Source organism: Blastococcus sp. SYSU D01042 (genome assembly GCF_054050515.1).
In genome coordinates, this window is sequence record NZ_JBJGZM010000007.1 from 1 (window position 1) to 54,133 (window position 54,133).

The following is a 54,133-nucleotide window of genomic DNA, read 5'->3' on the forward strand; positions in this document are numbered from 1 at the left end:
ACCCGGCGCGCGGGCCCGGCGGAGGGGGCCGCCCCCGCGGGATTGGGGCGCCGCTGCGCCGTGGCGCCCACCGGGGCGGGTGCGCGGACCCGCCCGGTGGGGGCGTCGCCTCACGGGCCGGCGAAGACGCCCTCACCGCGGGACTCCGACCGGCCGGGAGCCGGCGAGTCGTAGCGACCGGCCTCGGCGCGGCCGACGACGAAGTGGTGCACCTCGTCCGGCCCGTCGGCCAGGCGCAGCGTGCGCTGGCTGGCGTACATGCCGGCCAGGGGCGTCCACTGCGACACCCCCGTGGCGCCGTGGATCTGGATGGCCTGGTCGATGATCTGGCAGACCTTCTCCGGCACCATCGCCTTCACCGCGGAGACGTAGACGCGGGCCTGGGCGTTGCCCAGCACGTCCATCGCCTTGGCTGCCTTCAGCACCATGAGCCGGCAGGCGTCGAGCTCGATGCGCGCCCGCGACACCGTCTCCATGTTCTTGCCGAGGTTCAGGATCGGCTTGCCGAACGCCTCGCGGAACTTCCCCCGGCGGACCATCAGCTCCAGCGCCTTCTCGCCCTGGCCGATGGCACGCATGCAGTGGTGGATCCGGCCCGGACCCAGACGCACCTGGCTGATCTCGAAGCCGCGGCCCTCGCCCAGCAGGATGTTCGTGGCGGGCACGCGCACGTCGGTGAAGCGGATGCGCATGTGGCCGTGCGGGGCGTCGTCCCGGCCGAAGACCTCCATCGGCTCGAGCACCTGGACACCCGGGGTCTCCATGGGCACCAGGATCTGCGACTGCTGCTGGTGCGCCGGTGCCTCCGGGTTGGTCTGGCACATGACGATCATGATCTTGCAGCGCGGGTCGCCGGCCCCGGAGATGTAGTACTTCTCGCCGTTGAGCACGTAGTCGTCGCCGTCCCGCACCGCCTGCAGCCGGACGTTCTTGGCGTCCGAGCTGCCCACGTCGGGCTCGGTCATGGCGAAGGCGGACCGGATCTCGCCGTTGAGCAGCGGCTGGAGCCACCGCTCCTTCTGCTCGGGGGTGCCCACGCGCTCGAGCACCTCCATGTTCCCGGTGTCCGGGGCCGAGCAGTTGAGCGACTCCGAGCCCAGCGGGTACTTGCCGAGCTCGACGGCGATGTAGGCGTAGTCGAGGTTGGTCAGGCCGCCGACCTCGGAGTTCGGCAGGAAGAAGTTCCAGAGCCCGGCTTCCTTGGCCTTGGTCTTCGCCCCTTCCAGCGCCTCGAGCTGCCCCGGCGCGTACGACCACCGGTCGGCGCGCCCCTCGCCCAGCCGGTGGAACTCCTCCTGCATCGGAGCGACCACGTCCTCGAGGAAGCGGACGACGCGGTCGTAGAGCGGCCGGGCCTCCTCGCTCATGCGCAGGTCGAACAGCTCCGCGGGCTCGGCTCTCTGCATCAGGGGTCCCTCTCAGCTGGGTGGTGCGGCGGCGGTGACGAGCGTCGCACAACGGGGTGGGGCGCACGTCACCCGGCGTCCTCCGTGCTCGACCCCGGCCCCGCCGGTCCACTACGGTCCGCCTCGCCGGCCGGACGGAGTCGTCCGCGCCACGGACCGCTCGGGGAGCAGCAATGGCGCTGACACGCGAAGCAACCGTCGAGGAAGCCGTCGAGGCGGTGGACCGCGACGGCTACGTCCTCATCGAGGGGCTGATGGACCCGGAGTGGGTGGCCGGCGCGCGGGCGGACCTCCAGCGGGTGCTGGCCGAGACCTCCACCGGGCGGAACTCCTTCGAGGGCTTCTCGACGCAGCGGGTCTACGCGCTGTTCGCCAAGACCCGGTACTTCGACGGGCCCGGCACCCACCCGCTCGTCCTCGGCGTCCTGGACCACGTGCTGGGCCACTACCAGTTCAGCGCCCCGGTCGGCATCCAGATCGGCCCGGGGGAGGTGGCGCAGGTGCTGCACCGGGACGACGACGTCTACCCGCTGCCCCGCACCGGCCGCGACGTCGTCGTCAACACGATGTGGCCGCTGGACGACTTCACCGTCGAGAACGGGGCGACGCGCTTCGTGCCCGGCAGCCACCGCTGGGAGGCGGGCCGGGTCGCCACCGAGGAGGAGACCGTCGCCGCGGTGATGCCCGCCGGCTCGGTGCTGATCTACGTCGGCAACCTCATCCACGGCGGGGGAGCCAACCGGACCGACCGGCCGCGGCTCGGGGTCATCCTCGAGTACGCCGCCTCCTGGCTGAGACCGCAGGAGAACCACACCCTCGCGGTGCCGCGGGAGGTCGCCCGCGAGCTGCCCGAGCGGCTCCAGGAGCTGCTCGGCTACAACATCCACCCGCCGTTCCTCGGCTACGTCGACGGCCGGCACCCCCGCCGGGTGCTGCAGCCGTGACCGGCGCGCTCGCGGAGCGGCAGGTCGAGGCCGGTGGCCTCTCGGTCACCTACCTGACGGCGGGGCCGGAGGACGGCCCGCTGGCGCTGTGCCTGCACGGCTTCCCGGACACCGCGCACACCTACCGGCACCTGCTCCCCGAGCTGGCCGCCGCCGGTCTCCGCGCCGTCGCCCCGTTCTCCCGCGGCTACGCGCCGACGGACGTCCCCGCGGACGGGCGCTACCAGACCGGGGCGCTGGCCCGGGACGCGAACGCGCTGCACGAGGCGCTGGGGGGTGACGAGCGGGCGGTCCTGGTCGGTCACGACTGGGGTGCGCAGGCCGCCTACGGCGCGGCGAGCAGCGCGCCGGACCGCTGGCGGCGGGTCGTGGCGATGGCCGTGCCGGTGGGGCCCGCGCTGGCCGGCTCCTTCTTCTCCTACGACCAGATCAAGCGGTCGTTCTACATGTACTTCTTCCAGAACCCGCTGGCCGACGGCCTGGTGGCCGCCGACGACCAGGCCTTCATCGCCCGGCTGTGGGCGGACTGGTCACCCGGCTACGACGCCGCCGAGGACCTGGCGCACGTCCGCGGGGCCCTCGGGACGCCGGAGAACCTCGGCGCGGCGCTGGGCTACTACCGGGCGCTGTTCGACCCGTCGCGCCAGTCGCCCGAGCTCGCGGCCGAGCAGCAGGCGGTGAGCGCCGTCCCGCCGCAGCCGACCCTCTACCTGCACGGGGACCAGGACGGCTGCATGGCCGCCGACGTCAGCGGGACGGTGCGCAGCGTGCTGTCGCCCGGGTCCGACGTCGCGGTGATCGAGGGCGCCGGGCACTTCCTGCACCTCGAGCGGCCGGACGAGGTGAACCGGCGGATCGTCGGCTTCCTGGGCGCCTGAGCGTTCCGGTCAGACCGGGCTGAGCTCGTCGCTCCGGCGGCGATGGGGATTGCTGCGCTGCTCCGTGCGTCCCACCGGGGCGGGCCGGGCTGCAGGCATCCGGACGGCGGGGGGCGTCCGGGCGTGCTCGGGCTTCGGCGGCCGTGACCGGGCGCCGGCCAGCAGCGCGTGCGGGCGGGTGGTGTCCTCGTCCGGCGCGCCGGGGACCTCCGGGGACGCCGGGAAGGCCTCGAGGCGCGGCGGGTGCGCCGGGTCCGGCAGCCGCAGCTCGGCCAGGTCCTTCCAGGTGGAGTGCCGCAGCCCGTCGACGACGCAGCGCACGCGGACCAGCACCCGCCCGCCGGCGGTGTGCGTCCAGCCCAGCAGTTCGCCGGAGTACCAGATCCCGCGGTGGTGGATCTCCACGGGCTGGGGGTCGCCCGCGAAGAGGTGCACCACCGGATCCCCGCTCACGGGGCGGACTGTAGGTCGGCGGAACGGCCCCGCCCGGAAGGCGCGCGTGCGCCCGGTGCGTCGCGTGACGGGCCAGTCCCACCACTCACTCCGGTGCCTGCCGCCACCCCCGCCGACCGGCCCTCCGGAGCGCGTGTACAGTGGCATCTACCGACGCGGGGTGGAGCAGCTCGGTAGCTCGCTGGGCTCATAACCCAGAGGTCGCAGGTTCGAATCCTGTCCCCGCTACCACGACGGAACGGCCCTCACAGTCGCACTGTGGGGGCCGTTTCCGCATCGGCCGTCGACGGCACCGCTCCGGCGCAGGACTCCCTGCGCGCCCCACCGGGGCAGGCGTGTGCCCGGCAGTCTCGAGGAGGAGCAGTGGCTCGACGAGGCCAGCCCCAGTCGGGGGCTCGCCGTACCGCCCCGCGCGGTCAGCGACGCAACCGCGGACCGGAGGACGTCATCTCCGTGCTCGCACGCGCCGTGCGCGAGGTCGAGGCCGCCGTGCAGCGGGGCTCGGTGACCGCCTCGGTGCGCACCAAGTTCCAGGCCGTCGCGCTGGTCGCCCGCGAGGAGCGCGCCCGCGTCCGGGCCGACGAGAGCGGCACCCCGAGCCACAAGGCCGAGCAGCTCAAGCGGCTCGAAGGGATCGCGACCATCCTGGCCCGGACGGCGGTCCGCGACTCCGGGCTGCTGGCGTTGCTCGGCGAGGACGCCGTCGTCTCGGGCTCGGCCCGGGCGCTGGCCTCCGAGATGCTCCTCGCGGCCGGTATCGAGCCGGCGCCGGTGGAGCCCCCGCCGGCCCCGGTGGTGGAGACGCCGGCCCCGATCGAGCGCCGGGTCGTCCCGCAGTCCGTGATCTCCCGGCAGCTGGCCAACCCCTTCCTCGCGCCGGACTTCGAGGCCGCCCGGCAGGCGGCCCCCCGGCCGCACCGCCTGGCCGGCTGGGAGCTCCTGGCCCCGCTGCTCAACTCCTTCGAGCGCGCCGGCGGCGGCGCCCCGGCCTGCATGGACCTGCCCTTCCCGACCGACCGCTTCACCCCGGCGGGCTCGCAGCTCATGCCGCACCAGGGCCAGCTCGTGGCCGCGGCCGCGGCCGGCCACCGGACCTTCCTGCTCGCCGACGAGCCCGGCCTGGGCAAGACGGCGCAGTCGCTGCTCGCCGCCGAGGCGGCCGACGCGTACCCGCTGCTGGTCGTGGTGCCGAACGTGGTCAAGACCAACTGGGCGCGCGAGGCCGGTCGCTGGACCCCGCACCGCAAGGCCACCGTCGTGCAGGGCAACGGCGAGACGGTGGACGGCTTCGCCGACGTCGTGGTCGTCAACTACGAGGTGCTCGACCGGCACGTGGGCTGGCTCGGCGAGTTCGGCTTCCGCGGCATGGTGGTCGACGAGGCGCACTTCATCAAGAACAAGACCTCGCAGCGGTCGCAGCACGTGCTGGAGCTCTCCGAGCGCATCCGGTCGCGCACCGCCCGGCCGCTGCTCATGGCGCTGACCGGCACCCCGCTGATCAACGACATCGACGACTTCCGCGCCATCTGGCAGTTCCTCGGCTGGATCGACGACAGCAAGCCGCTGGGCGCGCTCATGGACGCGCTGGAGGCCACCGGGCTGACCCCGGCCGACCCCGGCTTCTACCCGGCGGCGCGCAAGGCCGTCATCGACCTCGGCATCGTCCGCCGGCGCAAGGTCGACGTGGCCGCCGACATCCCGGCCCGGCGGATCGCCGACCTGCCCGTCGAGCTGGACGACAAGGCCGGCCGCTCGATCCGCGCGGCCGAGCGCGAGCTGGCCCGCCGCCTGGTGAAGAGGTACGAGAGCGCGCTGGCCGCCCGGGAGTCCGCCACCGTGGTGGAGGGCATCGACCTCGACCTCGTGCGCAAGGTCGCCGGGTGGGAGCTCAAGGACGCGACCTCGTCCGAGGCCGGCGAGAACGTCTTCGGGATGATGCGGCGCATCGGGCAGGCGAAGGCCGGCCTGGCCGCCGACTACGCCGCCCAGCTGGCCCGCAGCGCCGGCAAGGTGGTGTTCTTCGCCAAGCACGTCGACGTCATGGACGTGGCCGAGGAGTCCTTCGCGGAGAAGGGCATCCGGTTCGCGGCGATCCGCGGCGACCAGACGCCGTCGGTCCGCCAGCGCAACATCGACGCCTTCGTGAACGACCCCGAGGTCGCCGTCGCCGTGTGCTCGCTGACCGCCGCCGGTGTCGGCATCAACCTCCAGGTGGCCTCCAACATCGTCCTCGCCGAGCTGTCCTGGACCGATGCGGAGCAGACCCAGGCCATCGACCGCAGCCACCGCATCGGGCAGACCGAGCCGGTCACCGCGTGGCGGATCATCGCCGCGCAGACCATCGACGCCCGCATCGCCGAGCTGATCGACAGCAAGGCCGGGCTCGCCGCCCGTGCGCTGGACGGCTCCGACGAGGTGGCGTCGTCGACGGACGTGCAGCTCGAGGCGCTCGTCGCCCTGCTCACCAGCGCGCTCTCGGAGTAGCGGCCTCCGGCCCGGTGCTCCGGGGGCCCACTGCTGGATCAATCCCTATCAAGCTGATAGACATGGTGCATGACGCGCTCCGGCACCGCTCTGGTGACCCGCGTGCACGTGGACCTGCGGCGCTCCGCCAGCGCGCTGTGTCCGCCCCGTCGCTGAGCTGACGCCGCACCTCGCCGCCGACCGCGACCCGGTCGGACCTCCTTCGCGCCCCGTCGTCGCGCCGCCGGGCCGCACCCATCCCACCCTGGAGCACCGAGATGTCCCTGCACCTGCACTGGTTCCTGCCCACCTCCGGCGACGGGCGGGAGGTCGTCGGCTTCGTCAACCAGGAGGGGACGGCGTCGGTCGACCGCGCGCCCACGCTCGACTACCTGGCCCAGGTGGCGCTGGCCGCCGAGTCGCTCGGGTTCGAGGCGGTGCTCACCCCGACCGGCACCTGGTGCTCGGACGCCTGGATCACGACGGCGGCGCTGCTCGGGCGGACCAGCACGCTGAAGTTCCTCGTCGCGTTCCGGCCCGGCCTGATCACCCCGACCCTCGCGGCGCAGCAGGCGGCCGCGTACGCGGAGCTCTCGGGCGGGCGGCTGCTGCTCAACGTGGTCACCGGTGGCGACCAGCAGGAGCAGCGCCGCTTCGGCGACTGGCTGGACCACGACCAGCGCTACGAGCGCACCGACGAGTTCCTGCAGGTGCTGCGCGGGGCCTGGTCCGGTGCCCCGTTCGACTTCGAGGGCGCCCACTACCGGGTCGCCGGCGCCACCGTCCGCAGCGTGCCCTCGCCGACCCCGGAGATCTTCTTCGGCGGCGCGAGCCCCGCCGGCCGGGAGGTCGCCGCCGCGCGGGCGGACACCTACCTGACCTGGACCGAGCCGCCGGCGCAGGTCGCCGAGCTGATCGACGACGTCCGGCAGCGCGCGGCCCGGCACGGCCGGACCCTGACCTTCGGCATCCGGGCGCACGTCATCGCCCGCGACACCTCCGAGGAGGCGTGGGCGGAGGCCGCCCGGCTGCAGTCCCGCATGGACCCGCAGGTGATCGCCAAGGCCCAGCAGCGGTTCTCGTCCGCGGACAGCGAGGGGCAGCGCCGCCAGGCGTCGCTGCGGGCGGGTGCGAACGAACGGCTCGAGATCCACCCGGGGCTTTGGGCGGGCTACGGCCTGGTGCGCACCGGGGCCGGGACGGCGTTCGTCGGCAGCCACGCGGAGGTCGCGTCGCTGATCGAGGAGTACGCGGAGATCGGCATCGAGCACTTCATCCTCTCCGGCCAGCCGCACCTCGAGGAGGCGTACTGGGTCGGCGAGGGCGTGCTGCCCGAGCTGCGCCGGCGGGGCCGGATCGGCGCCGAGGGTGCCGACCTGCGCGTGCCCGCCCTCGCCTGAGGGGGCGCCCGGGGGAGGGGTGGCGCACTCGGACGGCCCTGAGTGTTGTGCGTCACCCCTCGGCTCATTAGCGTCAGCGCTGACCGTTTTGCCAGCCCGACAGTGAGGCGCCCCGTGTCCGTGAACACCCCTGCCGGCCCGCTCGACGTCCCGGAGCTCGACCTCGAGGCGATCGACCTCTCCGACCGCGACTTCTGGGCCGAGCCGCCGGCGGTCCGGCACGCGGTCTTCGACAAGCTGCGGGCCGAGCGCCCCTTCGCGCACTTCGCCGAGCCGGTGATGGAGGGCATGGAGGCCGGCCCCGGCTACTGGGCGGTCACCCGGCTCGCCGACCTGGACGCCATCAGCTCCCAGCCCGCCGTGTTCTGCTCGGGCAAGGGCGCGGTGTCCATCCAGGACCTGCCGGCCGACCTCAGCGAGTTCTACGGCTCGATGATCAGCATGGACGACCCGCGGCACGCGCGGATCCGGCGGATCGTGGCCAAGACCTTCACGCCGCGGATGCTCGAGCAGGTCATCGACTCCGTCGTCGGCATCGTCGACGACGTGCTGACCGAGGCGCGGGCCAAGGCCGAGGCGGGCGACGGCAGCATCGACGTCGTCGCCGACATCGCCGCCCCCATCCCGCTGCGGATCATCTGCGACATGATGGGCGTTCCCGAGGAGGACCGTCTCCTCGTCCTGAACGCCTCGAACACCATCCTCTCCGGCGGCGACCCCGAGCTGACCGACGAGGAGGACCCGCTCACCGCGCTGCTCGAGGCCGGCATGAACATGGCGGCGCTCATGGAGCGGTTGGCGGCCGAGCGGGTCGCCCACCCCACCGACGACCTGACGACGGCGCTGGTGAACAGCGAGGTCGACGGCGAGAAGCTCACCCACCAGGAGATCGCCTCGTTCTTCATCCTGCTGCTGGTGGCCGGCAACGAGACGACCCGCACGGCGATCGCGCAGGGCCTGTTCGCCCTGTCGGAGAACCCCGACCAGCGGGAGCGCTGGATGGCCGACCCGTCGCTGGACAAGACCGCCGTCGAGGAGATCGTCCGCTGGGTCAGCCCGGTCACCTGGATGCGCCGGACCGCGACCCAGGACGGCGAGGTGAACGGCCACTCCTTCCAGGAGGGCGACAAGTTCCTGCTCTTCTACGCCGCGGCCAACCGCGACCCCGATGCCTTCGAGGACCCGCACCGGTTCGACATCGCCCGCAGCTCGAACAACCACGTGGGCTTCGGCGGGCACGGGCCGCACTTCTGCCTCGGTGCGCACCTGGCGCGCCGGGAGCTGGCGGTCACCTTCCGCCGGCTGTTCGAGATCTGCCCCGACCTGGAGATCACCGGCGAGCCGGACCGGCTGCGCTCCTCGTTCGTCAACGGCCTCAAGCGGCTGCCGGCGCGGCTCACGGGTCAGCGATGAGCCGGGTCCAGGTCGACCGGGAGCGCTGCGTCGCCTCGGGCGTGTGCGAGTCGCTCGCGCCGGACGTCTTCGAGATCGACGACGACGGCGTGCTGCAGGTGCACCGCGAGGAACCCGCCGACGGCGAGCTGGACGACGTCCGCGACGCCGTGCAGCAGTGCCCCGCGCGGGCGCTCTCCCTGGCCGAGTGATCGAACCGGCCGCCCACGGGTAGGGACGGGGCATGGAGCCCACTGTCACCAACGCGCCGGACGCGAACCGCTACGAGATCCGCGACGGCGACCGGCTGCTCGGCCACGCCGACTACCAGCGCGAGGGCGGCACCGTCGTCTTCACGCACACGGAGGTCGACCCCGACGCCGGGCAGTCCGGTCTGGGCAGCACGCTCGTCCGGGGTGCCCTGGACGACGTCCGCGCCCAGGGCGGGAAGGTCGTCCCGCGCTGCTCGTTCGTCCGCGGCTGGATCGGCAAGCACGAGGACTACGCCGACCTGGTCGCGGGCTCGGAGAGCTGAGCCCGTTCGGCCGCTACGGTCGGCGGCGTGGTTCTCGAGCACGCGCTGCTGACCGTCCGGCCGGGGGAGCAGGCCGCGTTCGAGGCGGACTTCGCCCGGGCCCGGCGCCTCATCGCCGCGGCCCCCGGCTTCCGGGGGCTGCGGCTGTCGCGCTGCCTGGAGCGCGACACCGGCTACCTGCTGCTCGTGGAGTGGGACCGGCTGGAGGACCACACCGAGGGGTTCCGCGGCAGCCCGGCCTACCAGGAGTGGAAGGCGCTGCTGCACGGCTACTACGACCCGTTCCCGGTCGTCGAGCACTTCACCACCGTGCTGACGGCCGAGCCGCCGGCCTGAGGTCAGGCGGTGAGCGCGGAGCGGTCGGCGGGTGCGGTGAGCTCCTCGGCCAGCCGGTCCAGCGGCAGGTCGAGCGCGTGCGCCAGCGCCGCAACCGTGAAGAACGTCGGCGTCGGCACGCGGCCGGACTCGATCTTGCGCAGCACCTCGAGGCTCACGCCGGAGGCCGCCGACACGTCGGCCGGTGACCGGTCGCCGCGCGCCCCCCGCAGCAGCAGGCCGAGCCGGCGGCCCCGCTCGCGTTCCTCGGCAGTCAGCGGGGGTCGGACCATGGTCGTGATAGTAATACCGGGATAGCAATACCGGAAGCCTGCGAGGAGAACACCGTGATCGAGCTACGGACCCCCGGGGAGCTGGACGCCATGCGTGCCGCCGGGGCGGTGGTCGCCGACATGCACGCAGCGGTGCGGGCCGCCGCGGCGCCCGGCGTCCGGCTCACCCAGCTCGACGCCATCGCCCGCGACGTGCTGGCCGACGCCGGCGCCACCTCGCCGTTCCTGGGCTACGCACCGCTGTCCACCACACCGCCGTTCCCCGGCGTGCTGTGCCTCTCGGTGAACGACGTCGCCCTGCACGGCATCCCCACGCCCGAGGAGCTCCTCGACGGCGACCTGCTCAGCGTCGACGCCGGCGCGGTGCTGGACGGGTGGGTCGGGGACGCGGCGATGACCTACCCGATCGGCACGCCCCGCCCGGAGGACGTGGCGCTCGTGGACACCACCGAGCGGGCGCTGGCGGCCGGCATAGCGGCGGCCGTCGTCGGCAACCGGGTCGGCGACATCTCCGCAGCGATCGGGGCCGTCGGGCGGGCAGGCGGCTGCGGGATCAACACCGACCAGGGCGGTCACGGGGTGGGCCGCTCGATGCACGAGGCGCCGTCGGTGCCCAACGAGGGGCGGCCCGGGCGCGGCGTGCGGCTGCGCGCCGGGCTGGTGATCGCCATCGAGCCGTGGTTCCTGGCGGGGGGCAGCGACGACTACACCGTCGACGCCGACGGGTGGACGCTGCGCAGCGCCGACGGCAGCCGGGCCGCGCACGTCGAGCACACCGTCGCCGTCACCGAGGACGGGCCCCGGATCCTGACCCTGCCGCTGTGATGCGGACCCGTCCGGAGGCGCTGGTCATCGATCTGGACGGGGTGCTGCGGCTCTGGACGAGCCAGCGGACCGCCGAGATCGAGCGGCGGCACGGCCTGCCCGACGGAGCGCTGACCGCGGTCGCCTTCGCTCCCGACCGGCTGGTGCCGACCGTCACCGGCCGGGTCACCGATGCCGCGTGGCGGGCCGGCGTCGCCGAGGAGCTCACCCGGCGGCACGGCGCCGGCGGCGAGGCGGCCGTGCGCGAGTGGTCGGTGCCGGTGGGGGAGGTCGACCCGGACGTCCTCGGGCTGGTCCGCGCCCAGCGGCGGCTGCGCAGGGTGGCCCTGCTGAGCAACGCCACCGACCGGCTCCGGTCGGACCTGCGGGCGCTGTCCCTGGACGACGAGGTCGACGCGGTCTTCAGCAGCGCCGAGCTCCGGGTCGCCAAGCCCGATCCGCAGGTCTTCGCCCTCGTGTGCGCGGCCCTGGGGCTGGCGCCGGCGCAGTGCCTGTTCGTGGACGACTCCGCCGAGCACGTGGCCGCTGCCGCAGCCGTCGGCCTGAGGGCGCACCGCTACCGGTCACCGGCCGGGCTCGAAGGGTTCCTCGCGCGCTACGGCTGAGCCCGGAGCGGGCGGACCATCTCGATCTCGGGTCCGATCCTGCTCTCGAACCGGGCCCCGGTCGGGGTGAAGCCGGCCTTCGCGTACGCGCGCTGGGCCCGCACGTTGCCGGCGTGCACGTGCAGCCGCCTCGCCGAGCCCGCGCTCCCGGAGCCAGCCGGCGGCCTCGTCCAGCAACCGCTGCAGGACGCCCAGGCCGCGGTGGCCGGGCCGCAGGTAGACGGCCACCACGTTGCTGGCGGATGGTGTCTCCGCGGCATCGGCCAGTGCCACGACGCTGCCGACCCAGGTGCCGTCCGCGTGGAGGGCGACGAACTGGCGGGCCGGGGCGTCCGGCCCGGCGTCGGTCGAGGAGCGCGCGACCTGGTCGGCCCAGAACTCGTCGCTGCGACCGGCCGCCTCCGCGTAGGTGGTGAGGAAGGCGACGGCCGCCGCCTCGTCGGAGAGCGCGGCGAGCCGGAGCGCCCGGGCCTCCCGCCACTCGTGCGCCCGCACCGCGCGGACGTCGTACGGCGGAGGCATCAGCCCAGCGCCCGCTCCAGGTCGGCGAGCAGGTCGTCGACGTCCTCGATGCCGACGGAGAGGCGGACCAGGTCGCCCGGCACCTCCAGCGGGGAACCGGCGGCGCTGGCGTGCGTCATCCGGCCGGGGTGCTCGATCAGCGACTCCACCCCGCCCAGCGACTCGGCGAGCGTGAACAGCTCGGTCCGCTCGCACACCCGCAGCGCCGCGTCCTCGCCGTCACGGAGGCGGAAGGAGACCATCCCGCCGAAGCCGGACATCTGGCGGGCGGCCACCTCGTGCCCCGGGTGGGAGGGCAGGCCCGGGTAGAGCACCGCGGCGACCTCGGGCCGCCCGCTGAGGAACTCCGCGACGCGGGCGGCGTTGGTGCAGTGCCGGTCCATCCGCACGCCGAGGGTCTTGAGGCTGCGCAGCACCATCCAGGAGTCGAACGGGCCGGCCACCGCGCCCATCGCGTTGTGGTTGTAGGCCAGCCGCTCGCCGAGGCCGGCGTCCCGCGTGACGAGGGCCCCGCCGACGACGTCGGAGTGCCCGCCCAGGTACTTCGTCGTCGAGTGCACGACGACGTCGGCCCCCAGCGTCAGCGGCCGCTGCAGGTAGGGGGAGGCGAAGGTGTTGTCGACGACGAGCAGCGCGCCGGCCCCGTGCGCGACCGCCGCCGTCCGCTCGATGTCGGTGATGTTCAGCAGCGGGTTGCTCGGCGTCTCGCACCAGACCACCCGCGTGGTCGGGCGGATGGCCGCGCGCAGCGCCTCGGCGTCGTCGAGGTCGACCGGCGTGTGCTCCAGGCCCCACTCCGAGAGCACCCGGGAGATCAGCCGGAACGTGCCGCCGTACGCGTCGCCGCCCAGCACGACGTGGTCGCCGGCCCGGCAGACGGTGCGCAGCAGGGTGTCCTCGGCGGCCAGGCCGGAGGCGAACGCCAGCGCGGTGCTGCCCTCCTCGAGCGCGGCCAGCGCCGCGTGCAGCGTGTCGCGGGTCGGGTTGCCGCTGCGGCTGTACTCGTAGCCGCCGCGCAGCCCGCCGACGCCGTCCTGCTTGTAGGTCGTCGTCAGGTGCAGCGGCGGGATGACCGCGCCGGTCGCCGGGTCGGGGTCCTGGCCCGCGTGGATGGCGCGGGTGTTGAAGCCGGTCATGAGCCGACCGTAGGCGCGAGCCCGGCCAGGTGTCCGAGCACGTCCTGCCGGGTGACGACGCCGGCGGGCTTGCCGTCCACGTGCACGAGCAGCGCATCCGCGCCGCCGAGCTGGGCGACCGCCGCGCTGACCGCCTCGCCGGAGCCGACGATCGGCAGCGGCGGGGACATGTGCTTCTCGACCCGGTCGGCCAACGACGCCGTGCCGGCGAACAGGGCGTCGAGAAGCGTCTTCTCGTCGATCGAGCCGACCACCTCCCCGGCGGTCACCGGCGGCTCGGCCCGCACGACCGGCACCTGGCTCACGCCGTACTCCCGGAGGATGTCGATGGCGTCGCGGACGGTCTCGTTCGGGTGCGTGTGCACCAGGGTGGGGGTGGTCCCGCCCTTCGCCTCCAGCAGCTCGCCGACGGTCTCGCCGCCGGCGGCCTCCAGGAAGCCGTAGTCGGCCATCCACGTGTCGTTGAAGATCTTGTTCAGGTAGCCCCGGCCGCCGTCGGGCAGCAGCACCACGAGGACGTCGTCCCTGGTCAGACGCTCGGCCACCCGCAGCGCCGCCACGACCGCCATGCCGCAGGAGCCGCCCACGAGCAGCCCCTCCTCGCGGGCCAGCCTGCGGGTCATCGCGAAGGAGTCGCCGTCGGAGACCGCGATGATCTCGTCGGCGACCTCCTGGTCGTAGGTGGTCGGCCAGAAGTCCTCACCGACGCCCTCGACCAGGTAGGGGCGGCCGGTGCCGCCGGAGTAGACCGAGCCCTCGGGGTCGGCGCCGATGACCTGCACCCGGCCGCCGGAGGCCTCCTTGAGGTAGCGGCCGACGCCGCTGATCGTCCCGCCGGTGCCGGCCCCGGTGACGAAGTGGGTGATCCGGCCCTCGGTCTGCGCCCACAGCTCGGGCCCGGTGGTCTCGTAGTGCGAGCGCGGGTTGTTGGGGTTCGAGTACTGGTCGGGCTTCCACGCGCCGGGCGTCTCGCGGCTGAGCCGGTCGGACACCGAGTAGTACGACCGCGGGTCGGCCGGGTCGACGGCGGTCGGGCAGACGACGACCTCGGCGCCGTAGGCCTTGAGCACGTTGACCTTCTCCTGGCCGACCTTGTCGGGGCAGACGAAGATGCACCTGTACCCGCGCTGCTGGGCGACGAGTGCCAGGCCGATGCCGGTGTTGCCGCTGGTCGGCTCCACGATCGTCCCCCCCGGCTTCAGCTCGCCGCTGGCCTCCGCGGCGTCGACCATGCGCACCGCGATCCGGTCCTTCACCGAGCCGCCCGGGTTGAGGTACTCGACCTTCGCGAGCACCAGCGGCGCGTCGGGACCCAGGTCGCGGGTGACCGACGACAGCCGCACCAGCGGGGTGTTGCCGACCAGGTCGATGACGGACTCGGCGTACTGCACGGCGTGCCTCCTCGCGGGTCCCGACCACCAGGACCCGTCCTCACCATCCCACCAGGGGTGACTGCGCAGGGCACCCGGGACGAGGATGCGGTCATGACGCTTCCCGCACCCGGCACCCGCACGCTCGGCGGTCTGACCGTCTCCTCCCTCGGCCTCGGCTGCATGGGCATGAGCCAGAGCTACGGGGCGGCCGACCGCTCCGAGTCCCTGGCGACGATCCACCGCGCGCTCGACCTCGGGGTCACCTTCCTCGACACCTCCGACGTCTACGGCGACGGCCACAACGAGGAGCTCGTCGGGGAGGCGATCGCCGCCCGCCGCGACGAGGTGCAGCTGGCGACCAAGTTCTCCATCTCGCGCGACGAGCGCGGCCGGATGCGCATCGACGGCCGGCCGGAGAACGTGCGCGCCCGCGCCGAGGACAGCCTGCGCCGGCTGGGCGTCGACGTCATCGACCTCTACTACCAGCACCGGGTCGACGCGAAGGTCCCGATCGAGGACACCGTGGGCGCCATGGCCGAGCTGGTGCAGGAGGGCAAGGTCCGCCACCTCGGGCTCTCCGAGGCCAGCGCCGCCTCGATCCGCCGCGCGGTCGCGGTGCACCCGATCGCGGCGCTGCAGAGCGAGTGGTCCCTGTGGACCCGCGACCTCGAGCAGGAGGTGCTGGGCGTCGCGCGCGAGCACGGCATCGGCATCGTCCCCTTCAGCCCGCTCGGCCGGGGTTTCCTGACCGGCGCCATCACCAGCCCCGACGACTTCGGCGACGACGACTTCCGCAAGAACCAGCCCCGGTTCCAGGGCGAGGCGTTCCAGGCCAACCTGCGGCTCGTCGACGCGGTGCGGGAGCTGGCCGCGGAGAAGGGCGCCACGCCGGGGCAGCTGGCCCTGGCCTGGGTGATGGCCCAGGGCGAGGACGTCGTCCCGATCCCCGGCACCAAGCGGCGCAGCTACCTGGAGGAGAACGTCGCCGCCGCCGCGGTGGAGCTGACGCCTGCGGACCTCGCCCGCCTCGACGAGATCGCGCCGCTCGGCGCCGCGGAGGGCACCCGGTACCCCGACAGCGGCTACGCCTACGGCGACAGCCCGGAGCGCTCCGCGTGACCACCGCGGCGCCGGTCACCAGCCGGGTCCGCGGGCGGGACGGGGTCGAGGTGGCGGTGCACCGCTGGGGCGGGCCGGGGGACCGGCCGCCGGTGCTGCTGCAGCACGGGTTCGCGGCGGACAGCATGCGCAACTGGCAGGAGAGCGGCGTCGTGGCCGCGCTGCTGGCCGACGGCCGGGAGGTGGTCGCGGTCGACGCCCGCGGGCACGGCGCCTCGGACAAGCCGCACGACCCCGCGCGGTACGGCGAGCGGGCGATGGCCGGCGACCTCGCGGAGGTGGCCGACGCACTGGAGCTGGACCGGTTCGACCTCGCCGGCTACTCGATGGGCGCCATCGTGTCGCTGGTGCTGGCCGGCACCGACGCCCGGGTGCGCCGGCTGGTGGTCGGCGGCATCGGGGCGGGGGTGGTCGAGCTCGGCGGCGTGGACTCGCGTGCCGTCGGCCGCGCCAGCCTCGTGGCGGCGCTCGAGACCGACGACCCGGCGTCGGTCACCGACCCGATGGCCGCCGCCTTCCGCACCTTCGCCGACAGCACCGGTGCCGACCGGCTGGCGCTGGCCGCGCACGCCCGGGTCGTGCGCGCCGACCCGCTGCCGCTGGGCGACGTCGCGGCCCCCACGCTCGTGGTCGCCGGCGATGCCGACGCGCTCGCCGCCCGCCCGCAGCTGCTCGCCGACGCGCTCCCGGGAGCCCGGCTCGTGGTGGTGCCCGGCGACCACCTGGGCGCGGTGCGCGCGCCGGCCTTCTCGGAGGCGCTGGTGGCCTTCCTGGGCGACGACGGGGGAGCGTGACGGGCGACGTCCTCCTCGGCGCCGACCTCGGCACCAGCGGCCTGAAGCTGGTCGCCCTGGACGCCGCCGGGGCCGTGGTCGCGGAGGCCGAGCGGGAGTACGGCTACGACCGGCCCGGGCCCGGCCGGGCCGAGATCGAGGTCGCGGTCTGGCGGTCCGCCGTCGACGCCGCGCTCGCCGACGTCGTCGCCGACCTGGGCGGCCGGGCGGTGCGGGCGCTCGGCCTGTCCGGGCAGATGCACGGCACGGTGCTGGTGGACGCCGCCGGACGCCCGGTGCGCCCGGCGGTGCTGTGGCCCGACGCGCGGGCGACGGCCGAGGCGCAGCGGTGGACCCGTCTGGCCGAGGCCGACCGCGCCGCGCTCCCGCCGCCGGCGCCCGGGATGACCGGGCCGGTGCTGGCCTGGCTGGCCGCGCACGAGCCGGGGGCGTTGGAGCGGGCGGTCGCGGTGCTGCTGCCCAAGGACGCGCTCCGGGCCTCGCTGGTCCCGGACGCCGAGGTGGCCGTGACCGACCGCAGCGACGCCTCGGGCACCCTGCTGTGGGACGTCGCGGGGGAGGGCTGGTCCCCGTCCGCCGTCGCGGCCGCGGGCGTGCCGGCGGCACTCCTGCCGGCCGTGCGGCCGGGCGCCGAGGTCGTCGGGACGACGCCGGTGGCGGGGGCCGCGGTCCCGGTGGTCGTCGGGGCGGCGGACACCCCGCTGGCGCTGCTGGCCGCCGGCGCCACCTCGGGCCTGCAGGTCAACCTGGGCACCGGCGCCCAGGTGCTGCGCCCGGGCTGGACCCCGCAGCCGGTCGCGGAGCGGGCGACGGCCGGCCTCGCCGACGCCCTCGACGGCTGGTACGCGATGGCGGCGCTGCAGAACGGCGGCTCGGCGTGGGCGTGGGTGCGTGACGTGCTCGGCATGAGCTGGGCGGAGTTCTTCGCCGCGGCGGAGGGCGCGGCGCCGGGCGCCGGGGGAGTGGTGTTCCGCCCGTTCCTCACCGGCGAGCGCGGCGGCGTCGCCGGTCCGGGCGACCGTGGCGGCTGGAGCGGGCTGTCCGCGGTCACGACGCGCGCGGACCTCGCCCGGGCGGCGGTCGAGGGGGTGGCCGCCGCGATCGGCGCGGCGGCGCGGTCGCTGGCGGTGCCCGACGACGGCCGTCCGGTCGTCGTCACCGGCGGCGGGGCGCGGTCCGCGGTCGTGCAGCAGGCCCTGGCCGACGCCCTGGGGCGCCCGGTGCGGCACCTCCCGATGCGCAGCGCGTCCGCGATCGGTGCCGCCGTGCTGGCCGGCCGGGGAGTCGGGGCGCCGGTCGAACCCGAGCGCCGGCCCGGCCCCGTGGTGGAGCCGCGGCCCGGGGTCTGACGGGCGGAACGGTCGTGCGGCTGCCACCGTTGGACCGGCAGCACGGGGGCGGTCCGCGGTCCCGCGCGCACGGATCGAGGGGACGGGGAGTCATGGCATCGCTGTTCAGCAAGGTCGTCCAGCTGGCGAACAGCCCGCAGGGCAAGAAGGCCATCGCGCAGGCGACGGAGAGGGCCCAGCAGCTGGCGAAGGACCCGAGGACCAGGGCGAAGATCGACGAGGCGCGCCGCCGGTTGCAGGGCGGCAGGGGCGGCACGGGGACCGGCGCCGGTCACTGAGCCGGCGGGCCCCGCGGCTCAGGCGGTCGCGGGGCGCAGGTGCCGCAGGGCGGCGTCGTGCAGGGCGCCGTTGGTGGCCAGCGCGCTGCCGCCCGCCGGCCCCGGAGCGCCGGTCAGGTCGGTGAACCGGCCGCCGGCCTCGCGCACGATGACGTCGACGGCGGCGAGGTCCCACAGCGACACCTCGGGCTCGCAGGCGATGTCGACCGCGCCCTCGGCCACGAGCATGTAGCTCCAGAAGTCGCCGTAGGCGCGGGTGCGCCACGCCGCCCGGGTGAGGTCGAGGAAGCCGTCGAGGGCCTTGCGCTCCTCCCACCCGGACAGGCTCGAGTAGGACAGGCTGGCGTCGCCCAGGTCGCGCACGCCCGAGACGGTGCAGCGGGCGGCGTTCTCCAGCCGCCGCCCGGTCCACGCGCCGACGCCCTTGGCCGCCCACCAGCGCCGGTTCAGCGCCGGCGCCGAGACCAGGCCCACCACCGCCTCGTCGCCGTCCATGAGCGCGACGAGGGTCGCCCACACCGGGACGCCGCGGACGAAGTTCTTCGTGCCGTCGATCGGGTCCAGGACCCACTTCCGCGAGCCGTGGCCGGTCGTGCCGAACTCCTCGCCCATGACCGCGTCGCGGGTGCGCGCGCGGCTCAGCGTGATCCGCAGCTGCTCCTCGACGGCCCGGTCGGCATCGGTCACCGGGGTCAGGTCGGGCTTGGTCTCCACCTGCAGGTCCTGCGCCTTGAAGCGCTCCATGCTGATCGAGTCGGCCTGGTCGGCCAGCACGTGTGCCAGCCGCATGTCCTCAGAGAATCCCCGACCCGACGTCATGGGCACCCAACCTAGCCGCAGGTCAGTCGAAGACGGCTGAACTGACCCCGCTGGGTCCCTCGTACTCGCGGTCCTCGATCTTCCGCAGGGCCTCCAGCACCTCGCCCTCGCCGCCGTGCTGCTCGGCGTGGCGCACGATGTCGTCCTTGCTCGCCGGGTAGTCGATCCCCGACAGGGCCTTCTGGATGTCGATCGGGCTCACCATGCCGGGGTCGGTACCCGGCACGGGGCGACCGATGCCTGCTCTACCGTCGGATCGTGGACGCCGCGACCATCGCCGGGCTGCTGGCCGATCCGGCGCGGCTCAGGGTCGTGGCCGCGCTGGCCCTGGGCGCCGGCACCCTCGAGGAGGTCGCCGAGGCGGCCGGCCTGCCGCTCAAGGACGTGGCCCTCGCGGCCCGGCGGCTCGCCCGCGCCGGCCTGGTGCACCGCGACGGGCGCGACCTCGCCCTGCGCACCGAGCTGTTCGGTGCCGCCGCCCGGGCGGCCGCCGCGGCCGCACCCCCGCCCGAGCCGCTGTCGGACGACCCCGCGCAGGACGCGGTGCTGTCCGCGTTCGTGCGCGACGGGCGGCTGACCTCGATCCCCTCGCAGCGCAGCAAGCGGCTGGTGGTGCTCGACCACCTGGTGCGGGTCTTCGAACCGGGGGTCCGCTACCCCGAGCGCGAGGTCAACGTGCTGCTCGCCGTCTGGCACCCCGACGTCGCGGCGCTGCGCCGCTACCTGGTCGACGAGGGCTTCCTGAGCCGCGAGGCGGGCGTCTACTGGCGCAGCGGCGGCTACGTCGAGGTCTGAGCGCCGCGCCGGTCAGTAGCCGGGGCCGACCTGGCCGACGGCGGCGAGCAGCACCCGCAGCGCCGCCAGCTGCTCCTGCCGCGCCGGGGGCCCGGCGGCCGCCCACGGGTCCAGCGCGCAGTCGGGGTCCTCGGCGGTGTGCCCGCACAGCGGCGGGCAGTCGGCGGCGACCTCGGACATCTCGTCGAAGGCGGAGAGGACGTCGCCCGCGGTCACGTGCGCCAGCCCGAAGGAGCGGATGCCCGGGGTGTCGATGACCGCGCCGCCGCCGGGCAGGTCGAACAGCACCGCCGACGACGACGTGTGCCGGCCCTTGCCGATCTTGCTGACGTCGCCGGTCGCCCGCAGCGCGTCGGGCACCAGCCGGTTCACCAGCGTCGACTTGCCCACCCCGGACTGGCCGACGAAGACGCTCATCCGGTCGCGGATGCGTTCCAGCAGCTCGTCCAGCGGCTGCTCGCGCGACATCGGCACCGCGTCCAGCCGCAGCCCGGCGTACCGGTCGAGCAGCGGCTGGGCCGTTGCGAGGTCGGTCTTGGTGAGGCAGAGCAGCGGCTCGAGGCCACCGGCGTACGCGGCCACCAGGCACCGGTCGAGGAAGCCCAGGGCCGGCTCGGGATCGGTGACCGCGGTGACGATGACCAGCAGGTCGGCGTTGGCGACGACGACGCGCTCGGTGGGGTCGGTGTCGTCGGCGGTGCGGCGCAGCGACGCCGTCCGCTCCTGGATGGAGACGATCCGCGCCAGGCTGTCGGTGCGGCCGCTGGTGTCGCCGACCAGCCGGACCCGGTCGCCGACGACGACCCCGTGGCGGCCCAGCTCGCGGGCCCGCATGGCCGTGACGTCGACCGGCCCGTCGGGGCTCTCGACGCGCACCGTCATGCGGCCTCGGTCGACCGCCACGACCAGACCGGCCACGGCGTCGTCGTGCGTCGGCCGGGTCCGGGTGCGCGGCCGGGACCCCCGCCGGCTCGGCCGGACGCGGACGTCGTCCTCGTCCATCCGCCGGGCGTCGCGCTGGCTGGGGCTCAGCGGGGGGCTCCCACGGGGTCGCCGAGCAGGCGCGCCCAGCGCTCGCGGAAGTCGGGCAGCGTCTTGGTCACCGCGCCGGGGTCGGCCACCTGCACGCCCTCGATGGCCAGCCCCAGGACCGCCGCGGCCATGACCATGCGGTGGTCGGCGTAGGAGTCCAGCCGGGCGGGCCGGCGCGGACCGGGCTCGATCTCCAGCCCGTCGGGCAGCTGGCGGACCCGCGCCCCGACGGCGGTGAGCACCTCGTCGAGGGCCTGCAGGCGGTCGGTCTCGTGGCCCCGCATGTGCGCGACGCCGGTGAAGCGGGAGGGTCCGTCGGCCAGTGCGGCGACCGCGGCGAGCACGGGCACGAGCTCGCTCACCTCGCCCAGGTCGGCAACCAGTGGCCGGATCGACCCGGTGCCGCGCACCTGGAACCCCTCGGGCGTCCGTTCCACCTCCGCGCCCATGACAGCCAGCAGCCGGTCCAGCTGCGCGCCGGGCTGGGTGGTCGCCGCCGGCCAGTCGGGGACGGTCACCCGGCCGCCGGTCACCAGCGCGGCGGCCAGGAACGGGGCGGCGTTGGAGAGGTCGGGCTCCAGGACCCGGTCCAGCGCAGCGATCGGACCCGGCGCCACCCGCCAGCCGCGCTCGGTCGCGACGACGTCCACGCCGTGCTCGCGCAGCGTGCTCACGGTCATCTCGACGTGCGGCAGGGAGGGGACGCCGCCGGCCAGCGCCAGGTCGACGCCCTCGTCGAAGCGGGCCGCGGCCAGCAGCAGCCCCGACACGATCTGGGAGGACTCGCTCGCGTCCACCTCGACGGCGCCGCCCCGCACCCGGCCGGTGCCGTGCACGGTGAACGGCGCCCGCCCCCGGCCGCCGTCGTCGACCTGCACGCCGAGGGCGCGCAGCGCGTCGATCAGCCCGGCGTTGGGCCGGTCGCGCAGCCGGGCGTCGCCGTCGACCGTGACCGGGCCGTCGGCGAGTGCTGCGACCGGCGGCAGGAAGCGCAGCACGGTCCCGGCCAGGCCGGCGTCCACGGTGACCGGGCCGTGCAGGCGCCCGGGGGTGACCAGCCAGTCGGTGTCGCCGGAGGGCTCGATCCCGACCCCGAGCCCCCGCAGGGCGGCGGCCATGAGGTCGGTGTCGCGCGCCCGGAGCGGGTGCACGAGGCGGCTCGGCCCCTCGGCCAGGGCCCCCAGCACCAGCGCCCGGGCGGTCAGCGACTTCGACGCCGGCAGCGGGGCGACGGCGTCGACGGGGGCAGGGTGGTGCGGCGCGGACCAGACGTCACTCACGTGACCAGTCTGCCCGTCCGCGCCGCACGACCCCGCACCTGCTCAGCCCGCCTGCGGCTTGTCCGCCTTCTTGGCCGGGACGGTGCGCACGAGCCGCCGGTTGGCGAACTCGAACATGGCCAGCTCGGAGAGCTCGCGGCCGTAGCCGGAGCGCTTGATGCCACCGAAGGGCAGCTCGGGGGAGGAGCCGGTGGGCTGGTTGATCCAGACCATGCCGACCTCGAGCTGCTCGGCCACCGACCGCGCGTGGTCGAGGTCGCTGCCCATGACCGTGGCACCGAGGCCGAAGTCGCTGTCGTTGGCCAGGGCGACCGCCTCGGCGGCGTCCTTGACCTTGTAGACCACGGCCGCCGGGCCGAACAGCTCCTCGCGGTAGGCCCGCATCTCCGGGGTCACGTCGGTGAGGATCGTGGCCTCCACGAACGCGCCGGCGTGCTCGGGACGCGAGCCACCGGAGACCACGGTGGCGCCCTTGTCGATGGCGTCCTGGATCTGCGCGTGCAGGTCCTGCGCCGCCCGCTCGCTCGACAGCGGCGCGAGCGACGTCGTCGGGTCGGAGGGGTCGCCGGGGGCGAAGGTGCTGAACGCCTGCTTGAGGCCCTCGACGAAGGGCTCGAAGACGTCCTCGGTCACGATCAGCCGCTTGGACGCCGTGCAGGCCTGGCCGGTGTTGCCCATGCGGCCGGCGGTGGCCGCCTTGACGGTGGCCTCCAGGTTCTCGCCGTCCAGCACGATGAACGGGTCGCTGCCGCCGAGCTCCAGCACCGACTTCTTGAGGTGCTTGCCCGCGAGGGCCGCGACCGAGGAGCCGGCCCGCTCGCTGCCGGTCAGCGTGACGCCCTGGATGCGCGGGTCGGCGATGACCTGCTCGACGTCGGAGATGCGCAGGAAGACGTTCGTGTAGACCCCCGCCGGGGCGCCCGCGTCGGTGAACAGCTGCTCGATGGCCTCCGCGCACTGCGGGGTGATCTCCGAGTGCTTGATGATCACCGTGTTGCCCAGCACCAGGTTCGGGCCGGCCACGCGGACCACCTGGTAGAAGGGGAAGTTCCACGGCTCGACGCCGAGCAGGGCCCCGACCGGACGGGTCTCGATGACCGCCTCGCCACCGCCCATCATCGGCTCGATGGACGTCGGCTCGAGGAACTTCGGGCCGTTGCCGGCGTAGTACTTCAGGATCATCGAGCAGAGGAAGAGCTCGCCGACGGCCTCGTCGCGGCGCTTGCCCATCTCCTTGGTGATGAGGGCGGCGTAGTCCATGATCCGCTCGTCGAGCAGCTCGGCGGCCTTCTGGACGACGGCCGCGCGCTCCTCGACCGGGCGATCGCGCCACTCCAGGTAGGCGGAGTGGGCCCGGCCGACGATGCCGTCGATCTCCGAGGTCTCGGTGAACGGGTACTCCTTCTCCGTCTCGCCGGTGAAGGGGTTGACGGTCGCGTAGCGCCGTTCGGCGCTGTCGCTGGCGGTGGTGGGGGCGTTCTGCGTCGCGGTCACGCGGTGATCCTCGTCTCTCGTCGGCTGTTCCGACAGAGCCTTACCCCAAAGGCTTCCCACTTGTCACGGGCGCGGCCTGTCAGGAGGCGCACCTAGAGTGCGGACGGTCAGCCGAACCCGTGCGAGGAGGCACCCATGTGCGGTCGCTACGCCGCCAGCCGCAAGCCGGAGGACCTCGCCCTGGAGTTCGAGGCCGTACCGGCCGGCGGGCAGCCGCCGGTGGCGGCCGACTACAACGTGGCGCCGACCAAGGACGTGCACGTCGTGCGCTGGAAGAAGGAGCGCGACGCCGAGGGCGCGCTGACCGGTGCCGGGCACCGCGAGCTGCGCGTGGTGCGCTGGGGGCTGGTGCCCTCCTGGGCCAAGGACGTCTCGGTCGGCAACCGGATGATCAACGCCCGCGTGGAGTCGCTGACCGAGAAGCCGGCCTTCCGGACGGCGGCGCGCACCCGGCGCTGCCTGGTCCCGGCCGACGGCTGGTACGAGTGGGCCAAGCGGCTGGACAGCCCGGCCAAGCAGCCGTACTTCATCACCCCGCAGGACGGCTCGGTGCTCGCGCTCGCCGGGCTCTGGGAGGTCTGGGGCCGCGGGGAGGACCGGCTCTACACCTGCACCGTCGTCACCTCCCCGGCCGTCGGTGCGCTGCACGAGATCCACGACCGGATGCCGCTGGTCCTGCCCCGCGACCGCTGGGCGGCCTGGCTGGACCCGGCCCGGGAGGACGTCGAGGAGCTGGTCGAGCCCACGCCGGCGGACGTGGTCGAGGCCCTGGAACTGCGGCCGGTGAGCACCGCGGTGAACAACGTGGCGAACAACGGCCGCCAGCTCACCGAGCGCGCCGAGGCCGTCGCGGAGCCGGCCGACCAGCCGGCGCTCTTCTGAGGTGGCCGCACCCGCGGAGGAGTCCGCGCCGCCGGCGACGCCCGCGGCACGCCCGCTGGCCGGCTGGGTCGCCGCCGTCGTCACCTTCCTGAGCTCCGGTGCGGTGCTTGTCCTGGAGATCGTCGGCCTGCGGCTCATCGCGCCCTACGTCGGCGTCACGCTGCAGACCAGCACCGCCGTCATCGGCTTCGCCCTCGCCGCGATCGCGCTCGGCGCCTGGACCGGTGGCGCGGTGGCCGACCGGTCGGACCCCCGCCGGCTCATCGCGCCGCTGATGGTGGGCGGCGGCGCCCTCGTCATCGCCGTCCTCCCGCTGGTGCGCTTCACCGGGTCGGTGGTCGGCGGCGCGGACGCCGGTGCGGTGCTCCTGCTGGCCGCGGTCGCCGTCGTCGTGCCCGCCGCCCTGCTGTCGGCGGTGCCGCCGATGGTGGTGAAGCTGCAGCTGTCGAACCTGGACGAGACGGGTGCGGTGGTCGGCCGGCTGTCCGGGATCGGCACGCTCGGCGCCATCGCCGCCACGTTCGTCACCGGATTCCTGCTCATCGCGGTGCTGCCGAGCAGCGTGATCCTGGTCGGCACCGGCGTCCTCACGGTGGCGGTCGGCGTGGCCCTGGGGCTGCTCCTGCACCGGGGGCCCGGCGTGCGGGGTCGGGTGCCCGGTGCGCTGGTCGTGCTCGCGGTGGCGGGGGCGCTGCTCGCCGCCGTCGCGCCCACCCCGTGCGAGGAGGAGACGGCCTACCACTGCGCCCGGGTGGTGGCCGACCCCGAGCGGGACTCCGGCCGGGTGCTGATGCTGGACACGCTGCGGCACTCCTACGTCGACCTCGAGGACCCGACGCACCTGGAGTTCGAGTACGTGCGGGCGATCGCCTCGGTCGCCGACGCCTCGTTCCCGGGCGACGACCCGGTCTCGGCGCTGCACGTCGGCGGCGGCGGGCTGACGCTGCCGCGGTACCTCGCCGAGGTGCGGCCGGGTACCCGCGGCCTGGTGCTCGAGGTCGACCCCGGCGTGGTCGCCCTCGACCGGGAGCAGCTCGGGCTGGAGACGTCGGCCGACCTGCGGGTGCGGGTCGCCGACGGCCGGGTCGGGCTCGCCGAGGAGCCGGCGGGGGAGCGGGACCTGGTCGTGGGCGACGCCTTCGGCGGACTCTCGGTGCCCTGGCAGCTGACCACCCGCGAGGCGGTCCGGCTGGTCGACCGGGCGCTGGCCGAGGACGGCGTCTACGCGGTCAACCTCATCGACCACCCGCCGCTGGACTTCGTGCGGGCCGAGCTCGCGACCCTGCGCGAGGTGTTCGCGCACGTGGTGCTGCTGGCCCGGTCGCCCGTGCTCGCCGGGCAGGACGGCGGCAACGTCGTCGCCGTGGCCTCGCAGTCGCCGCTGGACGCCGAGGCGATCGGCGCGGCGATGGCCGACCACGACCTCGCCTGGCGGGTCGCCGGCGGCACCGACCTGGACGCCTTCGTCGGGGACGCCGAGGTGCTCACCGACGACCACGCCCCGGTCGACCAGCTGCTGACCCCCTACGAGCGGCCCTGACCGCGCCGGTCAGCCGCGGGCGACGGCGGCCGTCCGGGCGGCGGTCAGCCGCACCAGCTCGGCCGGCGGCAGCTCGACCTGGAGCCCGCGCCGGCCGGCGCTGACGAGGACGGTGCCGAACCCCAGAGCGGAGGTGTCGACGACGGTGGCCAGCCGGGTCCGCTGACCCAGCGGGCTGATGCCGCCGCGCACGTAGCCGGTCGCCCGCTCGGCGTCCGCGGGGTCGGCCATGACCGCCCTGCGGCCCCCGGCCGCGGTGGCGAGGGCCTTGAGGTCGAGGGTGCTGCTGACCGGGACGACGGCCACCGTGAGCGCCCCGTCGACGCGGGTGACCAGCGTCTTGAAGACCTGCCGCGGGTCGGCGCCGAGCGCCGCCACGGCGGCCTCGCCGTAGCCGGCGCCGTCCGCGTGAGCTGCGTCGTAGGGGTGCAGGGTGTGCGGCACCGCTGCCTTCTCCAGTGCCCGCACGGCCGGGGTCGACGCCACGGCCGCAGCCTAGGGCGGCGCGCCTTTCCCGTGCGCGCGGGAATCGGTGCGCGGGTGCCCCCGTTGCACCGGCCGTGAGCAGCACCGTCTCCAACGCCCGTCCGCGGGTCGCGCGCCGACGGCCGCCAGGCCGCCCGGATGCCGCGCGGCTAGGATCGTTCGACGTGGTGCCCCGGCTGAGGGGCGCCCAGAGAGGACGGTCGGTGCCCGAGGAGCCCGCGATCGACAACTCCGGTCAGACGCCCGGCGCCGCCCCGGTGGAGGTGCCCGAGGCGCGCGAGGGCGGCAGCCGCACGGAGGTCGCCGAGACCCGCGCGGAACGGGACGCCCGCTTCGAGCGCGACGCCCTGCCCTACCTCGACCAGCTCTACCCGGCGGCGCTGCGGATGACCCGCAACCCGGCCGACGCCGAGGACCTGGTCCAGGAGACGTTCGTCAAGGCCTACTCGGCCTTCCACCAGTTCGCCGAGGGCACCAACCTCAAGGCGTGGCTGTACCGGATCCTGACCAACACCTACATCAACAGCTACCGCAAGAAGCAGCGGCAGCCGCAGCAGTACCCCACCGACGAGATCCAGGACTGGCAGCTCTACGCCGCCGAGGAGCACAGCTCCAGCGGTCTGCGTTCGGCCGAGATCGAGGCGCTGGACCACCTGCCGGACTCCGACATCAAGGAGGCCCTGCAGCAGCTGCCGGAGGACTTCCGGCTGGCCGTCTACCTGGCCGACGTCGAGGGCTTCGCGTACAAGGAGATCGCCGAGATCATGGGCACGCCCATCGGCACGGTGATGTCCCGGCTGCACCGCGGTCGACGCGGGCTGCAGAAGCTGCTGGCCGACTACGCCCGTGAGCGCGGCTTCGTCCGCGCCGGAGCCGGTGAGGAGGCGAGCTCCTGATGGCCGACGACGTTGCCCAGGGCGGCGAGCCGCTCGAGATCAACTCGTGCGACGACGTGCTGACGCACGTGTTCGAGTTCCTCGACCACGAGACCAGCGACGCCCGTCGCGGAGTCATCGCCGAGCACCTCGAGGACTGCTCCTCCTGCCTGCGCGAGTTCGGCATCGAGCAGGAGTTCAAGGCCCTCGTGCGGCGCCGGTGCGGCGGCGACGTCCCCCCGCCCTCGCTGCGCGAGCGGATCAAGGTGCAGCTGACCAGCGTCGCCTTCGAGGAGGACGGCACGCAGGTGAGCGTCGAGCGGATCACCGTCGAGCGCTCCACGGACTGAACCCGACGACGACGACGAAGGCCCCGTTCCCACCGCGGTGGGAACGGGGCCTTCGTGCGTGCTTCAGGCGTTGGGGCGCTTGCCGTGGTTGGCCTTGCTCCCCTTGCGAGAGCGACGCTTGCGTCCACGCTTGGACATCGCTGCCCTCCTTCCCATGCCGGTGGGCCGCGGGGACCCGGGTGGTTCGCGGACCGGAACCGCGGCGCACGTAACGTGCGCGGCGACGCCCGACCCGCCAAGCTGACATCTCCAGCCTCTCACGGGGCGGCGGCGGGGACGCGCCGGGCGGGGGATGCAGGAGGAGTCGTGGCACAGCCGGGGATCGAGAGCGTGCTCGTGGCCGGGCGCGGTCCCGCAGCCTGCGGCGTCATCGCCGCGTGCGCACGCCTCGGCGTGAAGACCGTCGCGGTGCACTCCGAGACCGAGCGCTCGGCCCGGCACGTGCGGATGGCCGACGAGGCGGTGCTGCTCGGCCCGGCCCCCGCCGCGGAGTCCTACCTCGCCGTCGACCGCATCGTCGAGGCCGCGCGGCGCAGCGGGGTCTCCGCCGTGCTGCCGGTCCCGCCGGCCCTGGCCGGCAACGCCCGCCTGGCGGCCGCCGTCGGCGACGCCGGCCTGCTGTGGGTGGGCCCGGAGCCCGACGTGCTGGAGCGGCTCGGGGGCGACGGCGTGGAACCGGCCAGCGAGCGCGGGCTGCTGGCCTGGGTGACGGCCGAGGGGCTGCGCTTCCCGACGCCCGTGGTCCGCGACCGGGCTGCCGGCATCGCACGGGTCTCCTGGACCCCGGAGGGGCGCGCGCAGGTGCCGGCCGCGGCCGGCCGCCTCGCCGACGTCGGCTGGCGTGGCCTGGTGACCGTCGGCATCGCGCCCGACGGCGAGCTGGCCGAGGTGGCCGCCGGGTTCTCCCTGGACGTCGCCGTCCTCGAGCGGGCGCACGGCGTGGACGCCGTCGAGCTGGCGCTGCGCAGCGCGGCGCCGTCCCGGGCCGAGGCCGGCGAGCCCGACTCGGCCGCCTGGCGGCCGGCGGTGGCGGTGCAGCTGCGCTCCACGCTCCCGCCGGGCGAGGCCGGCCGGGTGACCGGTCGGCTGCCGGGGACGGGGCGGGCCGGGCGCCGGCTGGAGGCCGGCGTGGAGCTGGTGGCCGTGGGCGGCTACGAGCCGGGGGACCGGCTGGACGGCTGGTACGACGCGCTGCTGGCCACGGTCAGCGCCTCCGCCGACGACACCGCGACCGCGGCCCGGGCGGTGAGCGCGGCCCTGTCGGCGCTGCCCGAGACCGGCGTGCCGCACGACGGGCCGGACGTGTGCGCGGTGCTGGGGCGCCTCACCGCGGGGGACGACGCGCCGGGCGCCTGAGGGGGAGCGCCGTGCCAGGATGATCCCGTGCCCGCCGACGTCGCGGTGGGCGCGGAAGGGGGTCCGGTGGCGGTCGAGGAGATCCACGCCGAGATGGTCTCCAGCGTCTGGAAGGTGCTGGTCGCGCCCGGGTCCGAGGTCGCGGCCGGCGACACGCTGGTCATCCTCGAGTCGATGAAGATGGAGATCCCCGTCCTCACCGAGCTGGCCGGCACGGTCGAGGCGCTGCACGTCGTGGAGGGCGAGGTGCTCCAGGAGGGCGACCTCATCGCCACCGTCAGCACGGGCTGACGGCTCAGAGCTCCAGCGCGTAGACGATCAGGTCGACGCCGGGTACGGGACTCCAGTCGCGCTCGGGCAGCCGGGTGAACCCGAGCCGCTCGTAGAGCCGGTGCGCAGCGAGCATCACCGTGCTCGTGGACAGCACCATGCGCCGCTTGCCGGCTGCGCGCGCCCGCGCGAGGCACTCGGTCACCAGGAGCTCGCCGACGCCCCGGCCCTGGGCCGCGGGGTCCACCACGAGCATGCGGAAGGCGGCCTCGTCGTCGGACTCGGTGACCTCGCCGAAGTCGCCCTCCAGGACGAGCGCGACACTGCCGACGATCCGGTCCTGCTCGTCCCGGGCCACGAGCAGCTCGGCCAGCTGCGACCGCCGGGCGACGTCGGCCAGCTCCACCCCGTAGTCGGGGCCGGCCAGCCCGCCGCCGACGTAGACCGAGACGGTCAGGTCGGCGATGCGGGCGTGGTCCGCGGCGGAGGCCCGGTCGATGCGGACGGCGGGCGGGGCGGGGACGTGGACCACGCCGACGAGGGTAGTGAGGGGGCCATACAGTCGCCCCACCATGACCAGCCTCTCCGAGCGCCTCACCCGGGGGTCGGCCCTCGATCCCGCGCAGATCGACCACTGCCGCCGCCTGGTGGCCGACTGGCAGCTCCTCGCCGACCTCTCCTTCGCCGACCTCACGCTGTGGGTGCCGCGGGACGGCGGCGCGTGGGAGTGCGTCGCCCAGGTGCGTCCGCTCACCGCCCCCACCAGCCAGCCGGAGGATCTGGTCGGCGTGCGCGTCTCGGGGGAGGACGCGGCGCCCTTCCTCGCCGCCGACCTGGAGGGCCGGCCGCTGACCGAGCCCGATCCCGACCGCTCCGGGCCCGCACCCCGCCGCCGGGAGGTGGTCCCGGTCCGTCACGACGGCGTGGTCGTCGCCGTGCTGGCCCGGGACACCAACCTCGCCGCCACCCGGGCACCGTCGACCCTGGAGATCACCTACCTCGACATCGCCTCCGACCTCCGGTTGATGGTCTCGGCCGGCACCTTCCCACCGGAGAAGCTGCAGGACGCGGAGATGAGCCCGCGGGTGGGCGACGGGCTGGTGCGGCTCGACGGCCGTGGCCGGGCCGTCTACGCCAGCCCCAACGCGCTGTCGGCCTACCGCCGGATCGGCGTCCCCGGCGACGTCGTCGGGCGCGACCTGGCCCAGGTCACCCGGGCGGCGGCCCGCGAGCGGGTGGCGGGCGAGGAGGTGGCCGCCGGGATCGCCGCGGCGGTCGCCGGCCGGTTCCCCGACCCGATGGACGTCGAGGCCGCCGGGGCGACGATGCTCGTGCGCGCCCTGCCGCTGCGGCCGCCGGGTGCCGAGGCCGGGGCCCTGGTGCTGGTCCGCGACGTGACCGACGTCCGGCGCCGCGACCGCGCGCTGCTGAGCAAGGACGCGACGATCCGCGAGATCCACCACCGGGTGAAGAACAACCTGCAGACCGTCGCCGCGCTGCTCCGGCTGCAGGCCCGCCGGATGACCGAGCCGGCCGCGCGCGCGGCGCTGGAGGAGTCGGTGCGCCGGGTCGCCTCCATCGCCGTGGTGCACGAGACGCTGGCCGGGAGCCGGGAGGACGTCGTCGACGTCGACCAGGTGCTCGACCAGGTCCTGCCGATGCTGGGCGACCTGACCTCCGTCGGCCCGGCGGCCCGCACCCGGCGCACCGGCTCGTTCGGCGAGCTGCCGGCGGCCACGGCGACCCCGCTGGTCCTCGCGGTCACCGAGCTGCTGCACAACGCGGCGGAGCACGCCTTCCCCGAGGGGGAGCCCGGGGCGATCGAGCTCGTGGCGGAGCGGACCGACGACGACCTGGTGGTGCGCGTGCGCGACGACGGCCGCGGTCTGCCGGCCGGGTTCGACCCGGCGACCAGCGAGGGCCTCGGGCTGCAGATCGTGCGGACCCTCGTGGTCAGCGAGCTCGGCGGCAGCCTGTCGGCCGGGCCGCCGCCGGGGGAGCGGGGCACCGAGGTCGTGCTGACCCTGCCCGGCGCGGGGCTCCCGCGCCGCTGAGCACGCCGGGAACGCGCCGAGGCCGGCCCGGGGGTCCCGGACCGGCCTCGAGGCGGTCGGTGCGGCCGCTGCGCGGCCGGTGGTGCCCTGTCTCCAGGTGGGGGCTGCGATCAGGCGGTGCGGACCCGGGTGCGGGCCTGGCGCCGCTTGAGCGCGCGCCGCTCGTCCTCCGAGAGGCCGCCCCACACGCCGGAGTCCTGGCCCGAGCTGAGCGCCCAGTCCAGGCAGGACGTGACCACCGGGCAACGCTGGCACACGGCCTTGGCCTGCTCGATCTGGACGATCGCGGGGCCGGCCGTCCCGATCGGGAAGAACAGCTCCGGGTCCTCGTCCCGGCAGAGCGCGCGGTGGCGCCAGTCCATGGCGGTGTTCTCCTCGATGTCGTCTACGGTTGCTTCGTCAGTCGCTGGAACGGGTCCGGCCTGCGGCCGGGCCGACGCGTCCGAGGTGGCGCCGGATCCTCGGCGCCGTGACGGTTGCGACTGCCTGCTCTTGTTACCGGCAGGTTGCGTTCTTGCAGCGATGCTTTCACGCGACCGGCGCCTGTCAAGCGAAACGAGGCCAGCGCCGACCCCCGCGTGAGCAAGCTCACCACGCCCGTGATAGGCCCGCCACTCGGGCGGGCGAGCCGCCTTGCGCCGGCCGTCGGAACCTGGGAATGCAGGCTCAGGAGACGACGCGCAGGGCGTCCGGGACCGAGGTCAGCCGCAACCCCGTCGCGGTGCCCAGGTGGTCCCCGTCGACCTGCCAGCCCTGGGGCCGGTCCGCGGTCAGGGTGAGCTCCGCGAGGTCGTGCCGCCGGTGCACGCCGCGCCCCCGGGGCCGCGGCCGGGCGGCCAGCGCCTGCCGCAGCGCGCGCAGCATCCCCACGGGGTGCGTTCGGCCCAGGGCGAAGGCGTCGAGCCCCGCGTCGAAGGAGGCCTCGGGGGAGGGGTTGACCGGCCGGGCGCCCAGGTAGGTCCACGGGCTCACGTTGGAGACCAGGCACAGGAAGAGCCGCTCGACGTCGGCCTCGCCGGGCACCTGCAGCGTCATCGCCGGGCGCCGGCGCTCGCGACCCAGCAGGAAGGCGCTGGTCGCCTCCCGCACGTAGAGCGCGCCGGTGGAGCGCCGGCCGCGGGCGCGCTGGGCCTCCACCCGGGCGATGACCTCGGCGTCGAAGCCGAGACCGGCCGCGAAGACGAACCAGCGGGGCGGCGTCCACCCCCGGTGCGTCGCCGCGTCCACCTCGGCCGCGCGGGCCGCGGCCTCGGGGTCGCCGCCGGTCAGCGGCGCCGTGCTGGTGCCGCTGGCGCTGGCCGTGCCGAGGGAGACCGTGCGCGTCCGGCCGGCCCGGAGCGAGGCGAGGATCTCGGCGGTGGCCTCGACCGGGTCGCGGGACCGGCCCAGCGCGCGGCTGAACACGTTGGTCGAGCCGCCGGGCACCACGGCCAGCGTCGGCAGGTCGGGCCGGGGGCCGTGCTCGAGCAGGCCGTTGACGACCTCGTTCACCGTGCCGTCGCCGCCGAGGGTGACCACGAGCTCCAGCCCGTCGGCCGCCGCGCGGGCGCCGAGCTCCCGGCCGTGCCCGCGGTGCGCGGTCTCGGCGACGTCGACCTTCAGCTCGCTGGCCAGGGCGCCGACGAGGACGTCGCGCATCTTGGCGGTGGTGGTGGTCGCCGCCGGGTTGACCACCACGAGCGCGCGCATGCCCGCCAGGCTAGCCGCGGGCCGGGGCCGGTCGCGGGAGCGCCGCGTAACCTCGCCGTCGTGACGGAACGGACGCCGCAGCCGCGCCGGCTGGCCGACCGGCTCTTCGGCGCGGTCACCCCCGCCCCGGCGCCGCAGCCCCGGCGCCCGCAGGTGCTCGCGCCGCGCTCGGTGCGCCAGGCCGCCGGGCTGGTCGCCGTCGAGGCCGCGGGTCTGGTCGTCCTCGCGGTCGTCTGGCTGTGGCTGACCCTCACCGGCGACGCCGAGAGCGTGGCCCGGGCGCTGGCCGAGGTCGTCCTCCTCGGGCTCGCCGCGGCGCTGCTCGGGGCGGCGGCGGCCGGCCTGCGGCGCCTGGCCGGCTGGGCGCGCGGGCCGGTCATCGCCGTGCAGGTGCTCGTCGCCGCCTCGGGCTTCGTGACGGCGTTCCAGGCGGCCCGGCCGGAGATCGGGGTCCCGCTGCTCGTGCTGGCGGCGGGGATCCTCTACCTGCTCATGACCCCCGAGGCGCGGCTGGCCTACCTCGACCGCTAGACGAGGTCGATGACGTCGGCGATCGACTCGAGGATCCGCCCGGGGCGGAACGGGAACCGGGAGACGTCGGCAGCGGCGGTCGAGCCCGACAGCACCAGGATCGTGTCCAGCCCGGCCTCGATGCCGGCGACGACGTCGGTGTCCATCCGGTCGCCGATCATGACGGTGGACTCCGAGTGGGCCTCGATCCGGTTCATCGCGCTGCGGAACATCATCGGGTTGGGCTTGCCGACGAAGTAGGGCTCCGCCCCGGTCGCGCGGGTGATCATCGCCGCGACCGACCCGGTGGCGGGCAGCGGGCCCTCGGGCGACGGCCCGGTCACGTCCGGGTTGGTGGCGATGAACCGGGCGCCGCGGCCGACCAGGCGGATGGCGCGGGTGATCGCCTCGAACGAGTAGGTCCGCGTCTCGCCCAGGACGACGTAGTCGGGGTCGGTGTCGGTCATGACGTACCCGACCTCGTGCAGCGCGGTGGTGAGCCCGGCCTCGCCGATGACGTAGGCCGAGCCACCGGGCAGCTGGGTGCGCAGGAAGTCCGCGGTGGCCAGCGCGGAGGTCCAGATCGACTCCTCCGGCACGTGCAGCCCGGTGCGGCTGAGCCGGGCGGCGAGGTCGCGCGGGGTGAAGATGGAGTTGTTGGTGAGGACGAGGAAGCGCCGCCCCCGGTCGACCAGCCGTTCGAGGAACTCGGCCGCGCCGGGCAGCGCCTTCTCCTCGTGGACGAGGACGCCGTCCATGTCGGTCAGCCAGCACTCGGGGGAGAGGCGTTCGGTCGTCACCGTGCCGACGCTAGCGCCCGCAGGTGTCCGCGGCGTGCGCTCGCTGCTACCTGCGGTCGACGGCAGCGAAGCCGGTCAGCGCGTCGTCGGTGAGCCGGAACACCGTCCAGTCGTCCATCGGGACGGCGCCGGCCGCCCGGTAGAACTCGATCGACGGGGTGTTCCAGTCGAGCACCGACCACTCCAGCCGCGACCAGCCGCGCTCCACGCAGAGGGCGGCGAGGGTCCGCAGCAGCTCCCGGCCCAGGCCACGCCCGCGGTGGCCGGGCTGCACGAAGAGGTCCTCGAGGTAGATGCCGTGGGTGCCGCGCCAGGTGGAGAAGTTGAGGAACCACAGCGCCGTGCCGACGACCCGTCCGTCCTCGTCCTCCGCGACGTGGCCGAACAGCGCGGGGGAGTCGCCGAACAGGCAGGCCGTCAGCTGCTCCTCGGTGAGGCGGACCTCGTGCAGCGCGCGCTCGTAGTCGGCCAGCTCGCGCACCAGGCCGACGACGGCGGGGACGTCGTCGGGCCGGATCGGGCGCACCGTCACGACAGGGCCTCCTTCACGGATCCGGGCACGAGGCGTGCCAGCGGCGAGAGCACCGGCACCAGGACCGGCGCGAGCAGGTAGCCGTAGGCCAGCACGATGCCGGTCACGGCGGGGGCGAGGGCGAAGGCGACCGCCACCACGACGGCGAGGGCGATGGGTCCCCACGGCTTGCCGCTGCGCGGGCTGACCAGCGACCGGAACGACCGGAAGCGGACGTTGCTCACCATGAGCAGGGCCGGCACCGCGATGACCAGCAGCACCCACAGCCGGTCGCGGCCCTGCATCTGGTCACCGAAGGCGAGGACCGACGCCAGGACGACCGCGGCCGCCCCGGGGCTGGGCAGCCCGGTGAAGTACCGCTTGTCGGCGGTCGGGTCGATGGTGACGTTGAAGCGCGCCAGCCGGATGGCCGCGCACGCGACCCAGAGGAAGCAGGCGACCCAGCCCAGCGGATCCCACCCGTCCTGGCCCTCGGAGAACAGCGTGAAGGCGACAAGGGCCGGCGCCAGCCCGAAGGAGACCAGGTCGGCGAGGGAGTCGAACTGCAGGCCGAAGGGGGTCACCGCACCCACCAGCCGGGCGACCGCGCCGTCGATGATGTCGAAGACGACCGAGAGCCCGATGAGCACTGCCGCCAGTGTGTGGTCCCCCCGGATGGACACCAGGATCGCGCCGAAGCCGCAGCCCATGTTGGCGAGCGTGAACAGGCTGGGCAGCGTCGCCAGGGCGCGTCTGCGGGATCCGCGGACCGAGCCCCGGACGAACTCGACGGTCGCCGTGCGTCGCGTCGGCACGGAGCCCCTCAGCGGGTCGAGGGCCAGCGGGCGATGACGGTCTCGCCGCCGCGCACGCGCTGCCCCTCCGTCACGGTGAGCTCGCACCCGCGCGGGACGAAGACGTCCATCCGGGAGCCGAACTTCATCAGGCCCATCCGCTCCCCGGTGGCCAGCCGCTGCCCGACGCCGGTGCGGGTGACGATCCGGCGGGCCAGCACCCCGACGATCTGCCGGAAGACGACGGTGCGCTCGCCGTCGCGCAGCCACAGCTCGCTGCGCTCGTTGCGGTGGGCCGACTCCCGCCGGTAGGCGGCCAGGAAGCTGCCCGGGCGGTAGGAGCTCTCGACGACCTCGCCGTGGTAGGGGGAGCGGTTCACGTGCACGTCCACGACGGAGAGGAAGACGCTGACCTGCTGCCAGTCGCCCTCGGGTGCCACGCCCTCCTGCGGCTCCCCGGCGACCATGACGACGCCGTCGGCGGGGGAGAGCACCTCGTCCGGGTGGGCCGGGACGCGGTCGCAGCGCCGGTCGGGGTCGCGGAAGAACAGCGCCATGTAGGCGGACAGGCCCAGCAGCGGCCAGGCGGCCAGGCGCGGTCCCCGCCGCCCGGAGACGCGGCCCACGAGGGCGAGGACGGCTGCGGGGACCAGGGGTCCGGTGAGGAAAGGCCACCCGGCCCGGTCGATGCGCATTGTCCCTGAACCGTACCGGCCGGGCGCGGGGTCAGTCCGCTCGCGTGGCGGCGCCGGAGGCCCGCTCCTGGTCCGCGCCGTGCGCGGTGCTGCGCTCGCGCTGCGGGCCGCCGTACCAGTCGAGGCAGACCATCGTGGCGTCGTCCTCGAGCTCGTCGCCGGTGGCGCGCAGCACGGCGGCGCCCAGCTCGTGGACCACCTCGCGCGGGTGCAGGTCGGCGCTGCCGGCCAGCGCCGCGGCCACGTCGAGGGTCGCGGCGTTGCGCTCCAGCATGCCGTCGGTCAGGAAGACGACCCGGTCGCCGGGCTCCAGCGGGAAGGGCTGCACCTCGAACGACCTGCCGGGCAGGACGCCGAACGGCGGATCGACCCGGAGCGGCACCTCCTCGACCCGCCCGTCACGCAGCCGGATCGGGAGGGTGTGGCCGGCGTTGACGACCTGGGCGAGCCCGGTGGTGAGGTCGACGGTCAGCAGCTGGCCGGTGACGAACTGGCCGGGCTCGGAGTTCTCGGCCAGCGCGTCGTTGGCGTACGCGGCCTGCTCGGCGAGGTGCAGGCCGCGGCGGCGGGCGTTGCGCAGGCTGCCCACCAGGAGCGTCGCGAGCAGCGCCGCATCGACCTGGTGCCCGACCGCGTCGGTGATCGAGACCTGCAGGCGGCCGCGGTCCAGGCTGTAGTCGAACGTGTCCCCACCGACCGAGCCGGCCGGCTCCAGCCAGCCGGCGAGGGTGAACTGCCCGGCCTCGCACGTGTAGGACGCCGGCAGCAGGCGGCGCTGGATCTCCGCGGCGAGCGAGAAGGGCGTGGTGCGCTGCCCCCACTCGAAGACGTCGGTGTGCCGGCGGGCGGCGATGACGACGTAGGCCAGCGCGTGCGCCGCGCTGCGGATGTCGGCGAGGTCCTCGGACGAGGGGACGGTAGGGAGGGTCAGCTCCAGCAGGCCGATCGCGTCACCGCGGTCGGTGACCGGGACGAGCACGCGCGCCCCGGCCTCGACCGCCTCGACGTCGGGACGCTGGGTGCGCAGCACCTGCTCGTACCGCGTGCCGGCCAGGGGCAGCGTCTCGGCCTGCTCCACGCCGTGGCTGCGGGCGCCGGGGACCGGCTCGGCGGACGTGAGGCGGACGACGGCGCGGCCGCTGAAGTCGGCGATGAGGAGGGCGACCGAGCGGGCGCCGACCATCGTGGCCAGCTGGGTCGCGACGACCTCCACCGCGTCGACGGGGGCCGCGTCCTCGACCTTGTGCAGCAGTGCGCCGATGTCGATCACGGGGTTCTCCGGGACGCGCACGGTCAGACCCCGGGCGTGTGCGCGACTGCGGCCAGGGCGGCGGGGACAGACGACTGCCGGGCCACCCCGGTGGGGGTGGACCCGGCAGCTGGCCCGTCGCCTGCGAGTTTACCTCGTACGCGGCGGAGGGGCGGAGGCCGTCAGGCGGCCTTCGTCTCCCAGAAGATCTTGTCGATCTCGGCGATGTAGTCGAGCAGCTTCTGGCCCTCGGCCGGGTCCATGCTGCCCTTGCCGCCCGCGGCGCCGGCCTGCTTGGTGGCCTTGTTGATCAGCTCGTGCAGCTCCGGGTACTTCTCGAAGTGCGGCGGCTTGAAGTAGTCGGTCCACAGCACCCACAGGTGGTGCTTGACCAGGTCGGCGCGCGCCTCCTTGATGAGCACGCAGCGCATCTTGAAGACCTCGTCGTCGCTGGCCTGGTACTTCTCCTGGATGGCCTTGACGGACTCCGCCTCGATGCGGGCCTGGGCCGGGTCGTAGACGCCGCAGGGGAGGTCGCAGTGCGCGGTGGCCTCCACGGCGGAGAGCATGCGGAACAGGCGCATGGATCAAGCCTCCGGTTCGGTGGGTCGGTTCGTCTGCGACCCTACTCCCGGTGACGACGGGCGACAGCGGGGACGACCTGGGGGTTCGGGGCCTGGACGCGGTGTGGACGCGGGTCCGGGTGAGCGGACCGTCGATGTCGCCGACCCTGCGCTCCGGCGATCAGGTGCTCGTCCGGGCGGTGCGCGACCCGGCACGCGTCCGGCCGGGCGACGTCGTCCTCGCGCGGTTCCCATCGCGGCCGGAGCTGCTGGTGGTCAAGCGGGTGCACTCCGCAGTCGAGGACGGCCACTGGGTGCGGGGTGACAACCCGTTCGCCGGCGACGACAGCCGGACCTACGGCGCCGCCGTCGTCGTCGGGCGGGTGGTGGCGCGGCTGTGGCCGCGGCCGGGCCGGGTGCCCCCGGCGCCGGACGTCCTGAGCGGGTGAGTCAGCGACCGCGCAGCTCGGCGTAGCGGGCGGTGCTCTGCGCGTAGGTGGGCAGCAGGCCCTGCTCCTCGGCCTCCGCGAGCGTCGGCGCCTCGTGGTCCTTGGCCGACAGCTCGAACTCGAGATCGGCCGGCCAGGGCAGGTCCACGGCCGGGTCCAGCGGGTGGATGCCGAACTCGCGCGCGGGGTCGTATCCGCTGGACACCAGGTAGGTGAGCGAGGTGCCGTCGGCCAGGGACACGAACGCGTGGCCCAGGCCCTCGGCCAGGTAGACCGCGCGGGGCTGCTCGCTGTCCAGGACGACGGCGTCGTGGACGCCGAAGGTCGGCGATCCGACCCGCACGTCGATGACGACGTCGAGCACGCGGCCGGCCGGGCAGTAGACGTACTTGGCCTGACCGGGCGGCACCAGGGCGAAGTGCACGCCCCGGAGGACGCCCTTCGCGGAGACGCTGTGGTTGGCCTGCGCGAGGGTCAGCGGGTGTCCCACTGCGTGGGACAGCTGGTCGGCCCGGTACCACTCCGTGAAACGGCCCCGCGTGTCTCCGTGCGGCACGAGGTCGAAGACGTAGCTGTCGGGCACGGCCAGTTCACGCATCTCCACGGGGGCACCGTAGCGACAGCACCGCTCCGGGACCCGGTTACGCTCTGGCACCCATGAGCGTGGATCGGCGTGCGGGGAACGACGAGCAGCCCGACCGGTTCGCCGACGACCCGGCGTTCGCGGTGCACGAGGGCGGCAAGCTCTCGGTGGTCCCGACGGGCCGGATCGAGTCCATCGCCGACCTGTCGCTGACCTACACCCCCGGCGTCGCCCGGGTCTCCAGCGCCATCGCGGCCGAGCCGGAGCTCGCCCGCCGGTTCACCTGGGCCTCCCGCGTGGTCGCGGTGGTCTCCGACGGCACGGCGGTGCTCGGCCTGGGGGACATCGGGCCGAAGGCCGCGCTGCCGGTGATGGAGGGCAAGGCCTGCCTCTTCGCCGACTTCGCCGGGCTGGACGCCGTGCCGATCGTGCTGTCGACGACCGACGTCGACCAGATCGTCGACACCGTCGTGGCCATGGCGCCGTCCTTCGGCGGGATCAACCTCGAGGACATCAGCGCGCCCCGGTGCTTCGAGATCGAGGCCCGGCTGCGCGAGCGGCTGTCCATCCCCGTCATGCACGACGACCAGCACGGGACGGCGATCGTCGTCCTGGCCGCGCTGCGCAACGCCGCCCGGGTCACCGGCCGGGGCCTGGGCGACCTGCGGGTCGTCGTCTCCGGAGCCGGCGCCGCCGGGGTGGCCTGCACCAAGATCCTGCTCGAGGCCGGCGTCGGCGAGCTGGTGGTCGCGGACTCGCGCGGCGTCCTGCACGCCGGCCGCGGTGACCTGACCGCGAGCAAGCAGTGGCTGGTGGAGAACACCAACCCCTCCGGGTACGCCGGGACGATGGTGGATGCGATGGCCGGCGCCGACGTCTACCTGGGGCTCTCCGGCGGCAGCGTGCCGGAGGCGGCGGTCGCGGCGATGGCCGAGGGAGCGATCGTGTTCTCGCTGGCCAACCCGATCCCCGAGGTCGATCCGGCGATGGCCGCGCGGTACGCCGCCGTCGTCGCCACCGGGCGCAGCGACCTGCCCAACCAGATCAACAACGTGCTGGCCTTCCCCGGCGTCTTCCGCGGTGCCATCGACGCCGGCGCCACCAGCATCACCGAGGAGATGAAGCTCGCGGCCGCCGGCGCGATCGCCGACGTCGTCGGGGACGACCTCCGCCCCGACTACATCGTGCCCAGCCCGCTGGACCGCCGGGTGGCGACCGCCGTCGCCGAGGCCGTCGCCGCCTGCGCCCGGCAGCAGCACGTCACGGTGTGACGACGACGGTCAGCCGGCGCTGACGAAGCGGTCGACGATCGGGTCGAACGTGTCGCGGATGTCGGTGTTGACCCAGATGAACGCGACGGTGGCGACGAGGAACAGCGGCACCAGGACCGCCTTCTCGAAGACGGTGCCCGTGCGCATCGGCGAGAACGCGATCCGGGTGCGCCGGAGCAGCCAGAGCACCGGCAGCGGGACGCCGGCGGTCGTGAGGGCGTCGCCGGCGATGTGGGTGAGCACGCCGAGCGCCACCGCCCAGGGCAGCCAGGTGGGTTGTGGGCTGTGCTCCAGCAACCACCAGGCGCCGGCCCAGGACAGCGCGATGTTGCCGACGATCGTCGTCTCGGTGGTGCCGGGGATGACGAAGTGCAGCGCGTGCAGGGCCAGCCCGATGGCGAGGGCCATGAGCAGCAGGCTGGCCCAGTAGGTGTCCGCCGCCAGGATCGCCAGCCCGCCGAGCGCGAGCGGCGCCAGCACGGCGTCGTGCGTGCCCCAGCGGTGCCCGCCGGTCAGCTTCCCGACGATCCCGGAGGGGACGTCGGTGACCGGACCCCACATGTCCGAGACCGTCGACCCGCGGTGGTCGAGGTCGGGCAGCATGGCGAAGCCGCCGGCCGCCGCGATCCAGGACATCTGCGCGACCGTGCCGTGGACCGGGGCCCACGGCAGGGTTGCGGCACCGGCGGCGAGCCCCGAGAGCGCGTGCGAGTGACCGAGCATTCACCCAGCGTGCGCTGCGGGTCCGTGCTGCCGAGGGAGGCGCACCGGTGAGGGCCGCCCCGCAGACGAGATCGGCGATCTCGCACGCTCCAGCGGGGCTGGATGTGCGAGATCGCCGATCTCGTCAGGGATGAGCGGGCGGGGTCGGTCAGTCGTCCTCGTCGTCGGTGCCGCCGCGGGCCAGCCAGGTGGCCAGCCGCTCGACAGGCACCTCGAAGTCGGGGTGCTGGTCGACGAAGGCCTGCAGCTGGTCGGCCAGCCAGGCGAGGGAGACCTGCTCCTCGCCCCGCCGCGCCGTCAGCTCCTCCAGGCCCCGGTCGGTGAAGTACACGGTCAGTCCGCGAAGGCCTCGGCGACCAGCTGGCGCTGCTCGACGTCGTGCACCTTCGCCGAGCCGACCGCCGGGCTCGCCGACGCCCGCCGGCCCACCCGCCGGAGCGTGCGGCCCTGGGGCAGGTGCTCGGGCAGGTTGACGGCCATGAACTGCCAGGCGCCCATGTTCGCCGGCTCCTCCTGGACCCAGACCACGTCGGTGGCGTTCGGGTAGCCCTCGAGCGCCGCGGCGATCTCCTGCGCCGGGAGCGGGTAGAGCTGCTCGACCCGGACGACGGCGACGTCGGTGGTCCCGGAGGACTCCCGCTGGGCCATCAGGTCGTAGGCGACCTTGCCGCTGCAGAGCAGCACCCGGCGCACGGCCGAGCCGTCCAGCGGCTGCCCGTTCACGCCCGGGTCGGGCAGGACGGGACGGAAGCCCTCGTCGGTGAAGTCGCTGACCGGGCTGACCGCGACCTTGGCCCGCAGCAGCGACTTCGGCGTGAAGACGACCAGCGGCCGGTGCACGTCGGAGAGCGCCTGCCGGCGCAGGAGGTGGAAGTAGTTGCCGGGCGTGGTGCAGTTCGCGACGGTCATGTTGTTCTCCGCCGAGAGCTGCAGGAAGCGCTCGATGCGGCCGCTGGAGTGGTCGGGGCCCTGCCCCTCCAGGCCGTGCGGCAGCAGCATGACCACGCCGGAGCGCTGGCCCCACTTGGCTTCGCCGGAGCTGATGAACTCGTCGATGACCATCTGCGCGCCGTCGACGAAGTCGCCGAACTGCGCCTCCCAGAGCACCAGGGCCCCGGGGTTGGCCACCGAGTAGCCGTACTCGAAGCCGAGCGCGGCGTACTCGCTGAGCAGCGAGTCGTAGACGAAGAACTTCGCCTGCTCGTCGGTGAGGTTGGCCAGGGGGGTGTACTCCGAGCCGTTCTCGCGGTCGATGAGCACCGAGTGCCGCTGCACGAAGGTGCCGCGCCGCGAGTCCTGCCCGGCGAGCCGGACCGGGACGCCCTGCATGAGCAGCGAGCCGAAGGCGAGCAGCTCACCCATCGCCCAGTCGATCCCGCCCTCGGTGACCATCGCCGCGCGCCGCTCGAGCATCTTCTGCAGCTTCGGGTGCGGGGTGAAGTCGGTGGGGAAGGAGACGTGCGCGTCGCCGATGGCCTTGAGCACCTCGGGGGTGATCGCGGTGGCGACCGCCGACTCCTGCGCCGTGCGCGGGTCCATGACCGGCTCGGGCCCGGAGGAGTCCTTCGCGTCGTGCGTCTCGGCGAAGGCCCGCTCCAGCTGGCCGCGGTAGTCCTTGAGGGCCTCCTCGGCCTCCTCGAGGGTGATGTCGCCGCGGCCGACGAGCGCCTCGGTGTACAGCTTCCGGACCGAGCGCTTGCGGTCGATGATGTCGTACATCAGCGGCTGGGTCATCGAGGGGTCGTCGCCCTCGTTGTGCCCGCGGCGCCGGTAGCAGACCAGGTCGACGACGACGTCCTTCTTGAACGCCTGCCGGTACTCGACGGCCAGCCGGGCCACCCGGACGCAGGCCTCGGGGTCGTCGCCGTTCACGTGGAAGATCGGCGCGTTGACCATGCGCGCGACGTCGGTCGAGTAGAGCGTCGACCGGGCAGCGGCAGGGCTGGTGGTGAAGCCGACCTGGTTGTTGATGACCACGTGCACGGTGCCGCCGGTGCGGTAGCCGCGCAGCTGGGAGAGGTTCAGCGTCTCCTGGATCACGCCCTGACCGGCGAACGCGGAGTCACCGTGCAGCAGGACCGGCAGGACGGTGAAGCCCTGCTCGCCCTTGTCGATCATGTCCTGCTTGGCCCGCACGATGCCCTCGAGGACGGGGTTGACCGTCTCGAGGTGGCTGGGGTTGCTGGCGAGGGACACGGCGATCTCGGCGCCGTCGCTGAACGGGTTCTGGAAGGTGCCCTCGGCGCCGAGGTGGTACTTCACGTCGCCGGAGCCCTGCACCGTCGAGGGGTCGATGTTGCCCTCGAACTCGCCGAAGATCTTCGCGTAGCTCTTGCCCAGGACGTTGGCCAGCACGTTGAGCCGGCCGCGGTGCGCCATGGCGATCGCGACCTCGTCGAGGCCGTGCTCGGTGCCGGCGATGAGCACCTCGTCGAGGATCGGGATGACCGACTCGCCGCCCTCGAGGCTGAACCGCTTCTGCCCGACGTACTTCGTCTGCAGGAAGGTCTCGAAGGCCTCGGCGGCGTTGAGCCGGCCGAGGATGTGCTTCTGCTTCTCGCGGTCGGGCTGCTCGTGGGTGACCTCGATGCGCTCCTGCAGCCAGGCGCGCTCCTCGGGGTCGGTGATGTGCATGTACTCCACGCCGACGGTGCGGCAGTAGGAGTTGCGCAGCACGCCGAGGATGTCGCGCAGCGGCATCATGCGCGCGCCGGCGAAGCCGCCGACGGGGAACTTGCGGTCCAGGTCCCACAGCGTCAGCCCGTGCTCGCGGATGTCCAGGTCGGGGTGGGTGCGGACCTTGAACTCGAGCGGGTCGGTGTCGGCCATGAGGTGGCCGTTGCGCCGGTAGGCCTCGATGACCTCGACGACGCGGGCCTCCTTGTCGATCTGGCCCTCGTGGCTGACCCGGACGTCGGGCATCCAGCGGACCGGCTCGTAGGGGATGCGCAGCGAGCGGAAGACGTCGTCGTAGAAGCCGTCCTCGCCGAGCAGCAGCGAGTGCAGCCGTCGCAGGAAGTCGCCGGACTCCGCGCCCTGGATGATCCGGTGGTCGTAGGTCGAGGTGAGCGTGATCGTCTTCGAGATGCCCATCTCGGTGAGCGCCTCGGGGCTCATCCCCTGGAACTCGGCGGGGTACTCCATGGCCCCCACGCCGATGATCGCGCCCTGCCCGGCGGTCAGCCGCGGCACCGAGTGCACGGTGCCGATCGTGCCGGGGTTGGTGAGGCTGATCGTGGTGCCGGAGAAGTCCTCCATGGTCAGCTTGTTGTTCCGCGCGCGGCGGATGATGTCCTCGTACGCGCCCCAGAACTGGGCGAAGTCCATCTCCTCGGCGCTCTTGATCGAGGCGACGACGAGCGACCGCGAGCCGTCGGGCTTGGGCAGGTCGATGGCCAGGCCGAAGTTGACGTGCTCGGGCTGCACCAGGGTGGGCTTGCCCTCGACCTCGGCGAACGCGCTGTTCATGTTCGGGAAGTCGTCGAGCGCGCGCACCAGCGCGTAGCCGATGAGGTGGGTGAAGGAGACCTTCCCGCCCCGGGCGCGCTTGAGGTGGTTGTTGATGACGATGCGGTTGTCGGCCAGCAGCTTCGCCGGCACCGCGCGCACGCTCGTCGCCGTCGGCACGGTGAGCGAGGCGTTCATGTTCTTCACGACCGCGGCGGCCGCGCCGCGCAGCGGCGACTGGCGCGCGCCCGAGGCGGGGGCGGGCGTCGCCGGCCTGGCCGGTGCGGCCGGCTCGGCCGGAGCGGCCGCCGGGGCGGGCGCGGCGGCCCTGGCCGGAGCTGCCGGGGCGGCCTGCGGCTGCGGGCGCGCGGGGGCGGCCGGCGCGGCGGGCTTCGCCGGTGCGGGCGCCGCGGCGGCGGGCGCCGGCGCGCTCTCGCGGCCGCCCGTCTCGAGCGGGCTGCCGGGCCGGTAGTCGGCGAAGAACTCGTGCCAGGCCTGGTCCACGCTGCCGGGGTCGGACTGGTACTGCTGGTACATCTCCTCGACCAGCCACTCGTTGGTGCCGAATCCCGTCACCGGGGAGGGGGCGGAGGGCCGGGATGAGTTCTCGCTTGACACGGGGTCGAGTGCCTTCTTCGTCTCTGGGCTGCGTCTTCGGGGCGTCGTGGCTGAGGGGGCAGTCTACGCCCGTCGGGCGTGGCGGACCGGGTGCGGCGGAGGGCGTCGTCGAGGCCCCGCCGGGGGCGTCGGGCGGGTCAGACCACGTCCCGCCGGACGGCGAGCAGGGTGCCCAGCAGCGCCGCCAGCAGACCGTAGCCGAGCAGCACGAGGCCGCCCTGCCAGGCGGTGAGGAGCTCGGGCCCCTCGAAGGTGGCGGTGAGGGCCTCCAGGCCGCCGCCGGGCATCCACTTGTAGGCGCCGGCGGTGGCCGGCACCGAGCGGATGATCGGCTCGATGACGAACAGGTAGACCAGGCCGGCGACGATCGCGCCCACCTGGTTGCGCATCAGCGCGCCCAGCCCCACGCCGATGACGGCGTAGATGACCAGCGCGACCAGCGAGCTGCCCATGGTCGCGAGGTTGTCGCCGGTCAGGCCCGGCGCGGCGCCGCGGGCGCCGGCGGCGATGGCGGCCGCCACGTAGTTGACGACCACGACCACCAGCGCGAACGCCGCGGCCGCCAGGGCGTAGGCCACCAGCTTGGCGATGACCACCCGCCCCCGGCGCGGCGTGGTGAGGAACGTCGGGGTCGCCGTCCGGTGCCGGTACTCCTGGGTCATCCCGATGATCCCCAGGATCAGGAACAGGATGTTGGCGTTGGCCGCCGTCGAGAGGATCAGGTCGTCGAACAGCGGCGAACCGACGGCGGGCAGGCCGCTCTCCGGCTCACCGGCGAACGCGGTGAAGAAGACCGTGAAGGCCGCGACCATCACCACCGAGCCCAGCAGCAGGCCCAGCCACACCTTGGTCGTGAAGAGCTTGGTCCACTCCGCGCGGACGAGGGCGGTCATCGGGTTCCTCCGGTGGGCACCGCGGCGCCGGCCGAGGGAGCGGAGAACTGCTCCTGGCCGGCGGTGAGCTGGAAGTAGATCTCCTCGAGCCCGCTGGTGTGCGGGCGGAGCTCGTGCAGCTCCACGCCCGCGGCGAAGGCCCGGGAGCCGATCTCGGCGGCCGTGCGCCCGGCGACGGTCAGCGACCCGTCGCCGTCGGCGCCGACCTCGACGCCCTCGGCGCGCAGCACCTCGGCCAGGCGGGCGGCCTCCGGGCTGCGCACGAGCACCGTGCCGCCCCCGGCCGCACCCGCCCGCAGGTCGGCCATCGACCCCTCGCGGACCAGCCGGCCGGCGCCCACGATGACGACGCGGTCCACGGTCTGCTCGACCTCGGAGAGCAGGTGGCTGGAGACCAGGACGGTGCGCCCCTGGTCGTGCGCGAGGTGCCGCAGGAAGCCGCGCAGCCACTGGATGCCCTCGGGGTCCAGGCCGTTGGCCGGCTCGTCGAGCACCAGCACCGCCGGGTCGCCCAGCAGGGCGGTGGCCAGGGCGAGCCGCTGGCGCATGCCGAGGGAGTAGCTGCCGGCGCGGCGGCCGCCGGCGTCGGTCAGGCCGACCTGGCGCAGGACCTCGTCGGCGCGCCCGACGGGCAGGCCGGCGGCCCGGCAGAAGACCCGCAGGTGGTTGCGCCCGGACCGCGCCGGGTGGAAGGCGGTCTCCAGCACGGCGCCGACGACGCGCGTCGGGTCGGGCAGCGCCGCGTAGGGCACCCCGTCGAAGGTGGCGGTGCCTGCGTCGGGGCGGATGAGCCCCAGGACCATGCGCAGGCTGGTGGTCTTGCCGGCACCGTTGGGGCCGAGGAAGCCGGTCACCTGGCCGGGCTCGACGGTGAAGCCGAGGTCGCTCACCGCCCGGACGGCCCCGAAGGACTTGGTCAGGCCGCGCACCTCGACCCGCACGGGTCCGGTCGCCGCGGTCGATGCGCTGGAAATGGGGAGCTCCCTCGTCGTCGGCCGGTACCGGGTCATCCAACCGCACCCGGGCGTCCGGACGGAAACCGCCGGCGGTCCCGGCGCGCCCCTGGTCAGCCCGGTGGGAGGGCGCGGGCCAGGAGGGCGGTGCCCAGCCCTGCCGCGACGACGGCGAGCAGGGCGACGCGCAGGCTCGAGGCGTCGGCGATCGCGCCGATCAGCGGCGGGACCACCAGGAAGCCGATGCGCAGGAGCACGTTGACCGCCGCCAGGCCGAGGCCCGGACGCAGGCCGGGCAGCTCGTCGGCGGCGGAGTAGGCGGCCGGCACCAGCGTGGCGACGCCGAGGCCGGCCAGCGCGAAGCCGGCCAGGGTGGCCGGGACCGAGGGCACGGCCAGCGCCGCGCCCAACCCGGCCGCGGACAGCACCCCGCCCGCCTGCACCACGCGACGCCGGCCGAACCGGTCGACGGCGCGGTCGCCGGTGAACCGGCCGACGGTCATCGCCAGCGACAGGGCGACGAAGCCGAGCCCCGCCACCGCGGGCGCCGCGCCCAGCTCGGTCCGCAGGTAGAGCGCGCTCCACGAGCTGCCCGCGTCCTCGACGACGACCGCGCACGCGGCCAGCGCGCCGAGCGCGGCGATGCCGGCCACCGCGCCCGTCCGCGCCCGTGATCGGGACGGGGCGGCCGGCGAGGCGGCGGCGGGCGCGTCGTCGTCGCTGCCGGGGAGCAGCAGCCGGGCGCCGAGGAGGGCCGGCAGTCCGAAGACCAGGGCCACGACCCCGAGGTGCAGCGGCAGCGGGACCCCCAGCCCGGCGGCGGCCGCGCCGATCAACCCGCCGGCCAGGGAGCCGACGCTCCAGGTGCCGTGGAAGGCGTTGATGATCGAGCGGCCGTAGCCCCGCTGCACGCGCAGCCCCTGGGCGTTCTGGGCGACGTCGACGGCGGCGTCCACCGCGCCCGCCACGAGCAGCGCGCCGGCGAGCACGCCCCAGGACGGCGCCGCAGCCGCGGCCCAGACCGCCGCGGCCAGCACCGGCAGGCCGACCCCGGCCACCCGCGCCGAGCCGACGCGGGCGAGGAGCGGTGCGACGGCGATCCCGGCGAGCAGCGCGCCGAGCGGCTGGGCGGCCAGCGCGGTGCCCAGCGCGGTGTTGCTCAGCCCGAGCGCGTCCTTCAGCTCGGGCAGCCGCGGCACCAGGTCGGCGTAGAGGACGGCGTTGACGAAGAAGCACGCGCCGACCGCCCCGCGCGCACGGCGGAGCCGCGCCGGCGGTACGTCGGTGCTGGTCGAGCGCACGCGGCGTCGTCCTCCCTCGCTCGGGCGGTGGGTCCGGGCCCTCCGCGGTCCCGGGTGACCCCCGGCACACGGTCACATAGAGTGCGCGCCGTGAGCGACAGCGCGAACGCCTACCGCACGGTCGTCGTCGGCACGGACGGGTCGGAGTCGTCCCTGCGGGCCGTCGCCCGGGCCGGCGCCATCGCCGGGGCGACCGGCGCGACGCTGGTCATCGCCTGCGCCTACCTCCCCACCGAGGCCGACGACCGCGAGCTCTCCCGCGCCCAGGACGTGCTCGGGGACGAGGCCTACCAGGTCGTGGGCTCGCACCCGGCCGAGGACACCGTGCGCACCGCCGCCGAGCGGGCCGGCGCGGCCGGGGCGGCGAACGTGCGCACCGTCGCGGTCCAGGGCTCGCCGGTCGAGGCGCTGCTCGACGTCGTGCGCCGCGAGGACGCCGACCTGCTCGTCGTCGGCAACCGCGGCCTCAACGGGATCAAGGGCCGGCTGCTCGGCTCGGTGCCCGCGGACGCCACCCGGCGCTCCACGTGCGACGTCCTCGTCGTCCACACCACCGGCTGAGCCAGGGGCCGGCATGGACGACCCCGGGTCGGCGCAGGGCCCCGACGCCCGGGACGCGCTGGAGCGGCTGCTGCTCGACGGACCGCGCCGGTACACCCGGCTGCAGGTCGCAGCCATGTCCGGGATCCCCCCGGAGCGGACCCAGCGGCTCTGGCGGGCGCTGGGCTTCCCCGACGCCGCCGACGACGACGTCGCCTTCACCGACGCCGACATCGAGGCGCTGGGGGTGCTGTCCACCCTGATCGACTCCGGCTTCGTCGACCCCGGGACGGAGGCGTCGATCGCCCGGGCGATGGGGCAGTCGCTGTCCCGGCTGGCCGACTGGCAGACCGACATGCTGGCCGACTCCCTGGCCCGGGCCGCCGGCCCGGGCCGGCGGACGGTCTCCCCGGACGACGCGGTCGAGGCGGCGCGGGCCCTGCTGCCCCGGCTGCGGCAGGTCCAGGACTACGTGTGGCGCCGGCACCTGGCCGCCAACGCCGGCCGGCTGGTCACCGCCGTCGGCCAGGGGGACCGCCGAGAGCTCGCCGTCGGCTTCGCCGACCTGGTCGGCTACACCTCGCGCAGCCGGGGGATGGGCGGCCGGGAGCTCGGCGCGATGGTCGAGGACTTCGAGAGCATCGCCGCCTCGGTCATCGCCCGGCACCACGGCCGCGTGGTCAAGACCGTCGGCGACGGCGTGCTGTTCACCGCCGCCCCCGCCGACGCCGCCGCGATCGGCCTGGCGCTGCCCGACGCCTGGACCGCACCCGAGCGCCCGCTGCTCCGCGTGGGCGCCGCCTTCGGCGCGGTGCTGACCCGGCTCGGCGACATCTACTCACCCGTCGTGAACCTGGCCAGCCGGCTGACCTCGATCGCCCGGCCGGGCACCTTCCTGGTCGACCGGGAGCTGGCCCACCGCATCCGGGACCTGCCGGAGTACCGGGTGCGCCCGCTGCGCCGGGTGTCCGTGCGCGGCTACGACCACCTCCAGCCGTGGCTGGTCCGCCGGCGCCGGGCCGACGACGCCCCGGACGAGAGCGGCTACGACGAGGACGCCTTCGACCCGGAGTGAGCGGGCGCCGGCCGTGCGGATGGGAGGCTGGACCGGTGAGTGCCACCCTCGTCGCGCGCGGCCTGGCCGCCGGTCACGGCGCCCGCGTGCTGTTCGCCGACCTCGACCTCGTCGTCGCCCCGGGTGACGTCGTCGGGCTGGTCGGCGTGAACGGCGCCGGGAAGTCCACCCTCCTGCGCACGCTGGCCGGCGAGCTGCCGGCGGAGTCCGGCAGCATCGTGGTCAGCCCGCCGTCGGCCGCGCTGGGCTACCTGCCGCAGGAGCACGAGCGGCAGGCCGGCGAGGACGTGCTGGGCGCGCTGGCCCGCCGCACCGGTGTCGCGGCAGCGCAGGCCGCGCTCGACGCGGCGACCGAGCGGCTGACCGCGGGCGAGGACGGCGCGGACGACGCCTACGGCGACGCCCTGGAGCGCTGGCTGGCGCTCGGTGGTGCCGACCTCGAGGAGCGCGCCGCGGAGGTCGTCGACGAGGTCGCGCCGGGGGTCGCCCTGGACGCGGCGATGACGGGGCTCTCGGGCGGGCAGGCGGCCCGGGTGGGGCTGGCCTCGCTGCTGCTGTCGCGCTACGACCTGCTGCTCCTGGACGAGCCGACGAACGACCTCGACCTCGCCGGGCTCGACCAGCTCGAGCGGTTCGTGGCCGGATCGCGCGCCGGCATCGTCGTGGTGAGCCACGACCGCGAGTTCCTCGCCCGCACGGTCAGCCGGGTGGTCGAGCTCGACCTGGCCCAGCAGCTCGTCCGCGTCGTCGACGGCGGCTACGAGGCGTACCTGACCGAGCGGGAGGTCGCGCGCCGGCACGCGCGCGAGGAGTACGAGGAGTTCGCCGACACGAAGGCCGGGCTCGAGGCGCGGGCCCGCATGCAGCGCAACTGGATGGCCAAGGGCGTCCGCGACTCGATCAAGAAGTCCAAGGACGGCGACAAGCACATCAGGGCGCACAACCGGGCCTCGTCGGAGAAGCAGGCCGCGAAGGCGAAGCAGACGCAGCGGATGATCGAGCGGCTCGACGTCGTCGAGGAGCCCCGCAAGGAGTGGGAGCTGCGGATGGAGATCGCCGCCGCCCCCCGCGCCGGTGCGGTCGTCGCCACGCTGCGCGGGGCGGTCGTCCGCCGCGGCGGCTTCGCCCTCGGGCCGGTGGACCTGCAGGTCGACTGGGGCGACCGGGTGGCCATCACCGGCGCGAACGGCGCGGGGAAGTCCACCCTGCTCGCCGCGCTGCTCGGCCGGGTGCCGCTGGACGAGGGGACGTCCGTCCTCGGCCCGGCGGTGCGGATCGGGGAGATCGACCAGGCGCGCGGGCTGTTCCTGGGTGCCGAGCGGCTGCTGGACGCGTTCGGCGCCGAGGTCCCCGACTGGCCGACGTCGGAGGTCCGCACCCTGCTGGCGAAGTTCGGGCTCACCGCCGAGCACGTCCTGCGACCGGCCGGGACCTTGTCCCCGGGCGAGCGCACCCGCGCCGCCCTGGCGCTGCTGCAGGCCCGCGGGGTCAACGTGCTCGTCCTCGACGAGCCCACCAACCACCTGGACCTGCCGGCGATCGAGCAGCTCGAGCAGGCGCTCGGTGCCTACGAGGGCACCCTGCTGCTGGTCACGCACGACCGGCGGATGCTGGACGCGGTGCGCACCACCCGGCGCCTGGAGGTCACCGCCGGGCAGGTCGCGGAGGCCTGAGCTGCGTTAGGTTCGGCTCGTGAGCGACCGGACGATCCTGGACATGTTCCGCCTCGACGGCCGCGTCGCCGTCGTCACGGGGGCCTCCTCCGGCCTGGGGGCGGTGTTCGCGCGGGCGCTGGCCGAGGCCGGCTGCGACGTCGTCCTCGGCGCGCGGCGGACCGACAGGCTGGCCGACACCCGGCGGGCGGTCGAGGAGACCGGCCGGCGGGCGCTCGCGGTCCGCACGGACGTCGCCGTGCCCGAGGACTGCACGGCGCTGGTCGAGGCCGCCATGGCCGAGTTCGGCCGGGTCGACATCCTGGTCAACAACGCCGGCGTGGGCACCGCCTACCCGGCGACCCGGGAGACCCCCGAGCAGTTCCGCCAGGTGATCGACGTCAACCTCAACGGCTGCTACTGGATGGCCCAGGCCTGCGGGCGCGTCATGAAGCCGGGCAGCTCGATCGTCAACATCTCCAGCATGCTCGGCCTGACCACCGCCGGCCTGCCGCAGGCCGCCTACGCCGCCAGCAAGGCCGGCCTCATCGGCCTGACCCGGGACCTCGCCCAGCAGTGGACCGGCCGCAAGGGCATCCGGGTCAACGCCCTGGCCCCCGGCTTCTTCGTCTCGGAGATGACCGACGCCTACCCCGAGGAGTACATCGACTCCCAGCTGCCCCGCATCCTCGTCGGCCGCAAGGGGCACCCCGAGGAGCTCGCGGCGGCGCTGATCTTCCTGGTGAGCGACGCCGGCGGGTACGTCACCGGCACGACCATCCCGGTCGAGGGCGGGATGCTCACCAGCTGAGCCGCCCGGCGGCGGCCTGGTCGGTGCGGGCGGGGGAGCTGCACCTGACCATCCCGGCGGAGCAGCCGCTGTGGTGCCCGGACCTGCACGAGGAGCCCCTGCGCGTCTCGTGCGCGTTCTGGATGTCGGGCTTCGAGGACCGGCCCGAGCACTCCGGCGAGCTCTGCATCGCGGAGATCTTCGGGGACGCGGTGGACCGGGCGCCGGTGCAGCTGGTGATCGGCGTCCTCGACTTCCCGGCGCGCGCCGCGGGGCGCGCGCCGGGGTTCGTCCCGGAGCTCGTCGTCTCCGGCGTGCGCGGGCGCAGCGCTAGCTGCGGCCCTCGGCGCGCTCGACCAGCGCGGTGATGCGGTCGGTCAGCTCGTCCCAGAGCGCACGGGGCAGGTCGTGACCCATGCCGTCGATGACGACCAGCTCGGCGCCGGGGATCGCCGCGGCCGTGGCCCGGCCGCCCGAGACGTTCACCAGGGCGTCGTCCGAGCCGTGGATCACCAGGGTGGGGACGGTCACCCGGCCGAGGTCGGCCGTGCGGTCGGGGCTCGTGACGATGGCGGCCATCTGCCGGGCGACACCGGCCGGGTCGTGCGCCCGGTCGAAGGCGAGCGCGGCCCGTGCGCGGACCGCCTCCTCGTCGAACGGGAAGCCGGGGGAGCCGATGACCCGCGACGTCTCGAGCTGGCGCGCGATCGCCCCGTCGCGGTCCTGGGCCGGCGGCGCGTACAGGACGCCCTGGGCGGCCTCCGTCGCGCCGCCCACCGACCGGTCGCCGGTCGTCGACATGATCGAGGTCAGGCTGCGGACGCGGTCGGGGTGGTCGATGGCCACCCGCTGGGCGATCATCCCGCCCATCGACACCCCGACCAGGTGCACGGAGCCCAGCCCCAGCGCGTCGACGAGCCCGGCGGTGTCGGCCGCCATGTCGGCCAGCTCGTAGTGGACGCTCGACCGGTCCCCGCGGCGGACGTCGCCGAGGCGCGGGAGGCCGGCGGAGTGCAGGTGGGTGGACAGGCCGACGTCGCGGTTGTCGAACCGGACGACGAACAGGCCGCGCGCGGCGAGGCCGGCGCACAGCTCGTCGGCGTAGCTGATCATCTGCGAGCCGAGGCCGCTGACCAGCAGCACGGGCGTGGCCGAGGGGTCGCCGAAGGTCTCGTAGGCCAGCTCCACGTCGCCGACCGTCATCGTCTTGATGCCGCTGCTCTCCATGCCGCGGAACCTAGTGCAGCCGGGTGAGACGCCGGTCACTGCCCCGCTCGGTGACGGAACTGTCGGTGGGCCGTGCTCGGATCCGTCTCGCCACCGCACCGGCGGTGCGACCCCGAGGAGGAACCGTGCCGATCCAGCTGCTCAACCCAAAGGGCCTGCCGCAGCCCGAGCACTACGTGCAGGTCGCGGTCGCCACCGGCAGCCGCACGGTCTACCTCTCCGGTCAGGTGGCCCGCGACGCGGACGGCAACCCGGTGGGTCCCGGGGACCTCGCCGCTCAGGTGGAGCAGGCGTACCTCAACGTCGCCACCGCGCTGGCGGCCGTCGGGGGCGGCTTCGACGACGTCGCGAAGCTGACCGTGCACGTCGTCGACTGGTCGCCGGACAAGCTGGGCGACCTGGGGGCCGGCGTGGGCCGGGCGGCCGAGCGGCTGGGCATCGACCCGCGCAAGCCGATCACCCTGCTGGGCGTGGCGGGGCTGGGTGA

Annotated in this window: 62 protein-coding genes and 1 tRNA gene (1 of these 63 cut by a window edge); 33 read left to right on the forward strand and 30 right to left on the reverse strand. The window is 74.7% G+C overall.

Annotation, left to right across the window (positions count from 1 at the left end; translation table 11 throughout):
• Positions 1-110 precede the first annotated feature (110 nt).
• Entirely contained in the window at positions 111-1,406 is a 1,296-nt protein-coding gene (locus ACI79H_RS13575) for an acyl-CoA dehydrogenase family protein (RefSeq protein WP_456554931.1), read from the reverse strand.
• Between the two features lie 173 nt (positions 1,407-1,579).
• On the opposite strand from ACI79H_RS13575, the gene ACI79H_RS13580 reads away from it, so the two are divergent.
• Positions 1,580-2,350 carry a phytanoyl-CoA dioxygenase family protein gene (locus ACI79H_RS13580; protein WP_456554932.1) on the forward strand — a complete coding sequence of 257 codons (771 nt, stop codon included), beginning with the start codon at positions 1,580-1,582 and terminating at the stop codon, positions 2,348-2,350.
• Complete coding sequence (locus ACI79H_RS13585) at positions 2,347-3,228, forward strand: alpha/beta fold hydrolase (protein ID WP_456554933.1); 882 nt, start codon at positions 2,347-2,349, stop codon at positions 3,226-3,228. The genes ACI79H_RS13580 and ACI79H_RS13585 overlap by 4 nt, the downstream gene beginning before the upstream one ends.
• Positions 3,229-3,237: 9 nt before the next feature.
• Here the strand turns inward: ACI79H_RS13585 and ACI79H_RS13590 are convergent, their stop codons facing one another.
• Positions 3,238-3,681 carry a hypothetical protein gene (locus tag ACI79H_RS13590; RefSeq protein WP_456554934.1) on the reverse strand — a complete coding sequence of 148 codons (444 nt, stop codon included), beginning with the start codon at positions 3,679-3,681 and terminating at the stop codon, positions 3,238-3,240.
• Positions 3,682-3,835: 154 nt separating this feature from the next.
• On the opposite strand from ACI79H_RS13590, the gene ACI79H_RS13595 reads away from it, so the two are divergent.
• The 8 genes from ACI79H_RS13595 (at position 3,836) to ACI79H_RS13630 (ending at position 9,807) form a co-directional block, all read left to right on the forward strand.
• Positions 3,836-3,912, forward strand: a tRNA-Met gene (locus ACI79H_RS13595).
• A 222-nt stretch (positions 3,913-4,134) separates the two neighbouring features.
• Positions 4,135-6,165, forward strand: a complete 2,031-nt coding sequence (locus ACI79H_RS13600; protein WP_456554935.1) for a DEAD/DEAH box helicase — start codon at positions 4,135-4,137, stop codon at positions 6,163-6,165.
• Positions 6,166-6,234: 69 nt separating this feature from the next.
• Entirely contained in the window at positions 6,235-6,321 is an 87-nt protein-coding gene (locus tag ACI79H_RS13605; protein WP_456555175.1) for a putative leader peptide, read from the forward strand.
• A gap of 101 nt (positions 6,322-6,422) precedes the next feature.
• A complete protein-coding gene (locus tag ACI79H_RS13610; protein WP_456554936.1) occupies positions 6,423-7,544 on the forward strand; it encodes an LLM class flavin-dependent oxidoreductase in 1,122 nt (373 codons plus the stop codon).
• A gap of 120 nt (positions 7,545-7,664) precedes the next feature.
• The gene (locus tag ACI79H_RS13615) at positions 7,665-8,957 is read left to right on the forward strand and encodes a cytochrome P450 (protein ID WP_456554937.1); all 1,293 of its coding nucleotides are present in this window, start codon (positions 7,665-7,667) and stop codon (positions 8,955-8,957) included.
• On the forward strand, positions 8,954-9,148 hold the full coding sequence (locus ACI79H_RS13620; RefSeq protein WP_456554938.1) for a ferredoxin: 195 nt from the start codon (positions 8,954-8,956) through the stop codon (positions 9,146-9,148). The genes ACI79H_RS13615 and ACI79H_RS13620 overlap by 4 nt, the downstream gene beginning before the upstream one ends.
• 32 nt (positions 9,149-9,180) lie before the next feature.
• A complete protein-coding gene (locus ACI79H_RS13625) occupies positions 9,181-9,471 on the forward strand; it encodes a GNAT family N-acetyltransferase (RefSeq protein ID WP_456554939.1) in 291 nt (96 codons plus the stop codon).
• Positions 9,472-9,498: 27 nt separating this feature from the next.
• Complete coding sequence (locus ACI79H_RS13630; RefSeq protein WP_456554940.1) at positions 9,499-9,807, forward strand: antibiotic biosynthesis monooxygenase family protein; 309 nt, start codon at positions 9,499-9,501, stop codon at positions 9,805-9,807.
• Between the two features lie 2 nt (positions 9,808-9,809).
• Here the strand turns inward: ACI79H_RS13630 and ACI79H_RS13635 are convergent, their stop codons facing one another.
• Positions 9,810-10,079, reverse strand: coding sequence for a helix-turn-helix domain-containing protein (locus ACI79H_RS13635; RefSeq protein ID WP_456554941.1), 270 nt, complete (start codon positions 10,077-10,079; stop codon positions 9,810-9,812).
• 54 nt (positions 10,080-10,133) lie between these two features.
• Here ACI79H_RS13635 and map point away from each other — a divergent pair, with 54 nt between their 5' ends.
• Positions 10,134-10,904, forward strand: coding sequence for a type I methionyl aminopeptidase (map, locus tag ACI79H_RS13640; RefSeq protein ID WP_456554942.1), 771 nt, complete (start codon positions 10,134-10,136; stop codon positions 10,902-10,904).
• Entirely contained in the window at positions 10,904-11,509 is a 606-nt protein-coding gene (locus ACI79H_RS13645) for an HAD family hydrolase (RefSeq protein WP_456554943.1), read from the forward strand. Before map ends, ACI79H_RS13645 begins: the two co-directional genes overlap by 1 nt.
• On the opposite strand, the gene ACI79H_RS13650 is transcribed toward ACI79H_RS13645, so the two are convergent.
• The 3 genes from ACI79H_RS13650 to ACI79H_RS13660 are packed head-to-tail and all read right to left on the reverse strand — an operon-like array spanning position 11,468 to position 14,558.
• The gene (locus ACI79H_RS13650; protein WP_456554944.1) at positions 11,468-12,031 is read right to left on the reverse strand and encodes a GNAT family N-acetyltransferase; all 564 of its coding nucleotides are present in this window, start codon (positions 12,029-12,031) and stop codon (positions 11,468-11,470) included. The genes ACI79H_RS13645 and ACI79H_RS13650 overlap by 42 nt on opposite strands.
• Positions 12,031-13,167 (reverse strand): cystathionine gamma-synthase, encoded by a 1,137-nt coding sequence (locus ACI79H_RS13655; protein ID WP_456554945.1) that lies wholly within the window; start codon positions 13,165-13,167, stop codon positions 12,031-12,033. The genes ACI79H_RS13650 and ACI79H_RS13655 overlap by 1 nt, the downstream gene beginning before the upstream one ends.
• Complete coding sequence (locus ACI79H_RS13660; RefSeq protein ID WP_456554946.1) at positions 13,164-14,558, reverse strand: cystathionine beta-synthase; 1,395 nt, start codon at positions 14,556-14,558, stop codon at positions 13,164-13,166. The genes ACI79H_RS13655 and ACI79H_RS13660 overlap by 4 nt, the downstream gene beginning before the upstream one ends.
• A gap of 93 nt (positions 14,559-14,651) precedes the next feature.
• On the opposite strand from ACI79H_RS13660, the gene ACI79H_RS13665 reads away from it, so the two are divergent.
• The 4 genes from ACI79H_RS13665 (at position 14,652) to ACI79H_RS13680 (ending at position 18,080) form a co-directional block, all read left to right on the forward strand.
• A complete protein-coding gene (locus ACI79H_RS13665) occupies positions 14,652-15,659 on the forward strand; it encodes an aldo/keto reductase (protein WP_456554947.1) in 1,008 nt (335 codons plus the stop codon).
• A complete protein-coding gene (locus tag ACI79H_RS13670) occupies positions 15,656-16,453 on the forward strand; it encodes an alpha/beta fold hydrolase (protein ID WP_456554948.1) in 798 nt (265 codons plus the stop codon). The genes ACI79H_RS13665 and ACI79H_RS13670 overlap by 4 nt, the downstream gene beginning before the upstream one ends.
• Positions 16,450-17,802 carry an FGGY family carbohydrate kinase gene (locus tag ACI79H_RS13675; protein ID WP_456554949.1) on the forward strand — a complete coding sequence of 451 codons (1,353 nt, stop codon included), beginning with the start codon at positions 16,450-16,452 and terminating at the stop codon, positions 17,800-17,802. The genes ACI79H_RS13670 and ACI79H_RS13675 overlap by 4 nt, the downstream gene beginning before the upstream one ends.
• A gap of 92 nt (positions 17,803-17,894) precedes the next feature.
• Positions 17,895-18,080 (forward strand): hypothetical protein, encoded by a 186-nt coding sequence (locus tag ACI79H_RS13680; RefSeq protein WP_456554950.1) that lies wholly within the window; start codon positions 17,895-17,897, stop codon positions 18,078-18,080.
• Positions 18,081-18,098: 18 nt separating this feature from the next.
• On the opposite strand, the gene hisN is transcribed toward ACI79H_RS13680, so the two are convergent.
• Together hisN and ACI79H_RS13690 are read right to left on the reverse strand one after the other, a co-directional pair.
• Positions 18,099-18,869, reverse strand: coding sequence for a histidinol-phosphatase (gene hisN / locus ACI79H_RS13685; RefSeq protein ID WP_456554951.1), 771 nt, complete (start codon positions 18,867-18,869; stop codon positions 18,099-18,101).
• A gap of 52 nt (positions 18,870-18,921) precedes the next feature.
• A complete protein-coding gene (locus ACI79H_RS13690) occupies positions 18,922-19,104 on the reverse strand; it encodes a DUF2795 domain-containing protein (protein ID WP_456554952.1) in 183 nt (60 codons plus the stop codon).
• Between the two features lie 53 nt (positions 19,105-19,157).
• Between ACI79H_RS13690 and ACI79H_RS13695 the strand changes: the two genes are divergently transcribed.
• Complete coding sequence (locus tag ACI79H_RS13695; protein WP_456554953.1) at positions 19,158-19,694, forward strand: DUF2087 domain-containing protein; 537 nt, start codon at positions 19,158-19,160, stop codon at positions 19,692-19,694.
• Positions 19,695-19,706: 12 nt separating this feature from the next.
• Here the strand turns inward: ACI79H_RS13695 and rsgA are convergent, their stop codons facing one another.
• Genes rsgA through ACI79H_RS13710 form a run of 3 tightly spaced genes read right to left on the reverse strand, consistent with a single transcriptional unit; the run spans position 19,707 to position 23,500 of the window.
• Entirely contained in the window at positions 19,707-20,696 is a 990-nt protein-coding gene (rsgA, locus tag ACI79H_RS13700) for a ribosome small subunit-dependent GTPase A (RefSeq protein ID WP_456554954.1), read from the reverse strand.
• Positions 20,697-20,722: 26 nt separating this feature from the next.
• Positions 20,723-22,006, reverse strand: coding sequence for a 3-phosphoshikimate 1-carboxyvinyltransferase (gene aroA, locus ACI79H_RS13705; protein WP_456554955.1), 1,284 nt, complete (start codon positions 22,004-22,006; stop codon positions 20,723-20,725).
• Between the two features lie 42 nt (positions 22,007-22,048).
• Positions 22,049-23,500 carry an NAD-dependent succinate-semialdehyde dehydrogenase gene (locus ACI79H_RS13710; RefSeq protein ID WP_456554956.1) on the reverse strand — a complete coding sequence of 484 codons (1,452 nt, stop codon included), beginning with the start codon at positions 23,498-23,500 and terminating at the stop codon, positions 22,049-22,051.
• A 135-nt stretch (positions 23,501-23,635) separates the two neighbouring features.
• Between ACI79H_RS13710 and ACI79H_RS13715 the strand changes: the two genes are divergently transcribed.
• Both ACI79H_RS13715 and ACI79H_RS13720 read left to right on the forward strand, forming a co-directional pair.
• Complete coding sequence (locus tag ACI79H_RS13715; RefSeq protein ID WP_456554957.1) at positions 23,636-24,382, forward strand: SOS response-associated peptidase; 747 nt, start codon at positions 23,636-23,638, stop codon at positions 24,380-24,382.
• Between the two features lies 1 nt (position 24,383).
• The gene (locus ACI79H_RS13720) at positions 24,384-25,922 is read left to right on the forward strand and encodes a fused MFS/spermidine synthase (protein ID WP_456554958.1); all 1,539 of its coding nucleotides are present in this window, start codon (positions 24,384-24,386) and stop codon (positions 25,920-25,922) included.
• Positions 25,923-25,931: 9 nt separating this feature from the next.
• Here the strand turns inward: ACI79H_RS13720 and ybaK are convergent, their stop codons facing one another.
• On the reverse strand, positions 25,932-26,408 hold the full coding sequence (gene ybaK / locus ACI79H_RS13725) for a Cys-tRNA(Pro) deacylase (protein WP_456554959.1): 477 nt from the start codon (positions 26,406-26,408) through the stop codon (positions 25,932-25,934).
• A gap of 203 nt (positions 26,409-26,611) precedes the next feature.
• On the opposite strand from ybaK, the gene ACI79H_RS13730 reads away from it, so the two are divergent.
• Together ACI79H_RS13730 and rsrA are read left to right on the forward strand one after the other, a co-directional pair.
• The gene (locus tag ACI79H_RS13730) at positions 26,612-27,304 is read left to right on the forward strand and encodes a sigma-70 family RNA polymerase sigma factor (protein WP_456554960.1); all 693 of its coding nucleotides are present in this window, start codon (positions 26,612-26,614) and stop codon (positions 27,302-27,304) included.
• Complete coding sequence (rsrA, locus tag ACI79H_RS13735; protein WP_456554961.1) at positions 27,304-27,633, forward strand: mycothiol system anti-sigma-R factor; 330 nt, start codon at positions 27,304-27,306, stop codon at positions 27,631-27,633. The genes ACI79H_RS13730 and rsrA overlap by 1 nt, the downstream gene beginning before the upstream one ends.
• Before the next feature lie 63 nt (positions 27,634-27,696).
• On the opposite strand, the gene ACI79H_RS13740 is transcribed toward rsrA, so the two are convergent.
• Positions 27,697-27,771 (reverse strand): 50S ribosomal protein bL37, encoded by a 75-nt coding sequence (locus ACI79H_RS13740; RefSeq protein WP_099459150.1) that lies wholly within the window; start codon positions 27,769-27,771, stop codon positions 27,697-27,699.
• Positions 27,772-27,939: 168 nt separating this feature from the next.
• Between ACI79H_RS13740 and ACI79H_RS13745 the strand changes: the two genes are divergently transcribed.
• Entirely contained in the window at positions 27,940-28,989 is a 1,050-nt protein-coding gene (locus tag ACI79H_RS13745) for a biotin carboxylase N-terminal domain-containing protein (RefSeq protein ID WP_456554962.1), read from the forward strand.
• 27 nt (positions 28,990-29,016) lie between these two features.
• Entirely contained in the window at positions 29,017-29,280 is a 264-nt protein-coding gene (locus tag ACI79H_RS13750) for a biotin/lipoyl-binding carrier protein (protein WP_456554963.1), read from the forward strand.
• Between the two features lie 4 nt (positions 29,281-29,284).
• Here the strand turns inward: ACI79H_RS13750 and ACI79H_RS13755 are convergent, their stop codons facing one another.
• Positions 29,285-29,791 carry a GNAT family N-acetyltransferase gene (locus ACI79H_RS13755; protein WP_456554964.1) on the reverse strand — a complete coding sequence of 169 codons (507 nt, stop codon included), beginning with the start codon at positions 29,789-29,791 and terminating at the stop codon, positions 29,285-29,287.
• Positions 29,792-29,831: 40 nt separating this feature from the next.
• On the opposite strand from ACI79H_RS13755, the gene ACI79H_RS13760 reads away from it, so the two are divergent.
• Positions 29,832-31,313, forward strand: coding sequence for a sensor histidine kinase (locus ACI79H_RS13760; protein ID WP_456554965.1), 1,482 nt, complete (start codon positions 29,832-29,834; stop codon positions 31,311-31,313).
• 110 nt (positions 31,314-31,423) lie between these two features.
• Here ACI79H_RS13760 and ACI79H_RS13765 read toward each other — a convergent pair whose 3' ends face one another.
• Both ACI79H_RS13765 and ACI79H_RS13770 read right to left on the reverse strand, forming a co-directional pair.
• Positions 31,424-31,675 (reverse strand): WhiB family transcriptional regulator, encoded by a 252-nt coding sequence (locus ACI79H_RS13765; RefSeq protein ID WP_456554966.1) that lies wholly within the window; start codon positions 31,673-31,675, stop codon positions 31,424-31,426.
• Between the two features lie 304 nt (positions 31,676-31,979).
• A complete protein-coding gene (locus ACI79H_RS13770) occupies positions 31,980-33,002 on the reverse strand; it encodes a diacylglycerol/lipid kinase family protein (RefSeq protein WP_456554967.1) in 1,023 nt (340 codons plus the stop codon).
• A 60-nt stretch (positions 33,003-33,062) separates the two neighbouring features.
• On the opposite strand from ACI79H_RS13770, the gene ACI79H_RS13775 reads away from it, so the two are divergent.
• Entirely contained in the window at positions 33,063-33,533 is a 471-nt protein-coding gene (locus tag ACI79H_RS13775; RefSeq protein WP_456554968.1) for a hypothetical protein, read from the forward strand.
• Here the strand turns inward: ACI79H_RS13775 and ACI79H_RS13780 are convergent.
• The 6 genes from ACI79H_RS13780 to sodN form a co-directional block, all read right to left on the reverse strand.
• A complete protein-coding gene (locus tag ACI79H_RS13780) occupies positions 33,530-34,312 on the reverse strand; it encodes an HAD-IIA family hydrolase (protein ID WP_456554969.1) in 783 nt (260 codons plus the stop codon). The genes ACI79H_RS13775 and ACI79H_RS13780 overlap by 4 nt on opposite strands.
• A gap of 46 nt (positions 34,313-34,358) precedes the next feature.
• Positions 34,359-34,844, reverse strand: a complete 486-nt coding sequence (locus ACI79H_RS13785; RefSeq protein ID WP_456554970.1) for an N-acetyltransferase family protein — start codon at positions 34,842-34,844, stop codon at positions 34,359-34,361.
• Positions 34,841-35,638, reverse strand: a complete 798-nt coding sequence (gene pssA / locus ACI79H_RS13790) for a CDP-diacylglycerol--serine O-phosphatidyltransferase (protein WP_456554971.1) — start codon at positions 35,636-35,638, stop codon at positions 34,841-34,843. Before pssA ends, ACI79H_RS13785 begins: the two co-directional genes overlap by 4 nt.
• An 8-nt stretch (positions 35,639-35,646) precedes the next feature.
• A complete protein-coding gene (locus ACI79H_RS13795; RefSeq protein ID WP_456554972.1) occupies positions 35,647-36,312 on the reverse strand; it encodes a phosphatidylserine decarboxylase in 666 nt (221 codons plus the stop codon).
• A 31-nt stretch (positions 36,313-36,343) separates the two neighbouring features.
• A complete protein-coding gene (locus tag ACI79H_RS13800) occupies positions 36,344-37,603 on the reverse strand; it encodes a PP2C family protein-serine/threonine phosphatase (RefSeq protein WP_456554973.1) in 1,260 nt (419 codons plus the stop codon).
• Between the two features lie 140 nt (positions 37,604-37,743).
• Positions 37,744-38,145 (reverse strand): superoxide dismutase, Ni, encoded by a 402-nt coding sequence (sodN, locus tag ACI79H_RS13805; RefSeq protein WP_456554974.1) that lies wholly within the window; start codon positions 38,143-38,145, stop codon positions 37,744-37,746.
• Between the two features lie 50 nt (positions 38,146-38,195).
• On the opposite strand from sodN, the gene sodX reads away from it, so the two are divergent.
• Positions 38,196-38,573: a nickel-type superoxide dismutase maturation protease gene (gene sodX / locus ACI79H_RS13810; RefSeq protein WP_456554975.1), complete on the forward strand. Its 378-nt coding sequence runs from the start codon at positions 38,196-38,198 to the stop codon at positions 38,571-38,573.
• 1 nt (position 38,574) lies between these two features.
• Here sodX and ACI79H_RS13815 read toward each other — a convergent pair whose 3' ends face one another.
• Positions 38,575-39,171 (reverse strand): dTDP-4-dehydrorhamnose 3,5-epimerase family protein, encoded by a 597-nt coding sequence (locus ACI79H_RS13815; protein ID WP_456555176.1) that lies wholly within the window; start codon positions 39,169-39,171, stop codon positions 38,575-38,577.
• 59 nt (positions 39,172-39,230) lie between these two features.
• On the opposite strand from ACI79H_RS13815, the gene ACI79H_RS13820 reads away from it, so the two are divergent.
• Positions 39,231-40,427, forward strand: a complete 1,197-nt coding sequence (locus tag ACI79H_RS13820) for an NAD(P)-dependent malic enzyme (RefSeq protein WP_456554976.1) — start codon at positions 39,231-39,233, stop codon at positions 40,425-40,427.
• A 9-nt stretch (positions 40,428-40,436) separates the two neighbouring features.
• Here ACI79H_RS13820 and ACI79H_RS13825 read toward each other — a convergent pair whose 3' ends face one another.
• The 6 genes from ACI79H_RS13825 to ACI79H_RS13850 all read right to left on the reverse strand — a co-directional run bounded on the left by ACI79H_RS13825 (position 40,437) and on the right by ACI79H_RS13850 (position 48,362).
• Positions 40,437-41,150, reverse strand: coding sequence for a metal-dependent hydrolase (locus tag ACI79H_RS13825; protein WP_456554977.1), 714 nt, complete (start codon positions 41,148-41,150; stop codon positions 40,437-40,439).
• Positions 41,151-41,298: 148 nt separating this feature from the next.
• Entirely contained in the window at positions 41,299-41,481 is a 183-nt protein-coding gene (locus ACI79H_RS13830) for a DUF6104 family protein (RefSeq protein WP_456554978.1), read from the reverse strand.
• Between the two features lie 2 nt (positions 41,482-41,483).
• Positions 41,484-45,173, reverse strand: a complete 3,690-nt coding sequence (locus ACI79H_RS13835) for a multifunctional oxoglutarate decarboxylase/oxoglutarate dehydrogenase thiamine pyrophosphate-binding subunit/dihydrolipoyllysine-residue succinyltransferase subunit (RefSeq protein WP_456554979.1) — start codon at positions 45,171-45,173, stop codon at positions 41,484-41,486.
• Between the two features lie 179 nt (positions 45,174-45,352).
• Complete coding sequence (locus tag ACI79H_RS13840; RefSeq protein WP_456554980.1) at positions 45,353-46,108, reverse strand: ABC transporter permease; 756 nt, start codon at positions 46,106-46,108, stop codon at positions 45,353-45,355.
• The gene (locus ACI79H_RS13845) at positions 46,105-47,049 is read right to left on the reverse strand and encodes an ABC transporter ATP-binding protein (protein ID WP_456554981.1); all 945 of its coding nucleotides are present in this window, start codon (positions 47,047-47,049) and stop codon (positions 46,105-46,107) included. Before ACI79H_RS13845 ends, ACI79H_RS13840 begins: the two co-directional genes overlap by 4 nt.
• A 125-nt stretch (positions 47,050-47,174) precedes the next feature.
• Positions 47,175-48,362, reverse strand: coding sequence for an MFS transporter (locus ACI79H_RS13850; protein WP_456554982.1), 1,188 nt, complete (start codon positions 48,360-48,362; stop codon positions 47,175-47,177).
• Positions 48,363-48,452: 90 nt separating this feature from the next.
• On the opposite strand from ACI79H_RS13850, the gene ACI79H_RS13855 reads away from it, so the two are divergent.
• Genes ACI79H_RS13855 through ACI79H_RS13875 form a run of 5 tightly spaced genes read left to right on the forward strand, consistent with a single transcriptional unit; the run spans position 48,453 to position 52,787 of the window.
• Positions 48,453-48,923: a universal stress protein gene (locus ACI79H_RS13855; RefSeq protein ID WP_456554983.1), complete on the forward strand. Its 471-nt coding sequence runs from the start codon at positions 48,453-48,455 to the stop codon at positions 48,921-48,923.
• Between the two features lie 13 nt (positions 48,924-48,936).
• A complete protein-coding gene (locus ACI79H_RS13860) occupies positions 48,937-49,977 on the forward strand; it encodes an adenylate/guanylate cyclase domain-containing protein (RefSeq protein ID WP_456554984.1) in 1,041 nt (346 codons plus the stop codon).
• A 35-nt stretch (positions 49,978-50,012) separates the two neighbouring features.
• Complete coding sequence (locus ACI79H_RS13865; protein ID WP_456554985.1) at positions 50,013-51,650, forward strand: ABC-F family ATP-binding cassette domain-containing protein; 1,638 nt, start codon at positions 50,013-50,015, stop codon at positions 51,648-51,650.
• A 19-nt stretch (positions 51,651-51,669) separates the two neighbouring features.
• A complete protein-coding gene (locus ACI79H_RS13870) occupies positions 51,670-52,440 on the forward strand; it encodes an SDR family NAD(P)-dependent oxidoreductase (protein WP_456554986.1) in 771 nt (256 codons plus the stop codon).
• Between the two features lie 23 nt (positions 52,441-52,463).
• Positions 52,464-52,787 (forward strand): hypothetical protein, encoded by a 324-nt coding sequence (locus ACI79H_RS13875; RefSeq protein ID WP_456554987.1) that lies wholly within the window; start codon positions 52,464-52,466, stop codon positions 52,785-52,787.
• Here ACI79H_RS13875 and ACI79H_RS13880 read toward each other — a convergent pair.
• Positions 52,750-53,646 (reverse strand): alpha/beta fold hydrolase, encoded by an 897-nt coding sequence (locus ACI79H_RS13880; protein WP_456554988.1) that lies wholly within the window; start codon positions 53,644-53,646, stop codon positions 52,750-52,752. The genes ACI79H_RS13875 and ACI79H_RS13880 overlap by 38 nt on opposite strands.
• Positions 53,647-53,771: 125 nt before the next feature.
• On the opposite strand from ACI79H_RS13880, the gene ACI79H_RS13885 reads away from it, so the two are divergent.
• Positions 53,772-54,133, forward strand: partial view of a RidA family protein gene (locus ACI79H_RS13885; protein ID WP_456554989.1) — the 5' portion only. Its footprint extends 46 nt past the window's final position; only the first 362 of its 408 coding nucleotides appear in the window; it begins with the start codon at positions 53,772-53,774; its stop codon lies beyond the right edge, outside the window.

Coding starts and splice junctions, on each gene's coding strand:
- ACI79H_RS13575 (WP_456554931.1), bottom strand. CDS start 1,406: ATGCAGAGAGCCGAGCCCGCGGAGCTGTTCGACCTGCGCATGAGCGAG.
- ACI79H_RS13580 (WP_456554932.1), top strand. CDS start 1,580: ATGGCGCTGACACGCGAAGCAACCGTCGAGGAAGCCGTCGAGGCGGTG.
- ACI79H_RS13605 (WP_456555175.1), top strand. CDS start 6,235: ATGACGCGCTCCGGCACCGCTCTGGTGACCCGCGTGCACGTGGACCTG.
- ACI79H_RS13610 (WP_456554936.1), top strand. CDS start 6,423: ATGTCCCTGCACCTGCACTGGTTCCTGCCCACCTCCGGCGACGGGCGG.
- ACI79H_RS13620 (WP_456554938.1), top strand. CDS start 8,954: ATGAGCCGGGTCCAGGTCGACCGGGAGCGCTGCGTCGCCTCGGGCGTG.
- ACI79H_RS13625 (WP_456554939.1), top strand. CDS start 9,181: ATGGAGCCCACTGTCACCAACGCGCCGGACGCGAACCGCTACGAGATC.
- ACI79H_RS13635 (WP_456554941.1), bottom strand. CDS start 10,079: ATGGTCCGACCCCCGCTGACTGCCGAGGAACGCGAGCGGGGCCGCCGG.
- ACI79H_RS13645 (WP_456554943.1), top strand. CDS start 10,904: ATGCGGACCCGTCCGGAGGCGCTGGTCATCGATCTGGACGGGGTGCTG.
- ACI79H_RS13650 (WP_456554944.1), bottom strand. CDS start 12,031: ATGCCTCCGCCGTACGACGTCCGCGCGGTGCGGGCGCACGAGTGGCGG.
- ACI79H_RS13655 (WP_456554945.1), bottom strand. CDS start 13,167: ATGACCGGCTTCAACACCCGCGCCATCCACGCGGGCCAGGACCCCGAC.
- ACI79H_RS13665 (WP_456554947.1), top strand. CDS start 14,652: ATGACGCTTCCCGCACCCGGCACCCGCACGCTCGGCGGTCTGACCGTC.
- ACI79H_RS13680 (WP_456554950.1), top strand. CDS start 17,895: ATGGCATCGCTGTTCAGCAAGGTCGTCCAGCTGGCGAACAGCCCGCAG.
- hisN (WP_456554951.1), bottom strand. CDS start 18,869: ATGCGGCTGGCACACGTGCTGGCCGACCAGGCCGACTCGATCAGCATG.
- ACI79H_RS13690 (WP_456554952.1), bottom strand. CDS start 19,104: ATGGTGAGCCCGATCGACATCCAGAAGGCCCTGTCGGGGATCGACTAC.
- rsgA (WP_456554954.1), bottom strand. CDS start 20,696: ATGGACGAGGACGACGTCCGCGTCCGGCCGAGCCGGCGGGGGTCCCGG.
- ACI79H_RS13715 (WP_456554957.1), top strand. CDS start 23,636: ATGTGCGGTCGCTACGCCGCCAGCCGCAAGCCGGAGGACCTCGCCCTG.
- rsrA (WP_456554961.1), top strand. CDS start 27,304: ATGGCCGACGACGTTGCCCAGGGCGGCGAGCCGCTCGAGATCAACTCG.
- ACI79H_RS13760 (WP_456554965.1), top strand. CDS start 29,832: ATGACCAGCCTCTCCGAGCGCCTCACCCGGGGGTCGGCCCTCGATCCC.
- ACI79H_RS13765 (WP_456554966.1), bottom strand. CDS start 31,675: ATGGACTGGCGCCACCGCGCGCTCTGCCGGGACGAGGACCCGGAGCTG.
- ACI79H_RS13770 (WP_456554967.1), bottom strand. CDS start 33,002: ATGCGCGCGCTCGTGGTGGTCAACCCGGCGGCGACCACCACCACCGCC.
- ACI79H_RS13795 (WP_456554972.1), bottom strand. CDS start 36,312: ATGCGCATCGACCGGGCCGGGTGGCCTTTCCTCACCGGACCCCTGGTC.
- sodN (WP_456554974.1), bottom strand. CDS start 38,145: ATGCGCCTGTTCCGCATGCTCTCCGCCGTGGAGGCCACCGCGCACTGC.
- ACI79H_RS13815 (WP_456555176.1), bottom strand. CDS start 39,171: ATGCGTGAACTGGCCGTGCCCGACAGCTACGTCTTCGACCTCGTGCCG.
- ACI79H_RS13820 (WP_456554976.1), top strand. CDS start 39,231: ATGAGCGTGGATCGGCGTGCGGGGAACGACGAGCAGCCCGACCGGTTC.
- ACI79H_RS13825 (WP_456554977.1), bottom strand. CDS start 41,150: ATGCTCGGTCACTCGCACGCGCTCTCGGGGCTCGCCGCCGGTGCCGCA.
- ACI79H_RS13840 (WP_456554980.1), bottom strand. CDS start 46,108: ATGACCGCCCTCGTCCGCGCGGAGTGGACCAAGCTCTTCACGACCAAG.
- ACI79H_RS13860 (WP_456554984.1), top strand. CDS start 48,937: ATGGACGACCCCGGGTCGGCGCAGGGCCCCGACGCCCGGGACGCGCTG.
- ACI79H_RS13880 (WP_456554988.1), bottom strand. CDS start 53,646: ATGGAGAGCAGCGGCATCAAGACGATGACGGTCGGCGACGTGGAGCTG.